Below are 57,671 nucleotides of genomic sequence, written 5' to 3' on the forward strand. Positions count from 1 at the left end.
CGCTGACACGGAAGTAAACGGAAGTCAACAGGAGTGAAAGAAGTGACGTCTGTGAAAGAAGGCATCTCGGAATGCACGTGCGGCTTCGAGATGAGATAGTTGCTGGGTGTCTGAGAACGTTGATGGAACCCCCGCCCTGGAGTGGCTGACGCTGCCCGATCTCGTCGAGGTGCTCGACGAGCCGCTCGGCAAGGTGCGTCGCCTCATCGACGAACACCACCTGGTCGGTTCGCGTCGCACGGGCGTGTTCGCCGTTCCGTCGCTCTTCATCGTCGACGGGCGTCCGCTCAGTTCACTGCGTGGAACGATCATCGTGCTGCAGGATGCCGGGTTCACCGATGACGAGCTGATCGACTGGCTCCTCGCCGAGGAGGAATCGATGGGGCGCTCGCCGATCGCGGCGCTGCTCGCCGGACACAAGAGCGAGGTCCGCCGAATCGCCCGCACCCTCGCCTGAGGGCTCTGCGCAACCGCTCAGGCGGTACGAACGGTGGCTGCCCGAGCGAGATCGCGGAGGCCGCTGACGGCGGCGTTGTCGAGGCGCGCCCCGACCAGAGCACGGTCGGCCTCGCGGGCGTAGTCCGCGATCATGGCTTCGACACGATCGAGCGCGCCGGTGTCTCGGATGGTCGCCTGGAGGTACTCGACCTGCCGAGGCTCGAGCTCCGGGTCGCCGAGCATCTCGTCGACGACCCCGCGGGCGGGGCGATCGAGGGCTTCGCGGGTGAGGGCGATCAGCACGGTGCGCTTGCCCTCGCGCAGATCGTCTCCCGCGGGCTTGCCGGTGACCGATTCGTCGCCGAAGACGCCGAGCACGTCGTCGCGCAACTGGAAGGCCATGCCGACGGGGTGGCCGAAGCTCCGCAGGGCCGTCAGCTGTGATGCATCCGCTCCGGCGAGCGATGCGCCGAGGACGAGCGGCTGCTCGATGCTGTACCTGGCCGATTTCAGCGAGGCCACGCGGAGTGCGCGGTGCGCGTGCTCCGCGTCGTCGTTCACCCTCCACGCGGATTCCTCGGCGATGTCGAGATACTGCCCGACCGTCACGTCCCTGCGCATGCGGGCGTACTCACGCCGCACGTCTGCGGCGTGAGCGTGATCGGTGATGGCGGACTCGACGAGGTCGTCGCTCCACGCCACGAGCAGATCGCCGAGCAGCACCGCGCTCGCGCGCCCGAACGCCTCGGCGTCTCCGCTCCACCCGGCCGAGCGATGCGCGCTCTCCAGGGCGCGATGCGCGGCCGGTCGGCCCCGACGCGTGTCGGAGTTGTCGATGATGTCGTCGTGCACGAGCGCTGCCGACTGGAAGATCTCGAGCGCCGCGCACGTGTTCCAGAGGGCTTCGCCTTCGGTCGCCTGACGATCGGCCGCACGCGCGACCGCCTGCCATCCCGCATGGCAGAACCGGGCGCGCAACCGCTTTCCGCCCACGAGCGTGTCGGCCGCAGCGTCGATGAGAGCGACGGCATCGGGGCCGTACTCGGTCGACTCAGTGCGCATCCTCTCGACGAACTGCTCCAGGCGGGAGGCGACGGCTTCGACGATCGGGGCGGGGGAGGACACGACTCCCAGCATACGTAAAGCAATGAGGGGGCGAACGGCTAGCCTCCGAGCGTCGGGCGCGCGTAGAATGGAACGCACGATACCCGAGGGGGACGAAATGCCACTCTCCGAACAGGAGCAGCGTCTGCTCGACGAGATGGAACGCCATCTCCTCCACAATGACGCCGACGTCGTGAGCGCGCCTTCGGGCGATCGCGCACTGAGCTATCGGAACCTCGTTTACGGGGCTCTCCTGGTACTCGCGGGCGTCGGCGGTCTGGTCGCCGGCGTGATCGTGGGCGACGTCTGGGGAATCGTCATCGGCGTCGTCGGATTCGCCGCCATGCTCGCCGGCGTCATGCTGGCCGTCACTCCTGTGCGCCGTTCCGCACCCGCCGCGAACCCCTCCGAGAAGCCGGCTGCCAAGCGGCAGGACTCCGCGTCCTTCATGGACCGCATGAACGATCGATGGGATCGCCGCCACGAGGGGAACTGACCCCACTCACTTCTGAAGGCCCGGATGCTCTGAGCATCCGGGCCTTTTTCGTGCTCTGCGCGTTTCTCGGCGTCCCCTCTTTCCTCCACTGGCCCTCCACTGGTCCTCCACCCTCCTCCACCGCGGAATCATGCGGAACTTCGGACCTCTGTGCCGATTTCGGTGGGACAATACTCGGAATAATCGTAGGAATGTGGAGGGAAGTGGAGTAAAGTGGGGCGCACCTCGAGTTGGCCGGACGGAGAGGGGGTGATGGCTGATGTTGTTGGGGACGCATTCTCCGAAGCTGGACGACAAGGGAAGGGTCATCCTTCCCGCGAAGTTCCGCGAAGATCTGGGTGGCGGCATCGTCGTCACCCGTGGTCAGGAGCGCTGCCTCTACGTCTTCAGCACGGCCGAGTTCGAGGCGATGCACGAGCGGATCCGCCAGGCGCCACTCGCGAACAAGCAGGCGCGTGACTTCATGCGCCTGTTCCTCTCCGGTGCCAGTGCGGAGATGCCCGACAGCCAGAACCGCATCACCATCCCGCCCCACCTGCGTCAGTACGCGGGCCTGCAGAAGGAGCTCATCGTCACCGGAGTCGGCGCACACGCCGAGATCTGGGATGCCGAGAGCTGGAACGCCTACCTCGCCGCAGGCGAGGAGACCTACGCCGATCTGGAGCAGGAGGTGATTCCGGGCCTGTTCTGACCACGGCTGTGATGCCCCGCCGCTCCCGCCCCGACACACTTCCCCGGTGCCGGGTCGCGAAGCGGAGGGGGATCAGAGCCGAAGGTCACCCGAGAGAGATCATGAACCTCCGAGACATCCACACCCCTGTCCTGCTCGAGCGCTGCGTCGAGCTGCTGGCTCCCGCCCTCCAGGCCGACGGAGCCGTGCTCGTCGACGCCACGCTGGGAATGGGAGGGCACGCCGAGGCATTCCTCGAGCGCTTCGACAACATCCGTCTCATCGGTCTGGACCGCGACACCGATGCGCTCCGGATCGCCGGCCAGCGGCTCGAGCGCTTCGCCGACCGCATCTCCCTCGTCCACACCGTCTACGACGAGATCGGTCTGCACGCGCAGGGCGCCTCGGGCATCCTGTTCGATCTGGGGGTGTCGTCGTTGCAGCTCGACGAGGCGGACCGCGGCTTCGCGTACTCCAAGGACGCGCCGCTCGACATGCGGATGGACCAGACCAAGGGCGTCACGGCCGCCGACGTCATCGCGACCTACAGCGAGGGCAACCTCCGCCGCATCTTCGAGCGCTACGGCGAGGAGAAGCTCGCCGGCCGCTACGCCCGGTTCATCATCGACGCGCGGCAGAAGAAGCCGATCACGCGTTCGGCCGAACTCGTCGACATCCTGCAGGCGGCGACGCCGGCGGCCGCCCAGCGAGCCGGTCACCCCGCCAAGCGGGTCTTCCAGGCGCTGCGCATCGAGGTCAACGCCGAGCTGACGGTGCTCGCGGACGCCATCCCGCCGGCCATGGACGCACTCGGCGTCGGTGGGCGCATCGTCGTCATGTCGTACCAGTCGCTCGAGGATCGTCTGGTCAAGCAGGCGTTCGCCGCGGCATCCGCATCGACGGCTCCGCAGGGGCTTCCCGTGGAACTGCCCGAGCACGCCCCGCGATTCCGCGTGCTCACCAAGGGCGCTGAACTCGCCGACGAGGCGGAACGCGCCCGCAATCCGCGAGCCATCCCGGTGCGTCTGCGGGCCGCCGAGAAACTTCGGGAGACCGCATGAGCGCGCCCGCCGTCGTCCGTCGTCCGGCGCAGCCGGTCGCTCCCAAGACCGCGTCCCCGCGCCGGCTCCAGCCCGTCACCGCTCCCGCGACCCGCCGCAAGCCGAAACTCGCCTACGCCCTCGTCGCGTTCGCCGGTGCACTGCTCATCGGCGGTGTGCAGATCGCGCTCTCCCTGGCGATCACGCAGGACTCCTTCACGCTCGCCGGGCTCAGCTCGCAGCAGCGGGAACTCGACCTCCAGGCGAGCGCCCTCCAGGAGGAGCTCCTCGGTCTCAGCTCTCCGCAAGAACTGGCGACTGACGCCGCGGCGCTCGGGATGGTCGTCGCGGGCTCCCCGTCGTACCTCCGTCTGAGCGACGGCGCGGTGTTCGGCACCGGAGCCGGAGCCGACTGGACCTCGACCGTCGATCCGAACGGGGCAGGTGCCGTGAGCAACGCACTGATCACACCGCCGCCCGCCGCGGAGGAGGCGGCTGCGGACGGAGATGCGGACGCCCCCACCTCGGGCCAGGATCTCCCGCCCGCCATCACCGACGGCCTCCCCAGCCCCACAACGCACTGACCACGAACTGACGGAGAGATCCCATGACGACACGCGCCACACGCGGACCGCGGCGACGCACTGTCGTCGCCCTTGCGGTGATCCTCTCGGTGCTGGCGGCGTTCGTCGTGCGGCTCGTCGACATCCAGGTGGTCAGCGCCGACGCGCACGTCGCCGACTCGCAGAGCTACATCGGCGGCAGCAACACGATCGCCGGCCAGCGCGGCACGATCGTCGACTCCGCGGGCATCCCGCTCGCCGAGAGCGTGCTGGTCTACGACGCGGAGCTCAGCCCGTTCGTGATCACCGAGCTCGAGGAGAAGGATCCCGAGCTGCCGTGGGCCGAGGCATCCGAGAAGATCGCCGCGATCACCGGCCAGACCGGCGATGAGGTGCGAAAGCTCGTCGCCGACGCACTGGCTGTGAATCCGAAGAGCCAGTACGTCGAGCTCAAGAAGTCCCTCACCACCGAGCAGCACATCGAGCTGCGCGACCTCAAGCTCGCGTACCTCCACCAGACCGCGCGCGAGACGCGCGTGTATCCGAACGGCGCGGTGGCGGGAAACATCGTCGGCTTCCTCAACGGCAGCGGCGAGGCGCAGGCGGGCATCGAGAAGATGGACCAGTCGTGCCTCGCGCCGACCGACGGTGCGAAGACCTACCGCCAGGGCAAGGACGGCGTCGTCATCCCCGGCAGCGAGAAGATCACGGATGCCGTCGACGGCGGCACCGTGCAGCTCACGATCAACAGCGACCTCAACTGGTACCTGCAGCAGATGATCGCCGAGGAGGCGCAGGCGCAGGGCGCGAAGGGCGGCACCGTCACGGTCGTCGAGGTCAAGACGGGCAAGATCCGCGCCGCAGCGGAGTGGCCCTCGCTCGACCCCAACGACCTCGACGGCGCGAGCCCGTCGTCGTGGGGGAGCCAGATCTTCCACCGCGACTTCGAGCCCGGCTCGACGTTCAAGGCCATCACCGCCGCAGCCGTGATGGAGGGCGCGGGCGTCACGCCTCTGAGCACCGTCAGCGCCGCATCGAAGGAGACCTTCCCGAACGGCGCCGTGATCAACGACGCCTTCACCCACCCCGCGTACAACTACACGCTCGCCGGTGGCCTCATCGACTCCTCCAACGTCGCGCTGTCGAAGTTCGGAACCATGGTCAGCCCCGAGGTGCGCTACGACTACCTGCAGCGATTCGGCGTCGGGGAGGAGACCGTCGGATTCCCCACCGAGGTCTCCGGCATCCTGCATCCCGTCAGCGAGTGGGACAGTCAGTCGCTGTACACGACGACCTTCGGTCAGTACTTCACGGTCACGGCCGCGCAGGTGGCGGGCGCCTACCAGGCGATCGCGAACGGAGGCGAGAAGATCGACCTCTCGCTGGTGGAGTCGTGCACGCAGCCCGACGGCACGGTCGTCGCGGCCGACGAGCCGCAGCACGACCGGATCATCACCGAGCAGACCGCATCCGACCTCACCCGGATGCTCGAGAACGTGGCGGTGCAGGGCGGCAACGCCGATCGCATCCAGGTTCCGGGGTATCGCGTGACGAGCAAGACCGGTACCGCGCAGGTTCCCGACGGCAAGGGCGGCTACAAGGCCGGTGTCTACTTCACCAGCATGGTCGGGTTCGCCCCGGTCGACGACCCGCAGTACGTCGTCGTGGTCACCCTCGACGAGCCGACTAAGGTTGTATCGTCCGCGGCAACCGCATCCGCCTTCCAAAAGGCGATGACGCAGGTGATGAAGACCTATCGCGTGATGCCGTCCTCGACTCCCATGGACGAGTTGCTGCCCAAGTTCGAATAGCCGGCGAGAGCCGCGCCTGGAGATGTCATGATCGCCCTGTCGCTCGCTGAGATCGCCGAAGCCATCGGCGGTGAGCTGCGCCTTGCCGGAACCGATATGGCCGGCACCGTCGTCGACGGCACCGTCGACACCGATTCCCGCACCATGGGTCCGCGTTCGATCTTCGTCGCGAAGCCCGGTGCCGAGACGGACGGCCATCGCTTCGTCGGAGCCGCCGTCGATGCGGGGGCCGCGCTCGCGATCGTCGAGCACGCGGTCGACGTCGAGGTGAGCCAGATCGTGGTGGCGGATGCCGTCGTCGCGCTCGGCGCACTCGCACGGGAGGTCGTGCGCCGCGTGCGGGAGAATGGCGACCTCAAGATCGTCGGGATCACCGGCTCGAACGGCAAGACGACCACCAAGAACTTCCTCGCGCGCATCCTGTCAGACGAGGGCGAGACCGTCGCCCCCGTCAAATCGTTCAACAACGAGGTGGGTGCCCCCGTCACGATGCTGCGCGTGACCGAGACCACGCGTTTCCTCGTCAGCGAGTTCGGCGCGGCCGCGCCCGGCAGCATCGCGCATCTGGCAGGACTCGTCGAGCCGGACGTCGCGGTCGTGCTCATGGTCGGGATGGCGCATGCCGGCGGCTTCGGCGGCATCGAGGAGACGGCGAAGGCCAAGTCCGAGCTCGTCGCCGCCGCCAGGGCGACCGGCACCGCCGTTCTCAACGTCGACGACGCGCGCGTCGCGGCGATGCGTGACCTCGCCGAATCCCGCGGCATGCGCGTGGTCGGCTTCGGACAGAGCCCGGTGGCCGAGGTGCGTGCGCACGACATCGAGGTGTCCGCCTCGGGAACCCGGTGCGTCATCGAGACCGCGGGACGGAGCATCCCTCTCGATCTCCGGGTGCTCGGCGCGCACCACATCACCAACGCCCTCGCCGCGATCGCCGCCGCGGGAGTCCTCGGCGTGTCCGCGGAGGACGCCGTCGCTCGCCTCGCGACCGTCGAGATCGCGGAGCGCTGGCGCATGCAGCCCCTCGGCAACGAGCGCGTGCGCATCATCAACGACGCCTACAACGCGAGCCCCGACTCGATGGCGGCCGCCCTGCGCACCCTCGCGCAGATCACCGGTCCCGACGAGCGCACCGTCGCCGTCCTCGGAGCCATGAGCGAGCTCGGTGAGAGCGCGGGGGAGGAGCACGACCGTATCGGTCTGCTCGCCGTGCGCCTCAACATCCGCCGCATCGTGGTCGTCGGCCCCGAGGCCCGACGCCTCTACCTCTCCGCCGTGGGCGAGGGATCCTGGGACAGCGAAGCCGTGCACCTGCCCGATCAGGATGCCGCCTTCGAATACCTCCGTTCCGAGCTGCGCGACGGCGATCGCGTGCTCGTCAAGTCATCAAACTCCGTGGGCCTCCGGCATCTCGGCGATCGTCTGGGAGAATTGTTCTCGTGAGGTCACTCATCATGGCGGCGGCGATCTCGCTCGCCTTCACCCTTTTCCTGACTCCCGTCTTCCTGCGGCTCTTCCGCAAGTGGGGCTGGGGGCAGGTCATCCGCACCCCCGAAGCGCTCGAGAACCCGAGTCACGAGGCGAAACGCGGCACACCGACGATGGGCGGTGTGATCTTCATCATCGGCACCATCGTCGGATACTTCACCGGCGTGTACGTCGGCGGCGCGGTGCCCGCGCTCTCGGCCCTCCTCGTGATCTGGCTCATGATCGGCTTCGGTGCGGTCGGCTTCATCGACGACTACATGAAGGTGCGCAGTCAGCGCAGCCTGGGTCTCTCGGGCTGGCGGAAGGTGATCGGCCAGCTCCTCGTGATCGTCCCCTTCGGGATCGTGGCGCTGAACTTCCCCAACAAGTTCGGGCAGACGCCCGCGAGCGAGTCGATCTCGCTGTTCCGCGACATCACCTGGCTCAACCTCTTCGCCTTCGGCGTGATCATCGGCTGGGCCCTCTACCTCATCTGGATCGCCGTGATCGGGGTCGCGACCTCGAACAGCGTGAACCTCACGGACGGGCTCGACGGCCTCGCGGCAGGCGCCGGAGTCATCGTCGTCGGTGCGTACAGCCTCATGGCGTTCTGGCAGTACAAGCAGCCCTGCGTCGGTGAAGGCGTCGACATGGGGGCCCTCGCCGGCTGCTACGAGGTGCGCGACCCGTTCAATCTCGCCATCATCGCCGCATCCTTCGCCGGTGCCCTCATCGGGTTCCTCTGGTGGAACGCCCCCAAGGCCAAGGTGTTCATGGGCGATGTGGGTTCCATGGCTATCGGTGGTGTGATCACCGCCCTCGCGATCCTGACCCGCACCGAGCTGCTGCTCTTCGTGATCGCGGGTGTGTTCGTGCTCTCCTCCGGATCGGTGATCCTGCAGCGCGCGTACTTCAAGCTCACGCGCGGCAAGCGCCTGTTCCTCATGAGTCCCTTCCATCACCACCTCGAGATGCGCGGCTGGGCCGAGGTGACCATCGTCGTCCGACTGTGGATCATCGCGGGTCTCCTGGCGGTCTCGGCCGTGGGGCTCTTCTACGTCGAATGGCTCACCCGTGTCGGTTGACGAGCGCCTGCGCACCCTCACCAGTTGGAACGCCGACTGGAAGGGTCTGAGGGTCGCGGTCCTCGGACTCTCGATGACCGGGTTCTCGGTCGCCGACACCCTCACCGAGCTCGGTGCCGACGTCCTCGTGCTCAGCGAGTCCGCCGACGAGGAGTACGAGCGCCTGGTCCCCGTGATCGGCGCCCGTCTCGAGATCGGATCGCTCGCGACGGTGCCTGCGGCCCTCACCGACTTCGACCCCGAGGTGGTGATCGCGTCGCCCGGCTTCGCGCCTGCGCATCCGATCATCCGGTGGACGCAGGAAGCCGGAATCGCGCTGTGGGGCGACATCGAACTCGCCTGGCGAGTGCGCGACAAGGTCGTGCGCGACGACGGCACTCCGGCCGAGTGGGTGCTCATCACGGGGACCAACGGCAAGACGACCACGACCCAGCTCACCGCAGCACTGCTCGTCGAGGGCGGGCTGCGCGCCGCGCCCTGCGGCAACATCGGCGTGCCGGTGCTCGATGCGGTGCGCGACCCCGCCGGATTCGACGTCTTCGTGGTCGAGCTCTCCAGCCATCAGCTCTGGTACCTCGGGCTCTCGCAGCCGGAGGGGGAACTCTTCCCGCACGCCTCCGTCTGCCTCAACCTCGCCGACGACCACCTCGTGTGGCACGGCAGCGCCGAGGCGTACCGCGACGCGAAGGCCTTGGTCTACCGCAACACCCGCGTCGCGTGCGTCTACAACAAGGCCGATGAGGCCACCCGGCGCATGGTCGAGGAGGCAGAGGTCGTCGACGGGGCGCGCGCGATCGGGTTCGACCTGGGAACACCCGGACCCAGCGATCTGGGAGTCGTCGAGGGCCTGCTCGTCGACCGGGCCTTCCTCGACGACCGGGCCCGTAGCGCGCTCGAGATCACCACGGTCGCCGATCTGCAGCGGGTCGGCCTCGTGGCTCCGCACATCGTGCAGAACATCCTCGCCGCGAGCGCGCTCGCGCGCTCGCTCGGCGTCGAACCCGAGGCGATCCACTCGGCACTCGAATCGTTCCGGCTCGACGCCCACCGCATCCAGGTCATCGCCACGCACGCGGGCATCACCTGGATCGACGACTCGAAGGCGACGAACCCGCACGCCGCGGCATCCTCGCTGCGCGCGTACCCCGGTTCGGTGTGGGTCGTGGGGGGAGATCTGAAGGGCGTCGACATCGCCGATCTCGTCGCGAGCTCCGGCGGAACGGCACGCGCCGCGGTCGTGATCGGAGTCGAGCGAGCCTCCGTCGTCGCGGCATTCGAACGACACGCGCCGACGGTGCCGGTGTTCGAGGTGGATGCTGGCGACACTGGAGATGTCATGAATCGTGTCGTGGAGATCGCGGCGGGGATCGTCGACGACGAGGGCACGGTTCTGCTGGCCCCGGCGGCGGCATCCTTCGACCAGTTCACCAGTTACGCGGATCGTGGCCATCGCTTCGCCGAGGCGGTGCGCACGTGGATCGACCGGGGGAGTGCCGATGACGCAGGTGGCTCGCCCTCCGCGTTCTGAGTCCGGCGGTCTCGCCGCTCGGGTCTCGCTCGGGCGCCGGTTCACGCCGGTGTCGACCGAGTTCCTGTTGATCGCCTCGACCGCGCTGCTCCTCACCCTCTTCGGGCTCGTCATGGTGCTCTCGGCGACGAGCGCGACCGCCGTCGCGAACGGCTCCAACCCGATGAGCGGCGCACTGCGCCAGGGGATCTTCGCGATCCTCGGCATCCCGCTCATGTTCTTGATCAGCCGATTGCCGGTGCGCTTCCTCAAGAAGCTGGCCTGGCCGGCTCTGTTCGGAGCGGTCGCGCTCCAGCTCCTGGTCTTCACCCCGCTCGGTGTCGCCGACGGCGGAAACCGCAACTGGATACAGGTCGTCGGCTTCCAGATGCAGCCCTCCGAGTTCCTGAAGCTCGCGCTGTCGCTCTGGATCGCCTACGTGCTGCTGCGCAAGCACGCGATGCTCGGAACGTGGCATCACGTCTTCATCCCGGTGGTGCCGGTCGGCGCGCTCGCGATCGGCACGGTGCTCGCGGGTAAGGACCTCGGCACCGCGATGGTGCTGGTCCTCATCCTCCTGGGGTGCCTGTTCTTCTCCGGGGTCAAGCTGCGGCTGTTCATCATCCCGGTGATCATAGGCGTCGCCGCGGTGCTCGCGTACGCGCTCTCGAGCACCGACCGCATGCGGCGCATCACCGCCAACTGCGATGACATGGCCCTCTACAACACGGACTGCTATCAGTCGATCCACGGCATCTGGGGGATGGCCAACGGCGGCATCTTCGGCCTCGGGCTCGGCAACTCCCAGGAGAAGTACGGGTGGCTCCCCGCTCCCGGCAACGACTTCATCTTCGCGATCGTCGGGGAGGAGCTCGGCCTGATCGGATGCATCGTCGTGCTCGCCCTCTTCACGTTCTTCACCGTCGGCGCGTTCCACATCATCCGCAAGACCGACGATCCGTTCATCCGCGTCGCCGCGGGCGGGATCACGGTCTGGATCGCCGGACAGGCCGTCCTCAACGTCGGCGTCGTCGTCGGGCTGTTCCCCGTGATGGGCGTTCCGCTCCCGTTCATGTCGCAGGGTGGCACCGCTCTCCTCGCCGTGCTCCTGGCATGCGGGGTGCTCCTCGCCTTCGCCCGCACGCTCCCGAGCGGCGAGAAGCAGGAGACCGCGTCACGCACCCGAGCTCGCGGGGTGCGCGCAGCGCGGCGGGGTAGGGTCTCGGAGTGACCTCGTACCTTCTCGCCGGCGGTGGTACCGCCGGCCATGTGAACCCCCTGCTCGCCGTCGCCGATGGACTGGTCGCGCGTGACGCCGACGCCACCGTCCTCGTTCTCGGAACGGCCGAGGGGCTCGAGGCGCGTCTGGTTCCCGAACGCGGCTACGAGCTGCTCGTCGTCGACAAGGTGCCGTTCCCGCGCCGCCCGAACCGCCAGGCGCTGGGGTTCCCGCAGCGCTTCCGCCGCGCGATCGCGCAGGTGCGCCAGCACATCCGCACGCACGCCGTCGACGTGGTCGTCGGCTTCGGCGGGTACGCCTCGGCGCCGGCCTATGTGGCCGCGCGCCGCGAGGGCATCCCGTTCGTGGTTCACGAGGCGAACGCCAAGCCGGGACTCGCGAACGTGCTCGGAGCGCGCGGGGCGGCCGCGGTCGGCGTCGCTTTCGCGGGCACACCGCTGCGCGGCAGCGAGGTCGTCGGCATGCCGCTGCGTCGCGAGATCATCGAACTGGACCGTGCGGCGACCCGTGCCGAGGCGGCGCGGCACTTCGATCTCGATTCCGATGCGCCCGTGCTGCTCGTGTTCGGTGGCTCGCTCGGGGCCCAGCGTCTCAACGAGGCGTTCGCGGACTCGTGGGGTGACGTGCTCGCGGCCGGGTGGCAGCTGCTCCACGTCACGGGCGAGCGCAGCGACCTCGCCGATCCGGGGGTTCCCGGCTACGCGATGCGGCGCTATGTCGATCGCATGGACCTCGCCTTCGCCCTCGCCGATCTCATCGTCTCGCGCTCCGGAGCCGCGACGGTCAGCGAGATCAGTGCGCTCGGGATCCCGGCACTGTACGTCCCGTATTCCGTCGGCAACGGCGAGCAGCGGCTGAATGCGGCGTCCGCCGTCGCCGCGGGGGCCGCCCGGCTGCTCGATGACGGGACCTTCGACGGTGACGCCGTGCGCCGGGAGGTCGTGCCCCTGCTGGCGGATCGCGCGCGCCTGGCGCAGATGGCCGATGCCGCCGAGAAGGCGGGAACCCGCAGCGGCACCGAGAACGTCATCGCACTGGTCGATCGCTCGCTGAGCGCCCGGAAGTAGACTGAGAACGACATGATCAGACCTGACCTCTCCCTGCCGATTCCCGATTCGATCACGGCCGCGCACTTCATCGGCATCGGCGGTTCGGGTATGAGCGGTCTCGCTCGGATGTTCCTCGATGCGGGTATCCGCGTCTCGGGATCCGACCGGGCCGACAGCGACAACCTGCGGGCCCTGGCGGCGGCCGGTGCGACGGTGCACATCGGGCACGACGCGGCCCACCTCGGAGATGCCGACACCGTCGTGCACACCGGAGCGATCTGGCCCGAGAACCCCGAGTTCGTCACCGCGAAGGAGCGGGGACTCCACGTGATCCATCGATCCCAGGCGTTGCACTGGCTGATCGGCGACCGTCGACTGGTCTCGGTCGCGGGGGCCCACGGCAAGACGAGCTCCACCGGGATGATCGTCACGGCGCTGCGCGATCTCGGCGCGGACCCGCACTTCGTCAACGGCGGAGTGATCGAGCAGCTCGGCGCGTCGAGCGCCACCGGATCCGGCGACCTCTTCGTGATCGAGGCAGACGAGTCCGACGGCACGTTCCTGCTCTATGACACGGCGGTCGCGCTCATCACGAACGTCGACCCCGACCACCTCGACCACTTCGGCTCGGAGGAGGCGTTCCACGAGGCGTTCGTCCGGTTCGCGGACGGCGCGTCCGAAGCGGTCGTGATCTCCAGCGACGACGCGGGAGCGCTCCGCGTCGGTGCGGACCTCTCGCACCCCCGGGTGATCACCTTCGGCCAGGCCGAGGACGCCGACCTGCGTGTGACCGAGATCGAGACCGCCGGCGGGGTCGCCGCCACGCTCACGCGCGATGGTGAGAGCGTGCGCATGCAGCTCGCCGTCCCCGGCGTGCACAACGCGATCAACGCGGCCGGCGCGGTCGCCGTGCTCGGCGCGCTCGGCTACCCGCTCGCGGACGCCGTGCGTGCGGTGGAGGGTTTCGCCGGTACCGTTCGGCGCCTCGAGCTGCACGGCATCGCCCGGGGCGTGAGCGTCTACGACGACTACGCGCATCACCCGACGGAGGTCCGAGCGGCGCTCGAGGCGATGCGCGGCATCGCCGGATCCGGCCGCCTGATCGCGATCCAGCAGCCCCACACGTACTCGCGCACCCAGCACATGTACCAGGAGTTCGCCGACGTCCTCGAGACGTACGCCGACCACACGGTGATGCTCGACGTCTACGGCGCGCGGGAGGACCCGGTTCCCGGAGTCACGGGCGAACTCGTGAGCGGCGCGTTTCGTGATCCCTCGCACGTGCACTTCGTCGCCGATTGGCAGCAGGCCTCGGATTACACCGCGACGGTCGCGCGCGACGGCGACGTCGTGGTGACCCTCGGGTGCGGGAACGTCTACCAGATGATCCCGCAGGTGCTGGAGGCGCTGAGCCGGACCGACGGGGCGTAGCAGGTGCGACGTCCAGCTCCGCTTCCGACCGATCGGCCGAAGGAACCGGGCGCGAGTCCGTCGACGTCCCGGTCACGGCCCCGCGCGCCGCGCGAGGTCGGACCGGTGGGTGCGGAGACGACGCCGGAGAGCGCCGACCTCGGTATCGAAGCGGGAGCGGATGCGCTGATCGATTCGCCCACCGATGCGTCGGGCGATGCGCCGACGTCCACGCGCGACGTCTGGCGCGCGGCCCGCGCTCGTCGCAAGGCGCTGCGGGCGGAGATCCGCCGCTTCACTCAGCGTTCCCGTCGGCGACGCATCGTCGGCTGGAGCATCGTCGGCTCCCTTCTGCTGCTGGTGGGGGGCAGCGTCGCCGCCGCTTACAGCCCGCTCTTCGCCGTCGAGAAGATCACGATCGTCGGTGCCACCACCCTGGACCCCGCCGCCATCGAGGCGGCGCTCGGCGATCAGATCGGCACGCCGCTCGCGCTCGTCGACAGCAGTGAGATCAAAGCGGCGCTCATCGGCTTCCCCCTCATCGAGACATACGCGCTCGAGGCGCGCCCGCCGCACGACCTGACGGTGCGCATCGTCGAGCGCACCCCGGTGGGCGTGCTCCGCTCCGATGCCGGGTACACGCTCGTCGACGCGGCGGGTGTGGCACTCGCGACCACGACGGACCAGCCGGCAGGGCAGCCCCTCCTCGACATCGCAGGCGGTACCGACTCGAGCGCTTTCGAGAGTGCCGGCCTCGTCGTGCGCTCGCTCCCGGCGGACGTCCGCGCGCAGTTGACGGGTGTGCGTGCGACCACCGCCGATGACGTGACGTTGACGCTGAGCAGCGGTCTGACGGTGGTGTGGGGAAGCGAAGACGAGTCGGCGACGAAGGGCATCGTGCTCGCGAGGGCCCTCGCCGCGAACCCCGGCGCCGGGACGATCGACGTCTCGTCCCCGAACGCCGCCGTCGTCGGCTGACGACTTTCGCGAGGAAACGCGCGACACGCCCATCCCGTTGCGCGCGCATGCCGATGCGGCGCATACCTTCGATCAAGAGAACGCAATACCGGGAAATACTTTACACCTCTACTTGAGGTTTAAGGTTTGGCCCGATCCAGGCTCGAAAAACTCGGAGGCCGGCCATGAGCCAGAACCAGAACTACCTCGCCGTGATCAAGGTCGTCGGCGTCGGCGGTGGCGGCGTCAACGCCGTCAACCGCATGATCGACCTCGGTCTCCGCGGAGTCGAGTTCATCGCGGTGAACACCGACGCGCAGGCGCTGCTCATGAGCGACGCCGACGTCAAGCTCGACGTCGGACGCGAGCTCACCCGCGGGCTCGGTGCCGGAGCCGACCCGGAGGTCGGTCGTCGTGCCGCCGAGGATCACGCGGAGGAGATCGAGCAGGCCCTCACCGGTGCCGACATGGTCTTCGTCACCGCGGGCGAGGGAGGCGGTACCGGAACGGGTGGCGCCCCTGTCGTCGCACGCATCGCCAAGTCGATCGGCGCTCTCACCATCGGTGTCGTCACCAAGCCGTTCTCTTTCGAGGGCCGCCGCCGCCAGAGCCAGGCCGAGGCCGGTGTCGCGAAGCTCAAGGAAGAGGTCGACACCCTCATCGTGGTGCCGAACGACCGTCTCCTCGAGATCAGCGACCGCGGGATCTCGATGATCGAGGCGTTCGCGACGGCCGATCAGGTGCTCCTCGCCGGTGTGCAGGGCATCACCGACCTCATCACCACGCCGGGTCTGATCAACCTCGACTTCGCCGACGTGAAGTCCGTCATGCAGGGCGCGGGCTCCGCGCTCATGGGCATCGGCTCCGCTCGAGGCGCCGATCGCGCGATCAAGGCTGCCGAGCTCGCCGTCGAGTCGCCGCTGCTGGAGGCATCTATCGAGGGCGCCCACGGTGTGCTGCTGTCGATCCAGGGTGGCTCCAACCTGGGCATCTTCGAGATCCACGATGCCGCGGATCTCGTCAAGGAAGCGGCGCACCCCGAGGCGAACATCATCTTCGGTACCGTCATCGACGACACCCTCGGCGACGAGGTGCGTGTGACGGTCATCGCCGCCGGCTTCGACGGCGGCGAACCGTCCCTGCGCCTCGACCCGATGGTCGTGTCGCGTCCCGCGACCGCGACGCTGCCGGAGGTCGCGCTCTCGGATGAGAAGGATGCCGTGGCGGAGGACGAGACCACCGAGACCGAGCCCTCCGCGGCTCCTCAGCGCACGCACACGACCAGCATCGAGCCGGCGTTCGCCGACGACGACATCGACATCCCCGAATTCCTGAAGTGACCGACCTGGGAGCGCGGCTGTCGGCGATCGACGAGCAGATCGCCGACGCCGCGCGCCGGGCCGGGCGAGATGCGACCGAGATCACCCGCATCGTCGTGACGAAGTTCCATCCCGCAGAGCTGGTGCGCGAGCTCGCATCTCTCGGGGTGCGGGAGGTCGGGGAGAACCGGCAGCAGGAGCTGTCCGCGAAGCGCGACGAGCTCGAGGCGCTGGACCTCACCTGGCATTTCATCGGTCAGGCGCAGACGAACAAGGCGGCGGCGATCCGTCGCAGCGCTGACATCGTCCACTCCGTGGATCGGGTGCGCCTCGCCGACGCGCTGCATCGTGCCGCCGAGGACGACAGCGTCCTCGACGTGCTCGTCCAGATCAATCTCACGCCCGACGCCGGGCGGGGTGGCGTCGAGCCCGCCGAGGCCGCCGCTCTCGCCGAGCACGTCCTCGCGCTCCCGTCCCTCAGACTGCGCGGGGTCATGGCCGTCGCCCCTCTCGACGAGGAACCGGCATCCGCTTTCGCGCGTCTGCACCGCGTCGCCGAGGAGGTGAGCGGGGTCGCTCCCGACGCCACGTGGATCTCCGCGGGGATGACCGGCGACTTCGCCGAGGCCATCGCCGCAGGCGCGACACACCTTCGGATCGGGTCGGCAATCACCGGCCCCCGCCCCGACCGGGGTTAACCTCTACAAAGACCAACCCGTATCGTTCGAACCGGAGGACACGATGGGTAACCCGCTGAAGAAGACCATGGTGTACCTGGGCCTCGCCGATGAGGAAGAAGCCTATGAAGAAGAGCAGCAGGCACCCGCTCGCGCTCACCGCGAGCGCGACCGCGACCGTGAAGAGCCGGCACCGGCTCCCGTCACCCCGTTGCGCCGCCCCGTCGCCGTCCGTCAGCCTTCGGTGGGTGCCGTGAACGAGATCCTGACGGTCCACCCCAAGCAGTACCGTGACGCTCAGCTGATCGCCGAGAGCTTCCGCGAGGGCGTTCCGGTCATCATCAACCTGTCCCAGATGAGCGATGCAGACGCCCGCCGTCTCATCGACTTCGCCAGCGGTCTCTCCCTCGGCCTCTACGGTCGTATCGAGCGCGTGACCTCGAAGGTCTTCCTGCTCTCGCCGGAGAACATCGCTGTCTCGGGCCAGGGGGGTATCGCGCACGCGGACGCGGAGTCCGCGGGCTTCGATCAGTAGTAAGCCGTGCAGCTGGTCTCGATCGCCGCGAGCATCATCCATCTGGTGCTGCTGCTGTACATCTTCGTCCTCTTCGCGAGGCTGATCCTCGACTACATCCCGCTGTTCAACAGGGAGTGGCGACCGAAGGGCTTCGGCCTGGTCGTCGCCGAAGCCGCTTACACGGTGACCGATCCGCCGATCCGGTTCTTCCGGCGGATCATCCCGCCCCTGCGGATCGGAACGCTGTCGTTGGACTTCGGTTTCGCCCTGACGATGCTCATCGTGCTGATCCTGATGAACATCGTCCGGCTCTTCATCTGACCCCTGCCAGTTCTCACTCCTGAGTGTCGTGACATCGCGGCGCCAAGGTGCGGGGGCTATGCTGGCTCCCAGGTGCGCGCCCCGGGTTCGCGCCACATCACGATCACGCCATATCGACACTGGCAACCGAACTCACCGAAAGAGGAGCCATCATGGCACTTACCCCGGATGACGTCGTCACCAAGCAGTTCCAGCACGTTCGCTTCAAGGACGGCTTCGACCCGGACGAGGTGGACGACTTCCTCGACGAGATCGTCATCGAGTGGCGCAAGGCCCTCGAGGAGAACGTCGAACTCAAGGCCAAACTGGCCGCTTACGAGTCGGGCGCCACGCCCGCCGCAGAGTCGGCCGAGGCCGCTCCGGTCGCCGAGGCGCCTGCGGCTCCGGCACCCGTCGCCGAGGCTCCCGCGGAGCCCGCTCCCTCCGGCTCCGCCACGGCGACCGCCGGGATCATCGAGCTCGCGCAGCGTCTGCACGACGAGCACGTCGCCGAGGGTGAGGCGAAGCGCAACCAGCTCATCGCCGACGCCGAGACCGAGGTGGCCCGCATCCGCACCGAGGCGGAGGCGAAGCAGCGCGAGGAGTCGGCTCGACTCGAGCGCGAGCGCAACACGCTCGAGGCCCGTATCACCGAGCTCCGCAACTTCGAGCGCGACTACCGTTCGCAGCTGCGCGGCTACATCGAGGGTCAGCTCCGCGACCTCGACGAGAAGTCGGCCTCCACGGACTCGACGCCCGTCTCCGCGATCGGACTGTAGGTCGTAGGTCTTGAGCCCACGCCTTCCCCTTCGTCGGTCGGCGGCCGGTGCGATCGTTGCGATTCTCGCAGCGCTCGTGCTGGCCGCCGATCAGTTTGTGAAGTACCTCACCACCGAGAACCTTCCCTACCAGGAGCCGGTTCCCGTCCTCGGTGAGTTCCTTCAGCTGTACTACGTCCGCAATCCCGGAGCGGCGTTCTCGCTCGGGTCGGACGTCACCTGGATCTTCACGATCGCCCTCGCGGTCGTCGCCGGCGTCATCGTCTGGAAGGCGTTCGGTCTGCGCTCGCGGCTCTGGGCCGTCGTGCTCGGCGCGCTGCTCGGCGGTGTACTCGGCAACCTCGGAGATCGCCTCTTCCGCGACCCCGGCTTCCCGGTGGGACACGTGGTCGACATGATCTCGATGCCCTGGATGATGCCCGCGATCTTCAACATCGCCGACATCTTCATCGTGTGCGGCATGATCTCGGTCGCACTGCTCGTCGTCTTCGGGCTGCGCTTCGATGGCTCCCGCGAGCGCGACCACGCGCCCGTCGAGACGGAGGAAGAGGCCGAGGCCGCGGCAGCGGAGCAGGAACTCGCGGCACGCGACGTCGTCGAACGACCGGCGGCGCCGGTCGAAGACGAGCGCTGATCGTGGAGTCGCGTTCACTGCCGGTGCCCGACGGCCTCGAGGGCGCGCGCGTCGACGCCGCTCTCGCGAAGATGCTCGGTTTCTCGCGAACCTTCGCTGCGGAGGTCGCGGCGTCGGGCGGCGTGCGCCTCGACGGCGTGACCCTCGACAAGTCCGACAGGCTGCGCGGTGGGGGATGGCTCGAGGTCGAATGGCAGCCCAAGGAAGGTCCGAAGATCGTTCCGATCGCGGTGCCCGAACTCGGGATCGTCTTCGACGATGACGACATCGTCGTGGTCGACAAGCCGACCGGTGTCGCGGCCCATCCCTCCCTCGGTTGGGAGGGGCCGACGGTGGTGGGTGCGCTGGCGGCCGCCGGCTTCCGGGTCGCGACCAGCGGTGCGCCCGAGCGTCAGGGCGTGGTGCACCGGCTCGACGTCGGCACGAGCGGCCTGATGGTCGTCGCCAAGACCGAGACCGCCTACACGCACCTCAAGCGCGCCTTCAAGGAGCGCACGGTCGAGAAGATCTATCACGCGGTGGTTCAGGGGCATCCCGACCCGCTCGCGGGCACGATCGATGCGCCGATCGGTCGCCACCCGAACCACTCCTGGAAGTTCGCGGTCACCCCCGACGGCAAGCCCTCGGTCACCCACTACGAGACGCTCGAGGCGTTCCCCGGCGCGTCGCTTCTCGAGATCCATCTCGAGACCGGGCGCACTCACCAGATCCGCGTGCACATGGCCGCGCACCGGCATCCGTGCGTCGGTGATCCTCTGTACGGGGCCGACCCCACGCTGTCCGCCCGCCTCGGTCTCACGCGGCAGTGGTTGCATGCGCATCAGCTCGCGTTCTCGCATCCGGCTACCGGCGAGTGGGTGCAGTTCGAGTCTCCGTATCCGGCCGATTTCCAGCACGCCCTGGCGGTCCTCCGAGACGAGTGATCACTCGTCGCTCCGGCGGATGTCGGATGCCGGGGAGATACTGAGGTCATGGACATCGAGGTTCGGCCCGCCACGGTCTTCGCCGACGTCGCGACGCTGGTCGGCCCGAAGACGCCGACGTCGAACGTCTGCTTCTGCCTGAGCTATCGGATCGGCAACGCCGAGAACCAGGAGCTCCGCGGCGAGGAACGCGCCGAGCGTGTGCGCGGTCTCTGCGCCGAAGACCCGCCTCCCGGGGTGATCGCCTATCTCGACGACGAGCCGGTCGGCTGGGCGGCGGTGCATCCTCGACGCGACACGAGTTTCGCCACCAATCGCAGGATCCCGCACATCGACGACGTCGACGTCTGGTCGTTGTGGTGCATCCGGGTGCGTCCGGGGCATCGCAAGCAGGGCATCTCGCACGCCCTGGTCGACGGGGCGGTCGCTTTCGCACGCGCACAGGGGGCGCCGGCGATCGAGGCGTATCCGGTCGACAACGCGGGGGAGCGGGTCGACCTGACGATGGCCTACGTCGGCACGCGCGCGCTGTTCGAACGGGCGGGCTTCGAGAAGTCGGCCGAGACGACTTCGCATCTGAACGGATTCCCGCGCGTGCTGATGCGGCTCGACCTGTCGGACTGACACCCGCGGACCCCGATCGGCGACCCGATGTCGGACGCCGAAAGTAGACTCGAACCATGGCATCCGACTCCTTCGTCCACCTGCACGTGCACAGCGAGTACTCGATGCTCGACGGGGCGGCGAAGATCAACGCGATGACCCAGGCGGCCGCGGAATACGGCATGCCGGCGATCGCCGTCACCGATCACGGCAACACCTTCGCGGCCTTCGAGTTCTACAACGCGGCGCGCAACGCGGGGGTCAAGCCCATCATCGGGCTCGAGGCGTACATGACGCCGGGCACCCACCGCAGCGACAAGACGCGCGTGCAGTGGGGATCGCCCGACCAGAAGAGCGATGACGTGTCGGGTTCGGGCGCCTACACCCACATGACGATGTGGAGCCAGAGCACCGAGGGCATGCACAACCTCTTCCGCATCAGCTCGCGGTCGAGCATGGAGGGGTACTACTTCAAGCCCCGCATGGACCGAGAACTGCTGCAGACCTACGGCAAGGGGCTGATCGCGACGACCGGATGCCCGTCGGGCGAGGTGCAGACGCGACTTCGCCTCGGGCAGTACGACGCGGCGCGCGCGGCGGCCGCCGAGTTCCAGGACATCTTCGGCAAGGAGAACTACTTCGCCGAGATCATGGATCACGGGCTCTCGATCGAGCGCCGGGTGATGACCGACCTGCTGCGTCTGGCGAAAGACCTCCACATCCCGCTGGTCGCGACGAACGACTCGCACTACACCCACCAGCACGAGGCCGACGCCCACGAGGCCCTGCTGTGCGTGCAGTCGGGATCGACGCTCGACGACCCCAATCGCTTCAAGTTCGACGGCGACGGCTACTACATCAAGACCGCGGCCGAGATGCGTCAACTGTTCCGCGATCACCCCGAGGCGTGCGACAACACGCTCCTGATCGCCGAGCGCTGCGAGGTGGAGTTCAACACCGCGGCGAACTACATGCCGCGCTTCCCCGTGCCCGACGGAGAGACCGAGGACAGCTGGCTCGTCAAAGAGGTCGAGGCCGGGCTCCACTACCGCTACCCGGGCGGCATCCCCGACAAGGTGCGCAAGCAGGCCGAGTACGAGACCGGCATCATCCTCCAGATGGGCTTTCCCGGATACTTCCTCGTCGTGGCCGACTTCATCAACTGGGCGAAGGACAACGGCATCCGGGTCGGTCCGGGTCGTGGTTCCGGTGCGGGATCGATGGTCGCGTACGCGATGAGGATCACGGATCTCGACCCTCTCGAGCACGGCCTCATCTTCGAGCGCTTCCTCAACCCGGATCGTGTCTCGATGCCCGACTTCGACGTCGACTTCGATGACCGTCGCCGCGGCGAGGTCATCGAGTACGTGACCAAGAAGTACGGCTCGGAGCGCGTCGCGCAGATCGTCACCTACGGCACGATCAAGTCCAAACAGGCTCTCAAGGACGCGGGGCGCGTGCTCGGGTTCCCGTTCAGCATGGGCGAGCGTCTGACCAAGGCGATGCCGCCCCCCGTGATGGGCAAGGACATGCCCCTCGACGGAATGTTCGATTCCGCCCACCCCCGCTACAAAGAGGCGAGCGAGTTCCGTGCACTGATCGACACGGATCCCGAGGCGAAGACGGTCTTCGACCGTGCGCTCGGTCTCGAGGGCCTCAAGCGCCAGTGGGGCGTGCACGCGGCCGGTGTGATCATGTCGTCCGACCCGCTGCTCGACATCATCCCGATCATGCGCCGCGAACAGGACGGACAGATCGTCACGCAGTTCGACTACCCGTCGTGCGAGTCGCTCGGCCTGATCAAGATGGACTTCCTGGGGCTGCGCAACCTCACGATCATCTCCGACGCGCTCGACAACATCCGCATGAACAGGGGAGAGGAGCTCGATCTCGAGCACCTCGCTCTCGATGATCAGGGCGCGTACGACCTGCTCGCGCGAGGAGAGTCGCTCGGCGTGTTCCAGCTCGACGGCGGCCCGATGCGGTCGCTCATGCGTCTGATGAAGCCCGACAACTTCGGTGACATCTCGGCTCTCATCGCGCTCTACCGCCCGGGTCCCATGGGGGCGAACTCCCACACGAACTACGCGCTGCGCAAGAACGGCCAGCAGCCCATCACGCCGATCCACCCGGAGTTCACCGAATCACTCGCAGACATCCTCGAGGAGTCCTACGGTCTGATCATCTACCAGGAGCAGGTGATGGCGATCGCCCAGCGCGTCGCCGGGTTCTCGCTCGGTCAGGCAGACATCCTCCGGCGTGCGATGGGCAAGAAGAAGAAGTCCGAGCTCGACAAGCAGTTCGCGGGCTTCCAGGCGGGAATGCACGCCAACGGATACTCCGACGGGGCGGTCAATGCGCTCTGGGAGATCCTGCTTCCGTTCTCCGACTACGCCTTCAACAAAGCGCACTCCGCCGCCTACGGAGTCGTCTCGTACTGGACCGCTTACCTGAAGGCGCATTACCCTGCCGAGTACATGGCGGCGCTGCTCACCAGCGTCGGCGACTCCAAAGACAAGATGGCTCTCTATCTCAACGAGTGCCGCCGCATGGGTATCAAGGTGCTGCCGCCCGATGTGTCGGAGTCGATCAACTACTTCGCGGCCGTCGGCGACGACATCCGCTTCGGGCTCGGCGCGGTGCGCAACGTCGGAAGCAACGTCGTCGAGGGCATCGTGCAGGCGCGGAAGGACGAGCGCTTCACCTCCTTCCACCACTTCCTCGACAAGGTTCCGCTGCACGTCGCGAACAAGCGCACGGTCGAGTCCCTCATCAAGGCCGGTGCCTTCGACACGATGGGCGACTCCCGTCGCGCGCTCGTCGAGATCCACGAGGACGCCGTCGAGGCCGCCGTCGACCGCAAGCGGAACGAAGCCCAGGGCGCGATCGGATTCGACTTCGACAGCCTGTACGACGGTATGGAGGAGGCTGCGCCGGCGAAGGTGCCGGCGCGCCCGGAATGGATCAAGAAGGACAAGCTCGCGTTCGAGCGGGAGATGCTGGGGCTCTACGTCTCCGATCACCCGCTGGCCGGACTCGAGGTTCCGCTCGCGAAGCACGCCTCCATCTCGATCCACGACCTCAACAACTCCGAGGACCTCCAGGACGGCGACCAGGTCACCGTCGCGGGTCTTGTGACGAGTGTCCAGCATCGCGTGGCGAAGGCGAGCGGGAACCCGTACGGCATGATCACGGTCGAGGACTTCAACGGCGAGGTCACCGTGATGTTCATGGGAAAGACGTACACCGAGTTCCAGCACGTCCTCCAGCAGGATTCGATCCTCGCCGTGCGCGGGCGTGTCTCGCGACGCGACGACGGGCTCAACCTCCACGCGCAGTCCGCATTCGCTCCCGACGTCGGGTCGTTCGACGCCGCGGGGCCGCTCGCCCTCGTGCTCGCCGAGCAGCGTGCCACGGAGCGCGTGATGCACGAGCTCGCCGACGTGCTCCGGCGCCACTCGGGTGAGACCGAGGTCCTCCTGCGTGTGCATCGCGGCGGCACCGCGAAGGTGTTCGAAGTGCCCATGCCCGTGAAGGTCTCCGCCGATCTGTTCGGTGACCTCAAGTCGCTCCTCGGGCCGGGCTGCCTGGGCTGAGCGGGTAGTATCAGGACGCGTCGGAACGCGCCTCCCCCCTCTGCGCGTCGTGACGAAAGGAAGACCCATGAGTACCGATATCCCCGACAACGCGGATGCCGAGAACGAGGCGTTCCTCGATGATGACGGTGTCCTGTACGACGAAGAGGTCACGCCGGAGTTCGGCATCCTCGGGTTCACCCTCCGGGAGCTCTCGATCGCCGGCGTCTGGCTCATCGCCTTCGTCATCTCCTTCTTCCCGCTGACCGGTGGCACCTCCATCTGGGGAGCGGGTATCCAGTGGATCCTGCCGATCGGCGTGCCGACGGCAGCCGTGTTCCTGCTCGTGCTGCGGCGGTTCTCGCCCGACGGCATCCGCCGAGTCGGCTCCCTCGGGATCGATCAGTTCGCATCGGTCGCCTTCACCGTCTCGGCGGTGACGTGGATCAGCGCGCTGTGGTCATCGATCGCCGCGGCGATCGAGTTCGGTGTCTGGACCCTCAACTGGGTCGGCATCGTGCAGCTCCTCGCTTCCCTCGCGCTGGTCGCGCTGACGGTCTTCGCTCCGATCATCCCGGGCCTGAAAGAGGACTTCCACGGCCGCCTCGTCACTCTCGCGCATCGCAACGCGAACCCGGTGCGCCCGGTGATCGCTCGCCCGCGGGCCGAGCGCGCCGCCCCCGCCGATGCGGAGGGCGCCGCCGCACCCGAGACCTTCGCACCCGAGACATTCGCGCCCGAGCCGGACTCGAACGAGCCGGACACGAACGAGCAGGCCGCGCCCGATTCCGTTTCGGCCCACGACGGATCCTGGGACGGTGCAGAGCCGCCGACCACGCGACGTGCCGCTCTCGACACCGACACCCCCGACGGCTACGCGACCGACGAGATCGCGCGCTTCGATCTGCCGCAGCAGGTCCCGCTGGCCGCGCACGCCTCGGGTGGAGGAACCGGTACCGAGGAAGCGGTCGCCGAGGAGGAGTACACCCCGTCGTACTCCCGTCGCTCCCGTACCCCTGAGATCATCTCCGACACCGGTGAGATCGAGTCCTTCCTCGAAGAGGTCGCCGAACCGGTGCCGGCTCCGGCCAGCGCGGCAGCGGAGCATCCGACCGACGTGTTCGGCGACGAGTCCGTCGTCACGGATCCCGAGGCGACCCGTCCCCGCGATTGCGCGCAGGCCGCGCAGCCCTTCTGGATCCTCGCCCCGTCCGAGCGCGACGTGCACGACGAGCGCGGCGAGGCGATCTTCCGCATCGGCCCCCAGGCCTGGGCGCTCGTGATCGAGGACCGCGGTGGCGCCTTCGTCGTCCGGCACGATGACGGCCGCATCGGATACCTCCACGACATCTCCGGCATCACGAAGGGCTGAAGTGCGAATCATCGATCTGCGAGGGCGCGAGCTCTCGCCGGCAGACATGCTCGCGGCCGTGCCGCGCGCGACCCAGGCACGCGCCGAGGCGCTCGACACGGCCGCGCGGCTCGTCGACGACGTGCGCACGCAGGGGGAGTCCGCACTGCGTGATCAGGCGGAGCGCTTCGACCGCGTCACCGAGCACGCGATCCGCGTTCCGGCCGAGCACATCTCGGAAGCGCTCGACGCGCTCGCACCCGAGGTGCGCGCCGCACTCGAAGAGGCGATCCGCCGCGTGCGTCTCGCCTCCGCTGCCCAGGTACCCGCGGATCAGACGACCCTTCTCGGTCCGGGTGCGCGCATCGTGCAGCGGTGGCAGCCCGTCACCCGCGTGGGTGTGTACATCCCCGGGGGCAAGGCGGTGTATCCGTCGAGCGTCATCATGAACGTGGTTCCGGCGCAGGTCGCCGGCGTCACGCAGATCGCCCTCGCCTCACCGCCTCAGGCCGACCAGGGCGGGCGCATCCACCCCACGATCCTCGGAGCGGCCGCACTGCTCGGCATCAGCGAGGTCTACGCGATGGGAGGCGCCGGTGCGATCGGCGCGTTCGCGTGGGGCGTCCCCGGCGTCGGGCTCGATCCCGTCGACGTGGTGTCCGGTCCGGGCAACAACTACGTGGCCTCCGCGAAGCGGGCGGTCGCGGGTGTGGTCGGGACGGATTCCGAGGCGGGAGCGACCGAGATCCTCGTCGTCGCCGATGCCTCCGCCGACGCCCGTCTCGTCGCCGCCGACCTCGTCAGCCAGGCCGAGCACGACGAGCAGGCCTCCGCGGTTCTCGTCACCGATTCCGAAGACCTCGCCGCTCGAGTGGCGCACGACGTCGCGGCTCAGGGAGCTGCCACCCGGCACAGTGACCGGGTGTCCGCCGCTCTCGACGGACCGCAGTCCGCGATCGTGCTCGTCGACGATCGTGCGATGGCGGCGGCCTTCAGCAACGCGTACGCACCCGAGCACCTCGAACTGCACCTCACCGACGCCGAGGCCGCGGCATCCGCCTTCACCAGCGCGGGCGCCGTTTTCGTCGGCGACCAGACGCCGGTCAGCCTGGGCGACTACATGGCCGGCAGCAACCACGTGCTGCCGACGGGGGGACAGGCGCGGTACGCGCCGGGCCTCGGCGCCTACACGTTCCTGCGCCCGCAGCAGGTGATCTCCTACGACCGGACCGCTCTCGCCGAGGTGCGCGACGGCGTGGTCGCGCTGGCGAACAGCGAGATCCTCCCCGCGCACGGCGAGGCGATCGAAGCACGATTCACGGAGTAGGTTGTACGGATGCATTGCCCCTTCTGCCGTCATCCCGATTCGCGTGTGATCGACTCGCGCACGAGCGATGACGGCCTCTCGATCCGCCGACGCCGACAGTGCCCCGAGTGCGGCGGGCGGTTCACGACCACCGAGACCGCGAGCCTCAACGTGATCAAGCGCTCGGGCGTGATGGAGCCGTTCAGCCGGGAGAAGGTCATCTCCGGCGTCCGTAAGGCCTGCCAGGGCCGCCCGGTCACCGAAGCGGACCTCGCGATCCTGGCGCAGCGCGTCGAGGAGGCCGTTCGACAGACGGGTGTCTCGCAGCTCGACACGAACGAGATCGGACTCGCCATCCTCGGCCCGCTCCGCGATCTCGACGAGGTGGCGTTCCTCCGCTTCGCGAGCGTGTATCAGGCCTTCGACTCGCTCGAGGACTTCGAATCCGCGATCACCGATCTCCGAGCCGACCACGCGAAGGCGGAGTCCGCCGACCGGTAATCTGGCAGTGATGTATCCGCTGCTCTTCCGCGCTGTCCTCTCGCGCTTCGATCCCGAGTTCGCCCACCACGCCGGCATGGCGGTGATCCGTGTGCTCGGTGTGCCGCCGTTCTCGACCGTCACCCGCTCGCTCACGCGTCCCGATCCGTCGCTGCAGGTGAAGGCCCTCGGGTTGACCTTCCCGTCGCCGTTCGGCATCGCCGCGGGCTTCGACAAGAACGCGGTCGGCGTGCGCGGATTCGCTGCACTCGGATTCGGTCACGTGGAGGTCGGGACGATCACGGCGATCCCGCAGGACGGGAACCCGAAGCCACGGCTTTTCCGGCTCGTGCCCGACCGTGCGGTGGTCAACCGGATGGGCTTCAACAACAAGGGAGCGGATGCCGCCGCACGGCGGCTCTCGAGGCTGCGGCGCGGTGCCCCGAACACCGTCATCGGCGTGAACATCGGCAAGAGCCGTGTCGTCGACGTCGAGGACGCGACCGCGGACTACGTCGCCTCGGCCACCCGGCTCGCGCCGCTCGCCGATTACCTCGCCGTGAACGTCTCGTCGCCGAACACGCCGGGACTCCGCGGTCTGCAGGCGGTCGAGACGCTGGCCCCGCTGCTGCGCGCCGTGCGCGACGCCTCGGGTGCGACGCCGCTGCTGGTGAAGATCGCCCCCGATCTCCCCGACGAGGAGATCACCGCGATCGCTCAGATGGCCGTCGCCGAGGGACTCGCGGGGATCATCGCCCACAACACCACGATCAGTCGAGACGGATTGCGCACCGACCCCGCGATCGTCGCGGCGGCCGGTGCGGGCGGACTGTCGGGGGCGCCGCTGAAGGAACGGTCGCTCCAGGTGCTGCGCGTCGTACGCGCCGCGGTGCCCGCGGACTTCTGCGTCATCGCGGTCGGGGGAGTGGAGACGGCCTCCGACGTCGAGGAGCGCCTGGCGGCCGGCGCGACGCTGGTGCAGGGATACACGGCGTTCCTCTACCGCGGTCCGCTCTGGGCCCGTCAGATCAATCGCGGACTCCGGAATCGCCTACCTCTGTCGCAGGGCTGACGCCCGTACGAGGAACGCCTCGTCTCCGCAGGGAGACGAGGCGTTCCTTCGTGAACGGGACCGGATCAGTCGGGGTACTGGCCGCGCTTGACCTGCGGCTTCGGCAGGCGCATGAAGCGCATCTGCAGCGAACGCATCGCGGCGTACCAGCCGAGGCCGCGTTCCATGCGCTCCTGTCCGAACTTCGCTGCGACTTTGCGCTTGACGCGGATGCCGAGGAGGATCATTCCGCCGATCGCGATGACGAGGTACGCCATCATCACGAGGTAGGCGTAGTAGGAGACCAGAGTGCTGAACGGCACGAGCGTCGCGAGGATCACGAGCACCATCACAGCCATCACGAATTCGGCGGGGTGCCAGCCGGCATCCACGTAGTCGCGCACCCAGCGGCGCTGCGGGCCCTTGTCGCGGGCCGGGAGGTACTTCTCCTCACCCGCGGCCATACCGGCCTGTGCGCGGGCTCGTCGCTCGTTGAGCTCGGCGCGGGCCGCGGCCTTGGCCTCTTTGGTGTTGGCCACGAGGGGGCGACGGCGGGCGGCCTCCTGCTCGGCGCGGCTCGGCGTCGCCCGGCCCTTTCCGACGGCGGGCGTCTCGGCGGCGTCGTCGTTCGTCGAAGGGGATGCAGGAGTAGTGGCCACGAGGTTCCTCGGTTCGCTGACGGGGGATCACCTTAAGATTACTCGCATGACCTCTGCTGAGATTCCCCCTGTCTCCGAAACGGACATCCTCGAGGCGGTGGCGACCGGGAACCCGGCCGCGCTGTCGGACCTCGGGCACCTCGTCCGCATCCCGGGAATGGCCTGGCCGGCGTTCGATCAGACCCAGCTCGAGCGCAGTGCCGAGGCCGTGGCGGCGCTCGCGACGGACACCGGCGTCTTCGACGAGGTGCGCATCCTCCGTGCCGACATCCCCGGAACGGACGAGCACGGACAGCCCGCCGTCCTGGCGACCCGTGCGGCCCGGAACGGGCGTCCCACGATCCTGCTCTACGCGCACCACGACGTGCAGCCTCCCGGGGATGACGCGCTCTGGGAGACACCGCCGTTCGAGCCGACCGTGCGCGACGGTCGCCTCTATGGGCGGGGAGCGGCCGACGACAAGGCAGGGATCATGGCGCACATCGCCTCCATCCGCGCCGCGGCGGAGGTGATCGGCGACGACCTCGATCTCGGGATCGCGATGTTCATCGAAGGCGAGGAGGAGTACGGCTCGCGCTCGTTCGCGCAGTTCCTCTCCGACAACAAGGAAGCTCTGCGTGCCGATGCGATCGTCGTCGCCGATTCGGGCAACTGGGATTCGACGACGCCCGGACTCACCGTGTCGCTGCGGGGGAACGCGCGGTTCACGATGCGCGTCCGCACCCTCGACCACGCCTCGCACTCGGGGATGTTCGGTGGGGCGGTGCCCGACGCGATGATGGCGACCGTCACGCTCCTCTCGACGCTGTGGAACGCCGACGGCTCGGTGGCCGTGGACGGGATGACGGAACGGGAAGCGGCGACACCGGAGTACACCGAGGAGACGTTGCGCGATGAGGCCGGGCTCCTGCCCGGCACGATGCCCATCGGCGGGGGCACGATCCTCAGCCGCATCTGGAACAAGCCGTCGGTCACCGTGATCGGCATCGACGCCACGAGCGTGGCCGCGGCTTCCAACACGCTCCTCCCCGAAGTGACGGTCGTCATCAGCGCCCGCGTCGCACCGGGCCAGACCGGGCAGGAAGCGTACGAGGCTCTGGAACGTCACCTGCGTGCGCACGCCCCGTTCGGCGCGGAGCTGACGTTCTCCGACGTCGACCTGGGTAACGGTTTCCTCGTCGACACCTCCGGATGGGCGGTCGCGCTCACACGCGACGCCATGCGAGACGGGTACGGCGTCCCTCCCGTCGATCTGGGCGTCGGCGGCTCCATCCCGTTCATCGCCGACCTGGTGCGGGAGTTCCCCGAGGCGCAGATCCTCGTCACCGGCGTGGAGGATCCGCACTCCCGCGCCCACAGCCCGAACGAGTCGCTGCATCTCGATACCTTCCGCAACGCGGTCGCGACCGAGGCGCTCCTGCTGGCTCGGATGAACGCTCTCACGCTCCCGCAGTGACCCTCAGTCGCACGGTTCTCTCCGGATCTCGCCGACTTCGCCGAGGGCAGCGGTAGAATTGCGGGGAAAGCCGTGCGACTGCGGCCCGTCACAAGGAGCGACATGAGCGACACCACCCTGACCTCAGAGACCACCAAGGCCCACGGCATCAGCCTCACCGACGCGGCCGCGACCAAGGTGAAGAACCTGCTCGAGCAGGAGGGTCGCGACGACCTTCGCCTGCGCGTCGCCGTCCAGCCCGGCGGATGCTCCGGCCTGATCTACCAGCTCTACTTCGACGAGCGCTACCTCGAGGGCGACGAGACCGTCGACTTCGACGGCGTCGAGGTCATCGTCGACAACATGAGCGTGCCGTACCTCGATGGTGCATCCATCGATTTCAAGGATTCGATCTCGGAGCAGGGCTTCACGATCGACAACCCCAACGCGGCCGGCAGCTGCGCCTGCGGCGACAGCTTCCACTGAGCGGAACCACCCCGTCAACCTGCGTGGTTGGCATGAATCGGGTGTGAGGTTGCTCTAGACTTGGGTGTGCCCTATCCGCAATCTGAAAGGTGCATCGTGCCCTCGAAACGCCGCCGCCTTCGTTGGGCCGCACTCCCTCTGGGAGTCGCGGCAGCTGTGGCCCTGGCGGGATGTACCACCGCCGAGCTGAACGGCTATCTCCCCGGCTTCGTCGATGATGGCCCCGCTGCCACCAACCAGACCGAGCGCGTGTCGTCGCTCTGGGTGAACTCCTGGATCGTCCTTCTCGCCGTCGGTGTCATCACCTGGGGCCTCATGGCCTGGGCCGCGATCGCATACCGCCGTCGCAAGGGCCAGACGGGTCTTCCCGTCCAGATGCGCTACAACATGCCGATCGAGATCTTCTACACGATCGTGCCGCTGATCCTCGTGCTCGGGATGTTCTTCTTCACCGCGCGTGACCAGGCCGCGATCGAGACGCAGTGGGACGACCCCGACGTCGAGATCACCGCGATCGCGAAGCAGTGGGCGTGGGACTTCCAGTACGACGCCGACTCCGAGGACGACACCGTCTGGACGATGGGTATTCAGGCCCAGCCCGACGCCGAGGGCAACATCGACCAGTCGCAGCTGCCGACCCTGGTGCTCCCGGTCGACCAGAAGGTCACGATCAAGCTGCAGTCCCGCGACGTCATCCACTCCTTCTGGATCATCGACTTCCTCTACAAGAAGGACATGTACATCGGCAAGGACAACTCCTGGTCGTTCATCCCCACCCGCGTGGGGGAGTACGCCGGGAAGTGCGCCGAGCTCTGCGGCGAGTACCACTCGATGATGCTCTTCAACGTGAAGGTCGTCGAGCAGGACGAGTACGACGCGTACCTCGAGACCCTCAAGGACAAGGGCAACACGGGAGACATCACGGACGCTTACGACCGTCTGTCGAACTACCCCGGAACGACCCCGAAGAACGACTCCGAAGAAGGAGAGGAGTAAGCCATGTCGACGACTGAAGCACCCCGCACCGACGAGGCGAACCGCTCCCGTCCCACGACTCTGCCCCCGCGCCAGGCCTCGCTCATGAGCTCTTCGCGCGTCGAGCAGAAGGGCAACATCGTCGTCAAGTGGATCACCTCCACCGACCACAAGACGATCGGGTACATGTACCTCATCGCCTCGGTGCTGTTCTTCCTCCTCGGAGGAGTGATGGCCCTCGTCATCCGCGCCGAGCTCTTCGCTCCGGGTATGCAGATCATCCCGACGAAGGAGCAGTACAACCAGCTGTTCACGATGCACGGCACCATCATGCTGCTGATGTTCGCGACGCCGCTGTTCGCGGGCTTCGCCAACGCGATCCTGCCCCTGCAGATCGGCGCCCCCGATGTCGCGTTCCCGCGTCTGAACGCCTTCGCCTTCTGGCTCTTCCTGTTCGGATCGACGATCGCCGTCGCCGGCTTCCTCACCCCTCAGGGCGCGGCATCCTTCGGATGGTTCGCCTACCAGCCCCTCGCGAGCGCCTCGTTCTCGCCGGGAGCGGGTGGAAACCTGTGGATGCTCGGACTCGGAATCTCGGGATTCGGCACCATCCTCGGCGCGGTGAACTTCATCACCACGATCATCACGATGCGTGCACCGGGCATGACGATGTGGCGCATGCCGATCTTCTCCTGGAACACGCTCGTCACGAGCCTCCTGATCCTGATGGCATTCCCGGTCCTCGCGGCCGCGATCTTCGCCGCCGGCGCCGACCGCGTGCTCGGTGCCCACATCTACGACCCGGCCAACGGCGGCGTCCTGCTCTGGCAGCACCTGTTCTGGTTCTTCGGGCACCCCGAGGTCTACATCATCGCGCTGCCGTTCTTCGGCATCGTCTCGGAGATCTTCCCGGTGTTCAGCCGCAAGCCGATCTTCGGTTACAAGACGCTCGTCTACGCGACGATCGCGATCGCCGCTCTCTCCGTGGCCGTGTGGGCTCACCACATGTACGTCACCGGATCCGTGCTGCTCCCGTTCTTCGCGCTGATGACGATGCTCATCGCCGTGCCGACGGGTGTGAAGATCTTCAACTGGATCGGCACGATGTGGCGAGGGTCCGTGACCTTCGAGACTCCGATGGTCTTCTCGCTCGGCTTCCTCGTCTCGTTCGTCTTCGGCGGTCTGACGGGTGTCATCCTGGCGGCCCCGCCGCTCGACTTCGCTCTGTCGGACTCCTACTTCGTCGTGGCGCACTTCCACTACGTCGTCTTCGGAACCGTCGTGTTCGCGATGTTCGCCGGCTTCTACTTCTGGTGGCCGAAGTGGACCGGACGCATGCTCAACGAGCGTCTCGGCTACGTCCACTTCTGGATGCTGTTCATCGGCTTCCACATGACCTTCCTCATCCAGCACTGGCTGGGCGTCGACGGCATGGTGCGTCGTTACGCGGACTACTCTGCGGCCGATGGCTGGACCTGGCAGAACCAGGTGTCGACGATCGGTGCGATGATCCTCGGTGCGTCCATGCTGCCGTTCTTCCTGAACGTCTGGATCACGGCCCGCAAGGCGCCGAAGGTCACCGTCAACGACCCGTGGGGCTACGGAGCATCGCTCGAGTGGGCGACCTCCTGCCCGCCGCCGCGTCACAATTTCACGTCGATCCCGCGCATCCGCAGCGAGCGCCCGGCCTTCGATCTGAATCACCCCGAAGCAGCGGAGTTCGCCACCACGGCTCCGGGCGAGCGAGAGGTCCACTGAGCCATGCGCGACAACGTCATTCTCTGGTGGATTCTCACCGCTTTCTTCGCCCTGGTCGGAGTGATCTACACCGGCTGGCACATCCTCGCGACGCCGGATGACAACTTCGCCATGCGGATCGAGTGGGTCGGCACGACCGCACTGTTCTTCGCCGCCTTCATGGGCGCGATGATCGCGTTCTACCTCGACCGCACGCACAATGCGCAGGGTGGAGAGCTGCCGGAAGACATCCTGACGTCGGACATCGACGACGGCGACCCCGAGCTCGGCGAGTTCAGCCCGTGGTCGTGGTGGCCGCTGGTCCTGGCGGCCTCCGCCGGTGTCTTCGTGGTCGGTCTGGCCGTCGGACACTTCCTCCTGCCGATCGGCCTGGCGATCTTCGTCGTCGCGATCGTCGGCTGGGTGTACGAGTACTACCGCGGTAACTTCGCTCGCTGATCGGGCGAACGAACGAAGAGGCCCCCGGGATTCCCGGGGGCCTCTTCTGCGTCACGAGCGGCTGCGTATCCGAGGGATTCCGGTGAGCGGGTCGACGGGCCGGTGGTGCACGCCATCCGCGTCCTCCACCGGATAACCTTCCCGAGCCCAGTACTCGAATCCGCCGATCATCTCGCGCACCGCGTAGCCGAGGCGGGCGAAGGCGAGGGCCGCCTTCGCGCCGGCGTTGCATCCGGGACTCCAGCAGTAGACGACGACCTCGCTGTCGGCAGGGAGCTCTGCAGGCGCTCGGGTCTCGATCTCGCTGTAGTGCATGTGCGTCGCGCCGGCGACGCGTCCCTGGGCCCAGGCTTCGGCGGAGCGCACGTCGATCACGACCAGCGGCTTCCCCGCTCTAAGGTCGGCATGGACGTCACTGGCGTCGGTCTCGTAGGCGAGCTTGGCGGCGAAGTAGTCGGCGCGATCGATCATGTCTCTCAGAGTAGGAGAGGCACGGGTCGGTCCGCGCTCATCAATCGGTCGCTCGTGGGTCTTTTCCGGCCAGGTGCGTCCGGTCGTCGACGTCGGCCGTCATCTGCACCCGGCGACCGTAGCGATCGATCCCGAGCTCTGCTTCGGTGTCGATCAGAGCTCGCTGGAAAGCCGTCTCGGGGAGGCTCTCGAGGAATCCGCAGGTGGCGTAGAACGGTGCGTTCCAGGGCACCTCGGCGTACGTGCGCAGTGTGACACGGGAGTAGCCACGTTCGTGCGCCTCACGCAGGGCGGCGCGCACCAGAGCGCGCCCGTGCCCCTGCCGTCCCGCCGAGGGAATCACCGACAGCTGTTCGAGGTGCGCGTGTCCGTCCGCGTCGAGCACGTGCACGAATCCGACGGGGGAGCGCGTGTCCTCGTCTTCGATGAGCAGAATGAACCCGGGAGCCGCGAGGCGGGCCGCGCCGTCCTCTGCGTCGGGCCACTCCCAGGCGCCGAGAGCGTCGATGAGGAGGGCATCCGCTGCCGACTCGATCGCCTGCACGTGTTCGGCGTCGGTCGAGAGGGCAGGGCGGATTGTGCCGCTCACCGTCAGGCTCCCTGCACCGCGGCGATCGCCTCGATCTCGACCAGCTGGTCGTCGTACCCGAGCACCGTGACACCGAGAAGGGTGCTCGGGACATCGTGGGATCCGAATGCCGCTTCTACGACGTTCCAGGCGGTGACGAGGTCGGCCTGGCGTGTGGAGGCCACCAGCACGCGCGTGCTGATGACGTCTGTCAGTGCGGCACCCGACGCGGCGAGAGCGCCCCGCAGGGTCTCGACGCAGCGCGCTGCCTGAGCAGCGTAGTCGCCCGGGGCGGTCGTGGAGCCATCGTCTTCGAGCGGGCAGGCGCCGGCCAGGAAGATGAGGCGGGAGCCGGCGGGAGCCGTCGCGGCATAGGCGTACGGGGTGTCGGCGAGGGAGTCGGAACGGATGAGTCGGACTACGGACGTCATGCTTCGATCCTCCCATGGGAACATCGAAGGGCCCTGTCCGCGTGGACAGGGCCCTTCGAGAGGGGGAGCGGCGGGACGTTACTCGCCGTCCTCCGACTTCTTCTTGCGAGGCTTCTTCACGGGCTCGGTCGCGATGACCGTGCTCGGGGTGTTTGGCGTCTCGTCGACGTGGTCCTCGGTCGCCTCGATCGGGGCATCCGGGAATCCGGCGCGCTCGTGAGCTCCCTGGATCTCGGCGACCTCGGTCTCCTCGTTGTGAGCCGTGACGTGGTGCTGGTGTGCATCCGCGGCTGCGACCTCGGCCTGAGTGAGCGGCGCGAGACGGTCCTCGAAGAACCAGCGCGACATCGACGACCGGAGGTTCTCCGTCCACGGGATGCGGCCCTTGGCGTTGGGGCGCACGACGAGCGGCTCGTAGCCGTCGACGTCGATGAGCTTCCACCGGTCGTACTGATCGACCGGCTGGTGCACCTCGATGAACTCGCCACCGGGAAGGCGGACGATGCGACCCGACTCGAAGCCGTGGAGAACGATCTCACGATCCTTCTTCTGCAGCGCGATGCAGATGCGCTTGGTCACGAAGTAACCGAGGATCGGCCCGAGGAACAGCAGCGCCTGGAGCGTGTGGATGACACCCTCCATCGTGAGCATGAAGTGCGTCGCGATGAGGTCCGAAGAGGCTGCAGCCCAGAGCACGGCGTAGAAGATGACGCCGGCCACGCCGATGGCGGTGCGGGTCGCCGCGTTGCGCGGACGCTGCGCGATGTGGTGCTCGCGCTTGTCACCGGTGATCCACGCTTCGATGAAGGGGTAGATCGCGACGGCGACGATGAAGAGTCCGAGCACGGCGACCGGAACGAGGATGCCGAACGACCAGGTGTGGTCGAGGAAGACGACGTCCCAGTTCGAGGGCGCCAGACGCAGCGCGCCGTCCGCGAAGCCGATGTACCAGTCGGGCTGGGTTCCGGCGGACACGGGGGAGGGGTCGTAGGGACCGTAGTTCCAGATCGGGTTGATCTGGAAGAAGGTCGCGATCAGCACGATGGTGCCGAAGACGATGAACAGGTATCCGCCCATCTTCGACATGTACACCGGCATCATCGGGTAGCCCACGACGTTGTCGTTCGTGCGGCCGGGGCCGGCGAACTGCGTGTGCTTGTTGATGATCATGAGCATGAGGTGCACGACGATCAGGGCGATCACCAGCATCGGCAGCAGCAGGATGTGCAGCGAGTACAGGCGCCCGACGATGTCGGTACCGGGGAACTCGCCGCCGAAGAGGAGGAACGAGGTCCAGGTGCCGATGAGCGGGAGGCCCTTGACCATGCCATCGATGATGCGGAGACCGTTACCCGAGAGCAGGTCGTCGGGGAGGGAGTATCCCGTGAAGCCCTCGGCGAGAGCGAGGATGAACAGCACGAAGCCGATCACCCAGTTGAGCTCGCGCGGCTTGCGGAACGCGCCGGTGAAGAATACGCGGAGCATGTGCACGCCGATGCCGGCCACGAAGACCAGGGCGGCCCAGTGGTGGATCTGACGGACGAGCAGACCGCCACGGAGGTCGAACGAGATGTGGAGCGACGACTCGAGGGCCGCGGACATCTCGATGCCGCGCATCGGAGCGTACGCACCGGTGTAGTGGGTCTCGACCATCGACGCCTGGAAGAAGAACGTCAGGAAGGTTCCGGACAGGAACACGACGACGAAGCTCCACAGGGCGATCTCACCCAGCATGAACGACCAGTGGTCGGGGAAGATCTTGCGTCCCAGCTCCTTGACGAAGCCGGAGAGGCTGGTGCGCTCATCGATGTAGTTCGACGCGGCGCCGACGAATCGGCCGCCGAGAGGCGCCTTGGTGTCCTTGTCCTCTTTGGACAGCGTTGCGGTGCTCAATGGCGCTCCCAGAAGCTCGGGCCGACGGGCTCGGTGAAGTCACTGCGAGCGACGAGGTAGCCCTCGTCGTCGACGGTGATGGGCAGCTGAGGCAGCGGGCGCGCGGCCGGTCCGAAGATGACCTTGGCGTGATCCGTCACATCGAACTGCGACTGGTGGCAGGGGCAGAGGAGGTGATGGGTCTGCTGCTCGTAGAGCGCGACCGGGCATCCGACGTGGGTGCACACCTTGGAGTAAGCGACGATGCCGTCGTACGACCAGTCCTTGCGGTCCTCGGCCTCGATCAGCTGCTCGGGGCGCAGACGCATCATCAGCACGATGGCCTTCGCCTTCTCCTCGAGGTAGCCGTCGTGGTGGCTCAGCTCGGCCAGGTCGGCCGGGATCACGTGGAAGGCGGAACCGAGAGTGACGTCGGCGGCGCGGATCGGCGTGCCGTCCGGGTCGCGGACGAGGCGCATTCCCTCTTCCCACATGGTGTGCTTGAGCAGGTGCACCGGGTCGCCCGCGTAGGGGTCCTCCGGGGTGGCATGCGGGGCCAGGCCGCGGAACAGCGTCACGCCGGGGATGATCGACGCGACGAGCGCTGCGAACAGCGAGTTGCGGATCATCGCGCGGCGTCCGAAGCCGGACTCCTCGTTGGCGTCGGAGAACGCCTTGATCGCGGCCTCGCGGGTCGAGTCCTTGCCGCGCGTGGGGTGGCGGTGCTCGATGTGCTCCTTGTCGGACATGAGCGCCTTCGACCAGTGGATCGCTCCGAGGCCGAGGGACAGCAGCGCCAGGGCGATGCCGAGTCCGATGAAGAGGTTGTTCTGACGGATGTCGATGAGAGCGCCGCTCTCGATCGGGAACAGCATGTAAGCGGCGACCGCCCAGATGCTGCCCGCGAGAGACAGGTAGAACAGCGTGTAGACAGTGCGGACCGCGGCCTTCTCCGCGCGCGGGTCCTTGTCGGTCATCCGCTCGCGGTGCGGCGGCAGGCCCGGGTTCTGCACAGGGTCGCTGACTGCGACGCCCAGCCCCGGAGAGGGCTGGTAGGCCCTGTCAAGAGCCTGCGAGTCGTCGTCGTGTGCCATGGTGCTCCTCGTACGTTCCTCTTCGATGATTAAGCGTCAGTTGGACTTCGCCGTGATCCACACGGTGATGGCGACGAGTGCGCCGATGCCGAAGATCCAGACGAACAGGCCCTCCGAGACCGGTCCGAGCGATCCGAGGGAGAACCCGCCGATCTGCACGGACTGCTGCTGGTACAGGAGAGCCGAGATGATGTCGCGCTTGTCTTCGTCCGACAGGTTCATGTCGCCGAAGACGGGCATGTTCTGGGGGCCCGTCACCATCGCCGCGTACATGTGCAGCGCGCTGGTCTCGGTCAGGGCCGGGGCGTACTTGCCCTCGGTGAGCGCTCCACCGGCGGCGGCCACGTTGTGGCACATCGCGCAGTTGACGCGGAAGAGCTCGGCGCCGTGAGCCACGTCGCCCTCACCGTCGAGGATGCGCTCCTCGGGGAAGGTCGGGCCGGGGGCCGTGGACTGCACGAACGACGAGATCGCGAGGATCTGGTCCTCGGTGAACTGCGGCTCCTTCTGGGGAGCCTGCGGTCCCTGCATCTGCAGGGGCATGCGGCCCGTGGAGAGCTGGAACTCGGTGGCGAGCTCGCCGACACCGTAGAGGCTCGGCCCGTTGGGCGTGCCCTGCAGGTCGAGGCCGTGGCAGGTGGCGCAGTTCGCCTGGAACAGCTTCTCGCCGTCCTCGACGGTCAGCGTGGTCGCCGCGGTCTGCGTGTCGGTCGCGGCGAAGGCCGCGGATGCGCCGGCGTACACGGCGCCGGTGATCATCAGGCCTGCTCCGATGAGGGCCGCGGCAGCCAGGGGGCTGCGGCGACCGCCAGAACGGCGCTTCTTCTCTCGTGCCATCTCGGGGATCAGCTCCGCTCTTATTTCAGGAAGTAAATTACGACGAACAGCACGATCCAGACGACATCGACGAAGTGCCAGTAGTAGGACACCACGATCGAGGAGGTCGCCTCCTTGTGCCGGAAGTTCTTGACGGCGAACGCGCGTCCGATGACGAGCAGGAACGCGACGAGCCCGCCCGTCACGTGCAGTGCGTGGAAGCCGGTGGTCAGGTAGAACGCGGAAGCGTACGAGTCGGCGCTGATGGGCATTCCCTCGGCGACGAGCTGGGCGTACTCCCAGACCTGACCCGAGACGAAGACCGCGCCGAGGGCGAAGGTGAGGAAGAACCACTCGACCATGCCCCAGCCGAACAGGCGTCGACGGCCCGCACCGTTCTTCTGGCCCTTGCCGATCTTGTAGGCCTGGAGGTCCTCGGCTGCGAAGACGCCCATCTGGCAGGTGAACGACGAGAGCACGAGGATCGCGGTGTTCACGAATGCGAACGGCACGTTCAGCAGTTCGGTCCGGTCGGCCCAGAGTTCGGGGGAGGTGCTTCGGAGCGTGAAGTAGATCGCGAAGAGTCCCGCGAAGAACATCACTTCACTGCCGAGCCACACAATGGTGCCGACAGCTACCGGGTTGGGCCGCTTGATGGTTCTCGCCGCCGGGGCATACGTCGCTGAGGTCGTCACCGTTCCATTATGGCCGATTCCCGGGGGTGATTCTTGCACCCGGACACCTCGTTTCGCCAGCTTTTCACTTAGGTAACCCTAAGAAAACACTGCGAATCGTCGGTGAATCCGCGGGAAATCGCGGGTGCTCCGGCCGTCGGCATCCGTGACAGACGAGATGCACGTTTTCTCGGCGCCGATAGGATCGCACACATGGCTGAATCCCTGACCTGGTCCGATGTGCTCACCACTCTCCTGGAGCGTCGCGACCTCAGCGTCTGGGAGTCGACGTGGGCCATGCGTCAGATCATGCGGGGCGATGTCAGCGAGGCGCAACTGGCGGGATTCCTCATCGCATTGCGTGCGAAGGGCGAGACGATCGACGAGATCGTCGGTTTCCGCGATGCGATCCTCGAAGCGGCCGTCCCGCTCCCGGTGTCGCCGGACGTCCTCGACATCGTCGGCACGGGTGGGGACCGCGTCGGCACCGTGAACGTCTCGACGACCGCGGCCATCATCATCGGTGCGATGGGCATCCCGGTCGTGAAGCACGGCAACAGGGCGGCGAGTTCGGCGTCCGGCTCCTCCGATGTGCTCGGCGCTCTCGGGCTCGAGCTCACGCTCGATCCGGCCGCCGTGGCGTCCATCCTCGACCGCACGGGGATCACCTTCGCCTGGGCGGGTGCCTTCCACCCCGGTTTCAAGCACGCGGGAGCCGTGCGATCGCAGCTCGGCGTGCCCACCGTGTTCAACATGCTCGGCCCTCTCTGCAATCCAGCTCGCGCCGAGGCGAACGCCGTGGGCGTGGCGCAGCTCGAGCGCGTGCCCCTGATCACCGGAGTGTTCCGCACGCGCGGCGCCACCGCGCTGGTCTTCCGCGGCGATGACGGACTCGACGAACTCACCACCACCGGCCACAGCCGGATCTGGGAGGTCACCCGAGGAGATGTGCACGAGCACGATCTGGATCCGCGGGACCTCGGCATCCCGCTCGCCGAACTCTCGGACCTTCTCGGAGGGGCGCCGGAGCACAACGCGACCATCCTGCGTCGCACGCTCGAGGGGGAGCGGGGAGCGGTGCGCGACATCGTGCTGCTGAACGCTGCAGCGGGCATCGTCGCCTTCGAGCTCTCCCAGGACGCGGCTCAGGTGCAGCGTCCGATCCTCGAACGCCTGCGCAGCGCGTACGAGCGTGCGGCCGCCGCGATCGACGATGGGCGGGCGCTGTCGAAGCTCGACGAGTGGATCGGCGTGAGCCGGGAGCTCGCCGCCGGCTGAGGCGCATCATGGAACCGGTCGCCGCACTGCTCGAGATCGCTTCGCTGCTCGAGCGCGAGCGGGCGTCGAGATATCGGGCCAAGGCCTTCCGACAGGCAGCCGCGGTCTTCGAGTCGTTGCCCGCGGACGTGCGCACAGATCCGAACCGGCTCCGCGCGGCCCCGGGGATCGGTGCGTCTACCTTCTCGGTGATCCGTCAGGCGCAGGAGGGCATGGTCCCCGACTATCTGGTCGAGCTCCGTGGCGACGTGGAGCCGGAGCGCATCTCCGACCTGCGGCGGAAGCTGCGCGGCGATCTCCACGCGCACACCGACTGGTCGGACGGGACGACGTCGATCGCGGTGATGGCGGCCGCAGCGCGCGCACAGGGCCACGAGTATCAGGCGATCACCGATCATTCGCCGCGCCTGCGAGTGGCACGCGGGCTCTCGGCGGAGCGATTGCGCGAGCAGATCCCTCTCGTCCGGGCCGAGTCCGGCGACGGCTTCACGCTCCTGGCCGGCATCGAGGTCGACATCCTCGACGACGGCGTGCTCGACCAGGAGGACGGGCTTCTCGGCGATCTGGACATCGTCGTCGCGTCCGTGCACTCGAAGTTGCGGATGGATGCCCGCTCCATGACCCGTCGGATGCTCGCAGCGGTGGCGCACCCGCGGGTGAACGTGCTCGGCCACTGCACGGGACGCCTCGTGCAGGGTGAGCGCGGCACCCGCCCGCCGTCGGAGTTCGACGCGGCCGCCGTGTTCGCGGCGTGCGCCGAGAACGGCGTCGCCGTCGAGATCAACTCCCGCCCGGAGCGTCAGGATCCTCCGGACGAGCTGATCGCGCTCGCTCTCGAAGCCGGATGCCTCTTCTCGATCGACTCGGATGCGCACGCCCCCGGTCAGCTGTCGCTTCTCGACCACGGCGCCGAGCGAGCGGAGCGCGCGGGGGTGCCGGCATCCCGGATCGTGACGACCTGGGGGCTCGAGCGTCTGCTCGCGTGGGCGGAATGAGGGTCAGGCGGAACCGGTGACCTTCTCGATCGCGGCGATCGCGCGGTTCATCGAGGAGGTCAGATTCCACTTCGCGGCGAGAGAATCGGCCGCGTCGCGGGCGACGTCGTCGAACGGATGCAGCGGCGTGCCCGGCGCGGAGATGTCGAGTCCGGTGGCCACCGCGACGACCGTGGGGGCGACGTCGAGGTAGTCGCTCGCCGCGAGGATCTTCGCGCGGACGCCGGCGCTCATCCCCTCGCCCGCGTCGGCCGCCGCACGGATGCCGTCGAGATCGGCATGGGTCTGGAGGAGCGTCGCCGCGGTCTTCTCGCCGACGCCGGCGACGCCGGGAAGGCCGTCCGAGGCGTCGCCGCGCATCGTCGCGAAGTCGGCGTACTGGCTGGGGAGTACTCCGTACTTGGCGACGACGGTCGCGTCGGTCACGATCTCGAGGTTGCTCATGCCGCGGGCGGTGTAGATCACGCGGACGTCGCTCGCGTCGTCGACGAGTTGGAAGAGGTCGCGATCCCCGGTGACGATGTCGACCGGAAGGGCGGATGCCGTGGCGAGCGTGCCGATCACGTCATCGGCCTCGTGCGCCGCGACGCCGATGATGGGGATGTCGAGAGCCGCGAGCGTCTGACGGATGAGAGGGATCTGCGCCTCGAGCGGATCGGGCACCTCTTCGACGTCCGGGGCGTCCGCGACGACCTCGACGACGCGGTGACCCTTGTAGCTGGGAATGAGGTCGACGCGCCACTGCGGACGCCAGTCGTCGTCCCAGCAGGCGATGACCTGGGTGGGCTCGTAGAGCGTGACGAGCTTCGCGACGATGTCGAGCAACCCACGGGCCGCGTTGATGGGGGAGCCGTCCGGTGCGGTGACCTTGTCAGGCACCCCGTAGAACGCACGGAAGTAGAGGCTGGCGGTATCGAGCAGCATCAGGCGATCGGTCACGGGGACAGTCTCGCACGGGCATCCGACGCCCGAGCCCCCGCAGCATCCCGAGATCTGGTAATCTGAAGCGTCACTCGTGGCGTGCATACGCATGCTCTCGTGACGATCAATCCAATCCAATCGCTGTGAAGCAGGATATCGGCCGTGCGCGGTCGCTGTTCACGGCCTGAGTTTCCATTCACAAGGACAACCCACTACATGACTACCGCAACGACCGCCCCGGCCACCAAGCAGGTCGCCATCAACGACATCGGATCTGCTGAGGACTTCCTGGCCGCGGTCGAGAAGACCCTGAAGTTCTTCAACGATGGCGACATCATCGAGGGCACGATCGTCAAGATCGACCGCGACGAGGTCCTCCTCGATGTGGGCTACAAGACCGAGGGTGTCATCCCCTCGCGCGAGCTCTCCATCAAGCACGACGTCGACCCCAACGAGGTCGTCGCCGTCGGCGACCTGGTCGAGGCCCTCGTCCTCCAGAAGGAGGACAAGGAAGGCCGTCTGATCCTCTCCAAGAAGCGTGCGCAGTACGAGCGCGCCTGGGGAGACGTCGAGAAGATCAAGGAGAACGACGGCGTCGTCACCGGCACCGTCATCGAGGTCGTCAAGGGTGGCCTCATCGTCGACATCGGCCTCCGTGGCTTCCTCCCGGCTTCGCTCATCGAGCTCCGCCGCGTCCGCGACCTCACGCCGTACCTCGGCCAGGAGATCGAGGCCAAGATCCTCGAGCTCGACAAGAACCGCAACAACGTCGTGCTCAGCCGCCGCGCGCTGCTTGAGCAGACGCAGTCGGAGTCGCGCACCACGTTCCTGAACAACCTCCACAAGGGCCAGGTCCGCAAGGGTGTCGTCTCGTCGATCGTCAACTTCGGTGCGTTCGTCGACCTGGGCGGCGTGGACGGCCTCGTGCACGTCTCCGAGCTGTCCTGGAAGCACATCGAGCACGCCTCCGAGGTCGTCGAGGTCGGCCAGGAGGTCACCGTCGAGATCCTCGAGGTCGACCTCGACCGCGAGCGCGTCTCCCTGTCGCTGAAGGCGACGCAGGAGGACCCGTGGCAGGTCTTCGCCCGTACCCACGCGATCGGTCAGGTCACCCCGGGTAAGGTCACGAAGCTCGTTCCGTTCGGTGCGTTCGTGCGCGTCGCAGACGGCATCGAGGGCCTCGTCCACATCTCCGAGCTCTCCAGCAAGCACGTCGAGCTGGCCGAGCAGGTCGTCTCCGTCGGCGAAGAGGTGTTCGTCAAGGTCATTGACATCGACCTCGAGCGTCGTCGCATTTCGCTGTCGCTGAAGCAGGCCAACGAGTCGGTCGACCCCAACGGCACCGAGTTCGACCCGGCCCTCTACGGAATGGTCGCCGAGTACGACGAGAACGGCGAGTACAAGTACCCGGAGGGCTTCGACGCCGAGACCGGTGCGTGGAAGGAAGGCTTCGACGCCCAGCGCGAGGCATGGGAGCAGGAGTACGCTGCTGCCCAGGCTCGCTGGGAGGCGCACAAGGCTCAGGTCACCAAGGCGGCCGAGGCCGAGGCGGCGGCCGGCGAGGACTTCGGCGGACAGTCGTTCTCGAGCGAGACCGCTGGTGCGGGCACGCTTGCCGACGACGAGGCTCTCGCGGCTCTCCGCGAGAAGCTCTCGGGTGGCAACGCCTAAGCAGCATCACGTCAGGAACGGGTCGTCACCTTCGGGTGGCGGCCCGTTCCGCGTTCTCCCGCGTGACAGGATGGAGACCATGCCCCTCATCGCGCTCACCGGCGGCATCGCGTCCGGGAAGTCGACCATCGCCCGACGGCTCGCCTCGCACGGTGCGATCCTCGTCGATGCGGATCAGATCGTGCGTGACGTCCAAGCGCCGGGGAGTCCCGTGCTCCGTCGGATCGCCGCGGAGTTCGGTGACGGCATCATCGCCGACGACGGGTCGCTGGACCGCCCGGCGTTGGGTGCGCAGGTCTTCGGAGACCCCGAGCGGCTTCGCGCCCTGAACGCGATCGTGCACCCGGCCGTTCGCGCCGAGTCCCAGCGGCGCTTCGAAGAGGCTTTCGCAGCCGATGAGGACGCGGTCGTCGTCTACGACGTCCCGCTCCTGGTGGAGGCGCGCGTCGACGACCCCTGGGACCTCATCGTCGTGGCGCACGCTCCCGAGACGGAGAGGCTGCGTCGCCTCGTCGAGATCCGCGGAATGGACCCGAAGTCGGCGAAGGAGCGCATCGACGCCCAGGTGTCCGACGATCAGCGTCTCGCGATCGCCGACGCGGTGATCGACACGTCCGGATCTCTCGACGAGACCGAAGCCCGCACCGACGCCCTATGGGAGCGGATCCGCGCGCGGTGAGCGAACCGTTCACCGGCCATGCTCCGGGATCACGGGAGTATCGCCGACTGATCATCGGGCTCTTCTTCGCCGGCGTCGCGACATTCGCCCAGCTCTACGCCACCCAGGCCGTCCTTCCGCAGATCGCCTCCGACCTCCGGATCGGACCGGCATCGGCGGCCCTGAGCGTGTCCGCCGCAACGCTCGGGCTGGCGGCGGCCGTCGTCCCCTGGTCGATGGTCGCCGATCGGATCGGACGGATCCCCGCGATGGCGACGGGGGTGATCATCGCCACCGTGCTCGGCATCTGCGCGCCGCTGAGCGACGGCATCCTCCCGCTGCTGATCCTGCGGCTGGGGGAGGGCATCGCGCTGGGCGCCGTGCCCGCCGTCGCCCTCGCCTACCTGAGCGAAGAGGTCCGCTCCTCGCACGCGGCGGCGGCCGCGGGCAGCTACATCGCGGGCACCACGCTCGGCGGGCTGACGGGGCGCCTCGTGGCCGGCGGCATCGGAGAGGCGGGCGGGTGGCGTGCGGGGGTCTGGGGCGTCGCCGCGGTCTGCATCGTCTGCGCCGTTCTGTTCCTCTGGCTCACGCCGCGCGCCCGCGGCTTCCTTCCTGCGGCGCGAGGCGGCGGCCCGGGGATCCTCGCGCGACTTCTGCGTCCGCTGCGTTCCGCGCCACAGCTCGCCCTCTACGCGCAGGGTTTCCTTCTGATGGGTGCCTTCGTCGCGGTCTACAACTATCTCGGCTTCCATCTCGCGGCTCCACCGTTCCTGCTCCCGGCCTGGCTGGTGACCCTGCTGTTCGTTGCCTACCTCGCCGGCACGGTCTCCTCGCCCTGGGCGGGATCGCTCGCCAGCAGGTTCGGACGCTACCCCGTGCTGCTGGTCTCGATCGGCGTCACCGCGTCGGGCGCGGTACTCCTGGCGATGCCGACCACGGGACTGGTGCTCACCGGACTCGTGCTGTTCACCGCCGGGTTCTTCGGTGCCCATGCGATCGCCTCCGGGTGGGTGCCGACGGATGCCGATCCGGCGGTGCGCGCGCAGGCGTCGTCGCTCTACTATTTCGGCTACTACGCCGGATCGAGCCTGTTCGGATGGATCCTCGGTCTCGTCTTCGGAGGGCTGGGATGGGAGTGGTTCATCGCCGGCATCCTCGCGATGTGCGCCGCATCCGCGGCGATCGCGGCGCTCGCTCTGCACGCGTCTCCTTCCGGAAGAGTGTGAGAGCCGTTCGCCCGAAGGGGAAGCGGGCCCCGATGTCGGTGGCCCCGCCTACGCTGGACGTATGGAACCCACCCGTAGCGTTCGCCCGTTCGAGGTCATCAGCGAATACGCGCCCGCCGGTGATCAGCCCCAGGCCATCGCCGAGCTCGCCGCGCGCATCAACGCCGGGGAGACGGACGTCGTGCTGCTGGGGGCGACGGGTACGGGAAAATCGGCGACGACCGCATGGCTCGTCGAGCAGGTGCAGCGCCCCACTCTGGTCCTCGCGCACAACAAGACGCTCGCGGCTCAGCTCGCGAACGAGTTCCGCGAGCTCATGCCGAACAACGCGGTCGAGTACTTCGTCTCCTACTACGACTACTACCAGCCCGAAGCGTACGTCCCGCAGACCGACACCTTCATCGAGAAGGACTCGTCCATCAACGCCGAGGTCGAACGGCTGCGGCACTCGACGACGAACTCGTTGCTCAGCCGCCGCGACGTCGTGGTGGTGTCGACCGTTTCCTGCATCTACGGACTCGGTGCTCCCGAGGAGTACCTCCGTGCGATGGTCGCCCTGCAGGTGGGGGAGCGGTACGACCGGGACGCGCTCATCCGCCAGTTCATCGCGATGCAGTACAACCGCAACGACGTCGACTTCTCGCGGGGCAACTTCCGCGTGCGGGGCGACACGATCGAGATCATCCCCGTCTACGAGGAGCACGCGATCCGCATCGAACTCTTCGGTGACGAGATCGAAGCGTTGTACTCCCTCCACCCGCTCACCGGCGAGGTGATCGAGAAGCTCGACGCCGTGCCGATCTTCCCCGCGTCGCACTACGTCGCGGGAACCGATGTGATCCAGCGCTCGATCGGCACGATCGAGACAGAGCTGGAAGAGCGCCTCGCCGAGTTCGAGAAGCAGGGGAAGCTGCTCGAGGCGCAGCGGTTGCGCATGCGCACCACCTTCGATCTCGAGATGCTGCAGCAGCTCGGATTCTGCTCGGGCATCGAGAACTACTCGCGCCACATGGACGGTCGCGCTCCGGGGGAGCCGCCGCACACGCTGCTCGACTTCTTCCCGGACGACTTCCTCCTCGTCATCGACGAGTCGCACGTCACCGTGCCCCAGATCGGTGCGATGTACGAGGGTGACGCCTCGCGCAAGCGCACGCTCGTCGACCACGGATTCCGTCTGCCGAGTGCGATGGACAACCGTCCGCTCCGATGGGACGAGTTCAAGAACCGCATCGGGCAGACCGTCTACCTCTCCGCGACGCCCGGGAAGTACGAGATGGGGATCGCCGACGGGATCGTCGAGCAGATCATCCGCCCGACGGGCCTGGTCGATCCCGAGATCATCGTGAAGCCCTCGAAGGGGCAGATCGACGACCTGCTCGAGGAGATCCGTCTGCGCGTCGAGCGCGATGAGCGCATCCTCGTCACGACCCTCACGAAGAAGATGGCCGAGGAGCTGACGGACTTCCTCGGCGAGCACGGGGTTCGCGTCCGCTACCTGCACTCCGATGTCGATACTCTGCGTCGTGTCGAGCTGCTGAGCGAGCTGCGTTCCGGGGTGTACGACGTGCTGGTCGGAATCAACCTCCTGCGTGAGGGCCTCGATCTCCCCGAGGTCTCGCTCGTGGCGATCCTCGATGCCGACAAAGAGGGCTTCCTGCGTTCCGGGACGTCGCTCATCCAGACGATCGGGCGTGCGGCGCGAAACGTGTCGGGCGAGGTCCACATGTACGCCGACAAGATGACCGACTCGATGGCGAAGGCGATCGAGGAGACCGATCGTCGTCGCGAGAAGCAGGTCGCGTACAACAAGGAGCACGGGATCGACCCGCAGCCGCTGCGGAAGAAAATCGCCGACATCACCGCCGTTCTGGCACGCGAGGGGGCGGACACCGCCGAGCTGATGTCGGGGAGGGGGCGTGCGACGGGCAAGGGCAAGTCGCCCACGCCGAACCTCCGACGTACGGGGATCGCCGCGGAGGGAGCACAGCAGCTGGAGGCGACGATCCAAGACCTCTCGGATCAGATGCTGGCGGCTGCCGCCGAGCTCAAGTTCGAGCTGGCAGGGCGACTCCGCGACGAGGTGCAGGACCTCAAGAAGGAACTGCGCGCCATGGAGCGGGCCGGTCACGCCTGAGGGCGTTCGGAAGGTGAAGGCGGCGCGGATGGATGCTGCGGGCGAAGAACTCGCCGATCGGATTCGCGCGATCGTCGCGCCCGCATCCGGCATCGAGGAGCGGAGGATGTTCGGGACCCGAGCATTCCTGCTCGATGGCCGGATCCTCGCGGGGGCCCGGCCGGGAGGCGTGCTGCTGATCAAGGTCGCAGCCGAAGACGAGGCAGTGCTACTCCTGCGCGAGGGAGCCGAGCGCGCCGTGATGGGCCCGCGGACCATGAGCGCGCGATGGATCGACGTCGCCCCATCCGCGATCGCCGACGATGACGGACTGCTGTTCTGGATCGATGCGGCGCGGGCCGGAGCCGACTGAGGCGCGTCGACCGTTCGCGCCGGCCGCAGGCGCTTCCTCGGCTCAGGGGCAGTGGATGAGGGGCTTGGGTCCGGACCGGTCGATTTCGTGCGCCGTCATCGGCGCTCCGCACAGGGGGCACGCGCGCTCGGCGCGCTCTGCGGCGCTCGGCGGGGGCGTCTTCTCGTAGGGGCCGACGGACGCCGGTCCGGCGAAGCGGATGAGGTTGGTGTTCACCCAGGCGTACAGCCCTCCCGCCTCGCGAATGCGCGTGCGCAGGGGAGCCCGTTCCGGATCATGTGCCATGTTGATTAGTGTACTAACGATTAGGGCAGTTGTATAGTTGGCCGGATGAACGCATCCGACGAACTCCTCCGGCTCGAGAACCAGCTGTGCTTCGCGCTGGTGACCGCGGCGCGCAACGTCGTGGCGATCTACCGACCGATCCTCGAGCCGCTGGGGCTGACCCACCCGCAGTACCTGGTGATGCTGGCGCTCTGGGAACGATCGCCTCGCACCCTGAACGATCTCGCCGCCGATCTCGCGATGGAGCCGGCCACGGCGTCGCCGCTGGTCAAGCGACTGGAGTCCGACGGGCTCGTCGCGCGGGAGCGCAGCGCGGAGGACGAGCGGCGTCTCGACATCACCCTCACCGATGCGGGGCGCGCTCTGCGCGAGCGGGCGCTGGAGGTGCCGCCGCAGGTGATGTCCGCGGTCGGGATGGACGTGCACGAAGTGTCGGCGCTCCGTGACGGGCTGGGGCCGTTCGCGGGGCGGCGCCTCGGAGGCGCCTGAGCATCCAGGCCCTGCGGAGCCAATGTCGGTGGCCCCTCGTAGACTTGTCCGGTGCCTATCGTCCCCGTCGCCACCCCCGGAAAACTCAGTGTTCGCGGTTCCCGCGTGCACAATCTCAAGAACGTCGACATCGACATTCCCCGTGACTCGCTCGTCGTGTTCACCGGCCTGTCCGGGTCCGGCAAGTCCAGTCTCGCGTTCGACACGATCTTCGCAGAGGGGCAGCGCCGTTACGTCGAGTCGTTGAGCGCCTACGCGCGCCAGTTCCTCGGTCAGGTCGACAGGCCCGACGTCGATTTCATCGAGGGGCTGAGTCCGGCGGTGTCGATCGACCAGAAGTCGACCAACCGGAACCCGCGCTCGACGGTCGGCACGATCACCGAGATCTACGACTACATGCGACTGCTCTGGGCACGCATCGGCATTCCTCACTGCCCCGAGTGCGGCGAGAAGATCCAGCGGCAGACCGTGCAGCAGATCGCCGATCAGCTCATGGAGCTGCCCGAGCGTACCCGCTACCAGATCGTCGCTCCGATCGTGTCGCAGAAGAAGGGCGAGTTCGTCGACCTCTTCCGCGAGCTCGGCGCCAAGGGATACTCCCGTGCGATCGTCGACGGCGATCTCATCCAGCTCGCCGAGCCGCCCACCCTCAAGAAGAGCTACAAGCACGACATCGCCGTGGTCGTCGACCGCCTCGTCGCGTCGGATGACATCCTCGGGCGCGTGACGGATTCCGTCGAGACGGCTCTGGGCCTTGCCGGAGGCGTCGTCCAGGTCAATTTCGTCGACGAAGAGGGCGACGACGCGTGGCAGTCCTTCTCCGAGAAACTCGCCTGCCCGAACGGGCACCCGCTCAGCCTGACCGAGATCGAGCCCCGCACCTTCTCGTTCAACGCACCGTTCGGCGCGTGCCCCGCGTGCTCCGGTCTAGGTACGCGCATGTCGGTCGATGTCGACCTGATGCTCGGCGACGAGGATCTCTCGATCCGCGAAGGCGTCATCATCCCCTGGACGACGCAGGGCAAGGGTCTCTTCCAGTACTACGAGCGTCTGCTCGAAGGCCTGTCCCGCGATCTCGACTTCTCGCTCGACACCCCCTGGCGCGAGCTCCACTCCGACATCCAGGACGCGGTGCTGCGCGGCGAGAACTACAAGGTCACCGTCAAGTGGAAGAACCGGTACGGGCGCGAGATGCGGTACGCCTCCGGGTTCGAGGGCGTCGTCCCTTACATCGAGCGGCAGTACCTGCAGGCCGAGTCCGACACGCAGCGCGGTCGGTGGGGCGAGTACCTCCGCGAGGTGCCGTGCCCCGTCTGCGACGGCGATCGCTTGAAGCCGGAGGTCCTCGCGGTCCAGGTGCAGGGCCACTCCATCGCCGAGGTCTCGCACCTCAGCCTGAGCGATGCGCAGTCCTTCATGCAGACGCTGACCCTCACGGAGCGAGAGGCGAAGATCGCCGCTCAGGTCCTGCGCGAGATCCGTCTGCGACTCGATTTCCTGCTTCAGGTGGGGCTCTCGTACCTCAACCTGAGCAGGTCCGCCGGCTCTCTCTCCGGCGGTGAGGCGCAGCGCATCCGGTTGGCGACGCAGATCGGATCGGGTCTGACCGGTGTGCTCTACGTGCTCGACGAGCCGTCCATCGGTCTCCACCAGCGCGACAACCGGCGTCTGATCAACACCCTGCTCAAGCTGCGCGACCTGGGCAACACGCTCATCGTGGTGGAGCACGATGAGGAGACGATCGAGGCGGCCGACTGGGTGGTCGACATCGGCCCGGGAGCCGGTGTCAACGGTGGCGAGGTCGTGCACTCGGGTCCCTATGAGGCTCTGCTCGACGACCGATCGTCGATGACGGGGGAGTACCTCTCCGGTCGTCGTGAGATCCCGACACCGACCAAGCGGCGCAAACTCGACCGCAAGCGCATGCTCAACGTGATCGGGGCTCGCGAGAACAACCTCAAGAACGTCGATGCGAGCTTCCCGCTGGGTGTCCTCACGGCTGTCACCGGCGTCAGCGGCTCGGGCAAGTCGTCGCTGGTCAACGACATCCTCTACCAGGTGCTCGCGTCCCGGCTGAACGGTGCCCGCACCGTGCCCGGCAAGCACACCCGCGTGACCGGTCTCGACAATCTCGACAAGGTGGTGCATGTCGATCAGGCACCGATCGGACGCACGCCGCGCTCGAACCCGGCGACCTACACGGGTGTGTTCGACCGCATCCGTTCGCTCTTCAGCGAGACCCCCGAGGCCAAGGTGCGCGGCTACCAGCCGGGTCGCTTCAGCTTCAACGTCAAGGGCGGCCGCTGCGAGGCGTGCTCCGGTGACGGCACGTTCAAGATCGAGATGAACTTCCTCCCCGACGTGTACGTGGACTGCGAGGTGTGCCACGGCAAGCGGTACAACCGCGACACGCTCGCCGTGCACTACAAGGGGAAGAACATCGCCGAGGTCCTCGAGATGCCGATCGAAGAGGCCGCGGAGTTCTTCGAGCCCATCCAGGCGATCCACCGCTACATGAAGACCTTGGTCGACGTGGGACTCGGATACGTGCGCCTGGGCCAGTCGGCCACGACGCTCTCGGGCGGAGAGGCGCAGCGCGTGAAACTCGCCACCGAGCTCCAGCGTCGCAGCAACGGTCGAAGCATCTACGTGCTCGACGAGCCGACCACCGGTCTGCACTTCGAAGACGTGCGCAAGCTCCTCGAGGTGCTGAACGGACTCGTCGACAAGGGCAACACCGTGATCGTCATCGAGCACAACCTCGACGTCATCAAGTCCGCCGACTGGGTCATCGACCTCGGTCCCGAGGGTGGTTCCGGCGGTGGCGAGATCCTGGCGACGGGCACCCCGGAGCAGATCGCCCGGGTGGAGGAGAGTCACACCGGGCAGTTCCTCGCCGAGATCCTCGGGGATGGGCGCGCCGCGCGCAAGGCCAGCTGATGGCCGATGTGCTTCCGTACAAGCCGCGGCCGGGAGAGATCCCGACCGATCCCGGTGTGTACCGTTTTCGTGACGCCGATGGGCGGGTGCTCTACGTCGGGAAGGCGAAGAACCTCCGCCAGCGGCTCTCGAACTACTTCGCGCCGTTGCGCACGCTCCATGAGCGCACACGGCGCATGGTCACGACCGCCTCCTCGGTCGAATGGACGGTCGTCTCGACCGATGTGGACTCACTGCAGCTCGAGTACATGTGGATCAAGGAGTTCGATCCGCCGTTCAACGTCCGCTACAAGGACGACAAGTCCTACCCGTTCATGGCGGTGACCCTCGGCGACGAGGCGCCGCGCGTGCTCGTCACCCGAAATCGCAGGATTCCGGGGGCGCGGTACTTCGGCCCGTATCCGAAGGTCTGGGCGGTGCACGAGACGATCGACCTGATGATCAAGGCGTTTCCGATCCGAACCTGCAGCGACGCGAGTTACAAGCGCGCCATGCAGACGGGACGCCCCTGTTTCCCCGGGCAGATCGGCAAGTGCGGCGGGCCGTGCTCGATGACGGTGACCATCGAGGAGCACCGCGCGATGGTGAACGACTTCGTGGCGTTCATGGCCGGAGGCGACGAGCGATTCACTCGCGACCTCCGCAAGCGGATGCTCGATGCCTCCGCGGCCATGGACTACGAAGCGGCGGCCAAGTACCGCGACAAGCTCTCCGCGATCGAGGCGGTGCTCGGGAAGAGCGCCCTCGTGCTGGCATCCGATGAGGACGCCGACCTCTTCGGCATCGCAGAGGACGAGCTCGCCGCGGCGGTTCAGCACTTCGTGATCCGTGGGGGTCGTGTGCGCGGCGTCCGGGCGATGACGATCGAGAAGGAGATCGACATCTCGGGTGCCGAGTTGGTCGATCAGGTGCTCCAGCGCGCCTACGGGGATGCCGCCGACGTGCCACGGCGGATCCTGGTGCCCTCGCTGCCGGATGACGCACCCGAGATGGAGGAATGGCTCCGCGAGCGTCGCGGCAAGAAGGTCGAGATCGCCGTCGCCCAGCGTGGCCAGCGCGCGGATCTCATGCGCACCGCCACGCTGAACGCGCAGCAAGCCCTCATCCGCTACAAGACGCGGCGCACCAGCGACTACGTGGCCCGAACACAGGCGCTCACCGACCTGCAGGAAGCTCTCGGCATGGACGAGGCTCCGCTGCGCATCGAGTGCTTCGACATCTCGCATCTGGGCGGGACGAACGTCGTAGCCTCGATGGTGGTCTTCGAAGACGGCCTCCCGCGCAAGGACCAGTACCGCTCCTTCGGCATCGCCGAGACCACGGACGACACCGATTCGATGTACCAGGTCCTGCGCCGTCGGCTGGCGTATCTCGACCGCCCGGACCCGGTCGTCGTGAGCGACCCGCTGCTCGACGGGGTGGAGGGAGAGGCCGAGGGCGAGCCCGGTCGCAAGAAGCCTCGCTTCGCCTATCGGCCGCAGTTGCTCCTCGTCGACGGCGGCAAACCCCAGGTCGAAGCGGCCGCGCGTGCCCTGCGCGACGCGGGGCACCCGGAGATCAGCGTGTGCGGCATCGCGAAGCGCCTCGAGGAGGTCTGGCTTCCCGGCGAGGATTTCCCCGTGATCCTCCCGCGCACGAGCGAGGCGCTCTACCTGCTCCAGCGCCTGCGCGACGAGGCGCATCGGTTCGCGATCGTCCATCAGCGCAAGAAGCGCCGCAACGACATCACCACGGTGCTCGCCGAGGTCCCCGGGCTCGGCGCCGCCCGCATCAAGGTGCTGCTCAAGCACTTCGGATCCGTGACGGCCCTGCGGGCGGCCGAGCCGGGACAGATCGAGGAGGTGCAGGGCATCGGACCGGTGCTGGCGCAGAACATCCACACGCACCTCGCCACTCGATAGGCTGGTGTCCCAGGCGAAAGGGATGAGCGAGAGATGACCGAGTCCGAGAAGGGCGAGTTCCTCATCGTCACAGGCATGTCCGGTGCAGGCCGGACGACGGTGGCGAACGCCCTCGAAGACCTCGGCTGGTATGTCGTCGACAATCTCCCGCCGCAGATCCTCCGACCGCTGATCGACCTCACCGACATGGGCGGGGATGCCCTGCCCAAGGTCGCAGCCGTCGTCGACGTGCGCGGACGCAGCCTCTTCGACGACTTCCCGGAGGTCGCGCGCCTGCTCCGCTCGCGCGGCTCCGTGCGGGTGCTGTTCCTCGAAGCGTCCGATGACGTGCTCGTCCGGCGCTTCGAAGCCGTCCGCCGGCCGCACCCGCTCCAGAACGACGGCACGCTCCTCGACGGCATCCGGCGCGAACGCGCCCGACTCGCGCCGATCCACGAGTCCGCCGACATGGTGATCGATACCTCGACACTGAACATCCACCAGTTGGCGACACAGGTCTCGGAGCTGTTCTCCGAAGAGGGGCAGGCTCGTCATCGCGTGACGCTGCTCAGTTTCGGGTTCAAGTACGGCCTGCCGACCGACGTCGATCTCGTGGCCGATATGCGATTCCTGCCGAACCCGTTCTGGAACGAGGAGTTGCGCGGTCTCACCGGGCAGGACGAGCCCGTGCGCGAGTACGTGCTGTCTCGCGAGGGGGCGGGGGAGTTCCTCGAGGCCTACGCTGCGGCTCTCACTCCGGTGCTCGAGGGGTATCAGCGCGAGAACAAGAGCCACTCCACCATCGCGATCGGCTGCACCGGAGGCAAGCACCGCTCCGTCGCCATGTCGGAGGAGCTCGCTCGGCGTCTCGCGGCGATCCCCGGGGTGGCCGTCAACGTCCGTCATCGCGACCTCGGGCGCGAGTAGGGGAGCGCCCAGCCGGTAAGCTGGACGTTTGCGTCGCGACCCGACGCGTGAACGTAGAAGGAGCCCCGTGGCACTCACCACCGACGTCAAGGCCGAGCTGGTCAGCATCCGAAATGCACCCCCGACGGTGCGAGTCGCGGAGGTGACCGCCATCCTGCGGTTCGCCGGCGGCCTGCACTCGATCGCCGGCCGGGTGGCCGTCGAAGCGGAAGTGGATGCCGAGACCCTCGCGCGTCGCGTGGCCCGGGATCTCGCTGAGATCTACGGTGTTCGTCCCGAGATCGCCCAGGTGCAGTCCAGCACCGCCAATGAGGGCGCCCGATGGGCCGTGCGCGTCATCGACTCGGGGGAGACCCTCGCCCGTCAGACCGGTCTCCTGGACCAGCGTCGTCGTCCGGTGCGTGGACTCCCGAACCGCCTGACCACCGGTTCGCGCTCGGAGCTCGCCGGTCTCTGGCGCGGGGCGTTCCTCGCCGCGGGCTCGCTCAGCGAACCCGGTCGCTCCGCCATGCTCGAAGTCGTCTGCCCGTCGTCGGAGGCCGCGATGGCGCTCGTCGGTGCCGCGCATCGCCTGGGCGTCGCCGCGAAGGCCCGTGAAGTCCGCGGAATGCCGCGCGTGGTCGTGCGCGAGGGCGAGGCGATCCGTGCCATCCTCAGCGAGATGGGTGCCCACCGCACCGCGGTGGCCTGGGAGGAACTGCGCCAGCGCCGCGAGGTGCGCGCCGGCGTCAACCGTCTCGTCAACTTCGACGACGCGAACCTGCGTCGTTCGGCGCAGGCCGCCGTCGCCGCCTGCGCGCGCGTCGAGCGCGCGCTCCAGATCCTCGCCGACGAGGTCCCCGACCACCTCCGCGTGGCGGGGGAGCTGCGTCTCGCACACCGCGATGCGAGTCTCGACGAACTCGGACACCATGCCGATCCGCCGCTGACGAAGGATGCCGTCGCCGGTCGCATCCGTCGTCTTCTGGCGATGGCCGACAAGAAGGCGCAGCACGACGGGATCCCCGGGACCGAGGCGGCGGTGCCCGCCGGGCTCGACGTCTGACCCGTTCCTCGCACACAAGAGAGCCGGCCCTGTCAAGGGTCGGCTCTCTTCGTCATTCAGTGGAAGGATCCGATGCCGTCGGGCGTTGGCGTCAGTAGGATGAGTTACGTCCGCTCCTCGCCGCATCTCGGCGGCGCGGAGGATCGGCAAGCGCCGCGGCGCGGCGCGGATTGGATGAAAGCGATATGGCGACCTACACGCTCCCCGACCTCCCCTACGACTTCGCAGCTCTCGAGCCGCACATCAGTGGAAAGATCATGGAGCTGCACCATGACAAGCACCACCAGGCGTACGTGACCGGTGCGAACACCGCGCTCGAGCAGCTCGCCGAGGCGCGCGACAGCGGAAACCTCGCGAACGTCAACAAGCTCGAGAAGGACCTCGCGTTCAACCTCGGTGGGCACGTCAACCACTCGATCTTCTGGACCAACCTCTCGCCGAACGGTGGCGGCCAGCCCGAGGGCGAGCTGAAGGCTGCGATCGACGAGTACTTCGGTTCGTTCGAGAAGTTCCAGGCTCACTTCACGGCGGCGGCCACCGGCATCCAGGGTTCCGGCTGGGCCGTGCTGAGCTGGGACCCGATCGGCGCCCGCCTGATCATCCAGCAGCTGTTCGACCAGCAGGCGAACACCGCGCAGGGCACCGTGCCGCTGTTCCAGCTCGACATGTGGGAGCACGCCTTCTACCTCGACTACCTCAACGTGAAGGCCGACTACGTCAAGGCCGCGTGGAACATCGCCAACTGGGAGAACGTCGCCCAGCGCTTCGAGGTGGCCCGCGAGAAGACCGCTGGCCTGCTGGTACTGTCGTAAACAAGACGGGCGTCCCGACGGACGATTCG

At 67.7% G+C, this 57,671-nt stretch carries 55 protein-coding genes; 44 read left to right on the top strand and 11 right to left on the bottom strand.

Features of this window, described 5'->3' with window-relative positions; translation table 11 throughout:
- Window positions 1-106: 106 nt before the first annotated feature.
- On the top strand, window positions 107-457 hold the full coding sequence (locus KZC52_RS00275; RefSeq protein ID WP_247622076.1) for an Rv2175c family DNA-binding protein: 351 nt from the start codon (window positions 107-109) through the stop codon (window positions 455-457).
- Window positions 458-474: 17 nt separating this feature from the next.
- On the opposite strand, the gene KZC52_RS00280 is transcribed toward KZC52_RS00275, so the two are convergent.
- Window positions 475-1,575 carry a polyprenyl synthetase family protein gene (locus KZC52_RS00280; RefSeq protein ID WP_281731209.1) on the bottom strand — a complete coding sequence of 367 codons (1,101 nt, stop codon included), beginning with the start codon at window positions 1,573-1,575 and terminating at the stop codon, window positions 475-477.
- Window positions 1,576-1,660: 85 nt separating this feature from the next.
- Here KZC52_RS00280 and KZC52_RS00285 point away from each other — a divergent pair, with 85 nt between their 5' ends.
- The 25 genes from KZC52_RS00285 to KZC52_RS00405 all read left to right on the top strand — a co-directional run bounded on the left by KZC52_RS00285 (window position 1,661) and on the right by KZC52_RS00405 (window position 28,370).
- Window positions 1,661-2,038 carry an SCO2097 family morphological protein gene (locus KZC52_RS00285; RefSeq protein ID WP_247622078.1) on the top strand — a complete coding sequence of 126 codons (378 nt, stop codon included), beginning with the start codon at window positions 1,661-1,663 and terminating at the stop codon, window positions 2,036-2,038.
- A gap of 259 nt (window positions 2,039-2,297) precedes the next feature.
- Window positions 2,298-2,729 carry a division/cell wall cluster transcriptional repressor MraZ gene (gene mraZ, locus KZC52_RS00290; protein ID WP_247622079.1) on the top strand — a complete coding sequence of 144 codons (432 nt, stop codon included), beginning with the start codon at window positions 2,298-2,300 and terminating at the stop codon, window positions 2,727-2,729.
- Between the two features lie 101 nt (window positions 2,730-2,830).
- Window positions 2,831-3,769 carry a 16S rRNA (cytosine(1402)-N(4))-methyltransferase RsmH gene (gene rsmH / locus KZC52_RS00295; RefSeq protein ID WP_247622080.1) on the top strand — a complete coding sequence of 313 codons (939 nt, stop codon included), beginning with the start codon at window positions 2,831-2,833 and terminating at the stop codon, window positions 3,767-3,769.
- Entirely contained in the window at window positions 3,766-4,332 is a 567-nt protein-coding gene (gene ftsL, locus KZC52_RS00300; protein WP_247622081.1) for a cell division protein FtsL, read from the top strand. The genes rsmH and ftsL overlap by 4 nt, the downstream gene beginning before the upstream one ends.
- A 23-nt stretch (window positions 4,333-4,355) precedes the next feature.
- Window positions 4,356-6,122 carry a peptidoglycan D,D-transpeptidase FtsI family protein gene (locus KZC52_RS00305; RefSeq protein ID WP_247622082.1) on the top strand — a complete coding sequence of 589 codons (1,767 nt, stop codon included), beginning with the start codon at window positions 4,356-4,358 and terminating at the stop codon, window positions 6,120-6,122.
- Between the two features lie 27 nt (window positions 6,123-6,149).
- The gene (locus tag KZC52_RS00310) at window positions 6,150-7,562 is read left to right on the top strand and encodes a UDP-N-acetylmuramoyl-tripeptide--D-alanyl-D-alanine ligase (protein ID WP_247622083.1); all 1,413 of its coding nucleotides are present in this window, start codon (window positions 6,150-6,152) and stop codon (window positions 7,560-7,562) included.
- Window positions 7,559-8,671, top strand: coding sequence for a phospho-N-acetylmuramoyl-pentapeptide-transferase (gene mraY, locus KZC52_RS00315; RefSeq protein ID WP_247622084.1), 1,113 nt, complete (start codon window positions 7,559-7,561; stop codon window positions 8,669-8,671). Before KZC52_RS00310 ends, mraY begins: the two co-directional genes overlap by 4 nt.
- Window positions 8,661-10,199 carry a UDP-N-acetylmuramoyl-L-alanine--D-glutamate ligase gene (murD, locus tag KZC52_RS00320; protein WP_247622085.1) on the top strand — a complete coding sequence of 513 codons (1,539 nt, stop codon included), beginning with the start codon at window positions 8,661-8,663 and terminating at the stop codon, window positions 10,197-10,199. Before mraY ends, murD begins: the two co-directional genes overlap by 11 nt.
- Window positions 10,168-11,409: a putative lipid II flippase FtsW gene (ftsW, locus tag KZC52_RS00325; protein ID WP_247622086.1), complete on the top strand. Its 1,242-nt coding sequence runs from the start codon at window positions 10,168-10,170 to the stop codon at window positions 11,407-11,409. The genes murD and ftsW overlap by 32 nt, the downstream gene beginning before the upstream one ends.
- Entirely contained in the window at window positions 11,406-12,485 is a 1,080-nt protein-coding gene (locus KZC52_RS00330) for a UDP-N-acetylglucosamine--N-acetylmuramyl-(pentapeptide) pyrophosphoryl-undecaprenol N-acetylglucosamine transferase (protein WP_247622087.1), read from the top strand. The genes ftsW and KZC52_RS00330 overlap by 4 nt, the downstream gene beginning before the upstream one ends.
- Window positions 12,486-12,497: 12 nt before the next feature.
- Complete coding sequence (gene murC / locus KZC52_RS00335) at window positions 12,498-13,898, top strand: UDP-N-acetylmuramate--L-alanine ligase (RefSeq protein WP_247622088.1); 1,401 nt, start codon at window positions 12,498-12,500, stop codon at window positions 13,896-13,898.
- Window positions 13,899-14,003: 105 nt separating this feature from the next.
- On the top strand, window positions 14,004-14,855 hold the full coding sequence (locus tag KZC52_RS00340; RefSeq protein ID WP_308194244.1) for a cell division protein FtsQ/DivIB: 852 nt from the start codon (window positions 14,004-14,006) through the stop codon (window positions 14,853-14,855).
- Window positions 14,856-15,019: 164 nt separating this feature from the next.
- Window positions 15,020-16,174 carry a cell division protein FtsZ gene (gene ftsZ / locus KZC52_RS00345; RefSeq protein WP_247622089.1) on the top strand — a complete coding sequence of 385 codons (1,155 nt, stop codon included), beginning with the start codon at window positions 15,020-15,022 and terminating at the stop codon, window positions 16,172-16,174.
- Entirely contained in the window at window positions 16,171-16,851 is a 681-nt protein-coding gene (locus tag KZC52_RS00350) for a YggS family pyridoxal phosphate-dependent enzyme (RefSeq protein ID WP_247622090.1), read from the top strand. Before ftsZ ends, KZC52_RS00350 begins: the two co-directional genes overlap by 4 nt.
- Before the next feature lie 43 nt (window positions 16,852-16,894).
- The gene (locus tag KZC52_RS00355) at window positions 16,895-17,365 is read left to right on the top strand and encodes a cell division protein SepF (RefSeq protein WP_247622091.1); all 471 of its coding nucleotides are present in this window, start codon (window positions 16,895-16,897) and stop codon (window positions 17,363-17,365) included.
- 6 nt (window positions 17,366-17,371) lie between these two features.
- Entirely contained in the window at window positions 17,372-17,668 is a 297-nt protein-coding gene (locus KZC52_RS00360) for a YggT family protein (protein ID WP_247622092.1), read from the top strand.
- Between the two features lie 152 nt (window positions 17,669-17,820).
- The gene (locus KZC52_RS00365) at window positions 17,821-18,426 is read left to right on the top strand and encodes a DivIVA domain-containing protein (RefSeq protein WP_247622093.1); all 606 of its coding nucleotides are present in this window, start codon (window positions 17,821-17,823) and stop codon (window positions 18,424-18,426) included.
- Window positions 18,427-18,523: 97 nt separating this feature from the next.
- Window positions 18,524-19,060, top strand: coding sequence for a signal peptidase II (gene lspA, locus KZC52_RS00370; protein WP_247622094.1), 537 nt, complete (start codon window positions 18,524-18,526; stop codon window positions 19,058-19,060).
- 2 nt (window positions 19,061-19,062) lie between these two features.
- Window positions 19,063-19,983: an RluA family pseudouridine synthase gene (locus KZC52_RS00375; RefSeq protein ID WP_247622095.1), complete on the top strand. Its 921-nt coding sequence runs from the start codon at window positions 19,063-19,065 to the stop codon at window positions 19,981-19,983.
- A 48-nt stretch (window positions 19,984-20,031) separates the two neighbouring features.
- Entirely contained in the window at window positions 20,032-20,607 is a 576-nt protein-coding gene (locus tag KZC52_RS00380) for a GNAT family N-acetyltransferase (RefSeq protein ID WP_247622096.1), read from the top strand.
- Window positions 20,608-20,663: 56 nt separating this feature from the next.
- Entirely contained in the window at window positions 20,664-24,182 is a 3,519-nt protein-coding gene (gene dnaE, locus KZC52_RS00385) for a DNA polymerase III subunit alpha (RefSeq protein ID WP_247622097.1), read from the top strand.
- A gap of 67 nt (window positions 24,183-24,249) precedes the next feature.
- Complete coding sequence (locus KZC52_RS00390) at window positions 24,250-25,533, top strand: hypothetical protein (RefSeq protein WP_247622098.1); 1,284 nt, start codon at window positions 24,250-24,252, stop codon at window positions 25,531-25,533.
- 1 nt (window position 25,534) lies between these two features.
- Window positions 25,535-26,839, top strand: a complete 1,305-nt coding sequence (hisD, locus tag KZC52_RS00395) for a histidinol dehydrogenase (protein ID WP_247622099.1) — start codon at window positions 25,535-25,537, stop codon at window positions 26,837-26,839.
- Between the two features lie 9 nt (window positions 26,840-26,848).
- The gene (gene nrdR, locus KZC52_RS00400) at window positions 26,849-27,319 is read left to right on the top strand and encodes a transcriptional regulator NrdR (protein WP_247622100.1); all 471 of its coding nucleotides are present in this window, start codon (window positions 26,849-26,851) and stop codon (window positions 27,317-27,319) included.
- Window positions 27,320-27,329: 10 nt separating this feature from the next.
- Entirely contained in the window at window positions 27,330-28,370 is a 1,041-nt protein-coding gene (locus tag KZC52_RS00405) for a quinone-dependent dihydroorotate dehydrogenase (protein WP_247622101.1), read from the top strand.
- Between the two features lie 65 nt (window positions 28,371-28,435).
- On the opposite strand, the gene KZC52_RS00410 is transcribed toward KZC52_RS00405, so the two are convergent.
- Window positions 28,436-29,008 (bottom strand): DUF3043 domain-containing protein, encoded by a 573-nt coding sequence (locus tag KZC52_RS00410; RefSeq protein ID WP_247622102.1) that lies wholly within the window; start codon window positions 29,006-29,008, stop codon window positions 28,436-28,438.
- Window positions 29,009-29,054: 46 nt separating this feature from the next.
- Here KZC52_RS00410 and KZC52_RS00415 point away from each other — a divergent pair, with 46 nt between their 5' ends.
- The 5 genes from KZC52_RS00415 to KZC52_RS00435 all read left to right on the top strand — a co-directional run bounded on the left by KZC52_RS00415 (window position 29,055) and on the right by KZC52_RS00435 (window position 34,100).
- Window positions 29,055-30,464, top strand: coding sequence for a dipeptidase (locus KZC52_RS00415; RefSeq protein ID WP_247622103.1), 1,410 nt, complete (start codon window positions 29,055-29,057; stop codon window positions 30,462-30,464).
- A gap of 102 nt (window positions 30,465-30,566) precedes the next feature.
- Window positions 30,567-30,929, top strand: a complete 363-nt coding sequence (erpA, locus tag KZC52_RS00420; RefSeq protein WP_247622104.1) for an iron-sulfur cluster insertion protein ErpA — start codon at window positions 30,567-30,569, stop codon at window positions 30,927-30,929.
- 96 nt (window positions 30,930-31,025) lie between these two features.
- Window positions 31,026-31,925 (top strand): aa3-type cytochrome oxidase subunit II, encoded by a 900-nt coding sequence (gene ctaC / locus KZC52_RS00425; RefSeq protein ID WP_247622105.1) that lies wholly within the window; start codon window positions 31,026-31,028, stop codon window positions 31,923-31,925.
- Between the two features lie 3 nt (window positions 31,926-31,928).
- Window positions 31,929-33,662, top strand: a complete 1,734-nt coding sequence (gene ctaD / locus KZC52_RS00430) for an aa3-type cytochrome oxidase subunit I (RefSeq protein ID WP_247622106.1) — start codon at window positions 31,929-31,931, stop codon at window positions 33,660-33,662.
- Window positions 33,663-33,665: 3 nt separating this feature from the next.
- A complete protein-coding gene (locus KZC52_RS00435) occupies window positions 33,666-34,100 on the top strand; it encodes a cytochrome c oxidase subunit 4 (protein WP_247622107.1) in 435 nt (144 codons plus the stop codon).
- Window positions 34,101-34,151: 51 nt separating this feature from the next.
- Here the strand turns inward: KZC52_RS00435 and KZC52_RS00440 are convergent, their stop codons facing one another.
- From KZC52_RS00440 to ctaE, 7 genes are all read right to left on the bottom strand, one after another.
- Window positions 34,152-34,571, bottom strand: a complete 420-nt coding sequence (locus tag KZC52_RS00440) for a rhodanese-like domain-containing protein (protein ID WP_247622108.1) — start codon at window positions 34,569-34,571, stop codon at window positions 34,152-34,154.
- A gap of 40 nt (window positions 34,572-34,611) precedes the next feature.
- On the bottom strand, window positions 34,612-35,160 hold the full coding sequence (locus tag KZC52_RS00445) for a GNAT family N-acetyltransferase (protein ID WP_247622109.1): 549 nt from the start codon (window positions 35,158-35,160) through the stop codon (window positions 34,612-34,614).
- 2 nt (window positions 35,161-35,162) lie between these two features.
- Window positions 35,163-35,570: a RidA family protein gene (locus tag KZC52_RS00450; protein WP_247622110.1), complete on the bottom strand. Its 408-nt coding sequence runs from the start codon at window positions 35,568-35,570 to the stop codon at window positions 35,163-35,165.
- A gap of 78 nt (window positions 35,571-35,648) precedes the next feature.
- The gene (gene qcrB / locus KZC52_RS00455) at window positions 35,649-37,463 is read right to left on the bottom strand and encodes a cytochrome bc1 complex cytochrome b subunit (RefSeq protein ID WP_247622111.1); all 1,815 of its coding nucleotides are present in this window, start codon (window positions 37,461-37,463) and stop codon (window positions 35,649-35,651) included.
- Window positions 37,460-38,536 (bottom strand): cytochrome bc1 complex Rieske iron-sulfur subunit, encoded by a 1,077-nt coding sequence (qcrA, locus tag KZC52_RS00460; RefSeq protein ID WP_247622112.1) that lies wholly within the window; start codon window positions 38,534-38,536, stop codon window positions 37,460-37,462. The genes qcrB and qcrA overlap by 4 nt, the downstream gene beginning before the upstream one ends.
- 36 nt (window positions 38,537-38,572) lie before the next feature.
- Window positions 38,573-39,373 (bottom strand): cytochrome bc1 complex diheme cytochrome c subunit, encoded by an 801-nt coding sequence (gene qcrC, locus KZC52_RS00465; protein WP_247622113.1) that lies wholly within the window; start codon window positions 39,371-39,373, stop codon window positions 38,573-38,575.
- Between the two features lie 20 nt (window positions 39,374-39,393).
- Window positions 39,394-40,047 (bottom strand): aa3-type cytochrome oxidase subunit III, encoded by a 654-nt coding sequence (ctaE, locus tag KZC52_RS00470; RefSeq protein WP_440748432.1) that lies wholly within the window; start codon window positions 40,045-40,047, stop codon window positions 39,394-39,396.
- A gap of 192 nt (window positions 40,048-40,239) precedes the next feature.
- Here ctaE and trpD point away from each other — a divergent pair, with 192 nt between their 5' ends.
- Window positions 40,240-41,304: an anthranilate phosphoribosyltransferase gene (gene trpD / locus KZC52_RS00475; protein ID WP_247622114.1), complete on the top strand. Its 1,065-nt coding sequence runs from the start codon at window positions 40,240-40,242 to the stop codon at window positions 41,302-41,304.
- A gap of 8 nt (window positions 41,305-41,312) precedes the next feature.
- Entirely contained in the window at window positions 41,313-42,299 is a 987-nt protein-coding gene (locus KZC52_RS00480) for a PHP domain-containing protein (protein WP_247622115.1), read from the top strand.
- A gap of 3 nt (window positions 42,300-42,302) precedes the next feature.
- On the opposite strand, the gene KZC52_RS00485 is transcribed toward KZC52_RS00480, so the two are convergent.
- The gene (locus KZC52_RS00485; protein WP_247622116.1) at window positions 42,303-43,238 is read right to left on the bottom strand and encodes a 5'-3' exonuclease; all 936 of its coding nucleotides are present in this window, start codon (window positions 43,236-43,238) and stop codon (window positions 42,303-42,305) included.
- A 198-nt stretch (window positions 43,239-43,436) separates the two neighbouring features.
- Between KZC52_RS00485 and rpsA the strand changes: the two genes are divergently transcribed.
- From rpsA to KZC52_RS00510, 5 genes are all read left to right on the top strand, one after another.
- Complete coding sequence (rpsA, locus tag KZC52_RS00490; RefSeq protein WP_247622117.1) at window positions 43,437-44,891, top strand: 30S ribosomal protein S1; 1,455 nt, start codon at window positions 43,437-43,439, stop codon at window positions 44,889-44,891.
- A 79-nt stretch (window positions 44,892-44,970) separates the two neighbouring features.
- Entirely contained in the window at window positions 44,971-45,570 is a 600-nt protein-coding gene (gene coaE, locus KZC52_RS00495) for a dephospho-CoA kinase (RefSeq protein ID WP_247622118.1), read from the top strand.
- Window positions 45,567-46,778 (top strand): MFS transporter, encoded by a 1,212-nt coding sequence (locus KZC52_RS00500; RefSeq protein WP_247622119.1) that lies wholly within the window; start codon window positions 45,567-45,569, stop codon window positions 46,776-46,778. The genes coaE and KZC52_RS00500 overlap by 4 nt, the downstream gene beginning before the upstream one ends.
- 61 nt (window positions 46,779-46,839) lie before the next feature.
- Window positions 46,840-48,912, top strand: coding sequence for an excinuclease ABC subunit UvrB (gene uvrB / locus KZC52_RS00505; RefSeq protein ID WP_247622120.1), 2,073 nt, complete (start codon window positions 46,840-46,842; stop codon window positions 48,910-48,912).
- Window positions 48,913-48,940: 28 nt separating this feature from the next.
- On the top strand, window positions 48,941-49,264 hold the full coding sequence (locus KZC52_RS00510; RefSeq protein ID WP_247622121.1) for a TfoX/Sxy family protein: 324 nt from the start codon (window positions 48,941-48,943) through the stop codon (window positions 49,262-49,264).
- 42 nt (window positions 49,265-49,306) lie between these two features.
- On the opposite strand, the gene KZC52_RS00515 is transcribed toward KZC52_RS00510, so the two are convergent.
- On the bottom strand, window positions 49,307-49,549 hold the full coding sequence (locus tag KZC52_RS00515) for a hypothetical protein (RefSeq protein ID WP_247622122.1): 243 nt from the start codon (window positions 49,547-49,549) through the stop codon (window positions 49,307-49,309).
- Window positions 49,550-49,594: 45 nt separating this feature from the next.
- On the opposite strand from KZC52_RS00515, the gene KZC52_RS00520 reads away from it, so the two are divergent.
- From KZC52_RS00520 to KZC52_RS00545, 6 genes are all read left to right on the top strand, one after another.
- On the top strand, window positions 49,595-50,038 hold the full coding sequence (locus KZC52_RS00520) for a MarR family winged helix-turn-helix transcriptional regulator (RefSeq protein ID WP_247622123.1): 444 nt from the start codon (window positions 49,595-49,597) through the stop codon (window positions 50,036-50,038).
- 51 nt (window positions 50,039-50,089) lie between these two features.
- Window positions 50,090-52,978: an excinuclease ABC subunit UvrA gene (gene uvrA / locus KZC52_RS00525; protein ID WP_247622124.1), complete on the top strand. Its 2,889-nt coding sequence runs from the start codon at window positions 50,090-50,092 to the stop codon at window positions 52,976-52,978.
- Complete coding sequence (gene uvrC / locus KZC52_RS00530; protein ID WP_247622125.1) at window positions 52,978-54,879, top strand: excinuclease ABC subunit UvrC; 1,902 nt, start codon at window positions 52,978-52,980, stop codon at window positions 54,877-54,879. Before uvrA ends, uvrC begins: the two co-directional genes overlap by 1 nt.
- Before the next feature lie 33 nt (window positions 54,880-54,912).
- Window positions 54,913-55,785 (top strand): RNase adapter RapZ, encoded by an 873-nt coding sequence (rapZ, locus tag KZC52_RS00535; protein ID WP_247622126.1) that lies wholly within the window; start codon window positions 54,913-54,915, stop codon window positions 55,783-55,785.
- Between the two features lie 67 nt (window positions 55,786-55,852).
- Window positions 55,853-56,830, top strand: coding sequence for a DNA-binding protein WhiA (whiA, locus tag KZC52_RS00540; protein ID WP_247622127.1), 978 nt, complete (start codon window positions 55,853-55,855; stop codon window positions 56,828-56,830).
- Between the two features lie 185 nt (window positions 56,831-57,015).
- Window positions 57,016-57,642, top strand: a complete 627-nt coding sequence (locus tag KZC52_RS00545; RefSeq protein WP_247622128.1) for a superoxide dismutase — start codon at window positions 57,016-57,018, stop codon at window positions 57,640-57,642.
- The last annotated feature ends 29 nt before the right edge of the window (window positions 57,643-57,671 follow it).

Origin of the sequence: Microbacterium galbinum (assembly GCF_023091225.1) — a bacterium.
GTDB classification, from domain to species: Bacteria; Actinomycetota; Actinomycetes; order Actinomycetales; family Microbacteriaceae; genus Microbacterium; species Microbacterium galbinum.

Coding starts and splice junctions, on each gene's coding strand:
- KZC52_RS00520 (WP_247622123.1), top strand. CDS start 49,595: ATGAACGCATCCGACGAACTCCTCCGGCTCGAGAACCAGCTGTGCTTC.
- ctaD (WP_247622106.1), top strand. CDS start 31,929: ATGTCGACGACTGAAGCACCCCGCACCGACGAGGCGAACCGCTCCCGT.
- KZC52_RS00510 (WP_247622121.1), top strand. CDS start 48,941: ATGGATGCTGCGGGCGAAGAACTCGCCGATCGGATTCGCGCGATCGTC.
- rsmH (WP_247622080.1), top strand. CDS start 2,831: ATGAACCTCCGAGACATCCACACCCCTGTCCTGCTCGAGCGCTGCGTC.
- KZC52_RS00305 (WP_247622082.1), top strand. CDS start 4,356: ATGACGACACGCGCCACACGCGGACCGCGGCGACGCACTGTCGTCGCC.
- KZC52_RS00355 (WP_247622091.1), top strand. CDS start 16,895: ATGGGTAACCCGCTGAAGAAGACCATGGTGTACCTGGGCCTCGCCGAT.
- KZC52_RS00440 (WP_247622108.1), bottom strand. CDS start 34,571: ATGATCGATCGCGCCGACTACTTCGCCGCCAAGCTCGCCTACGAGACC.
- nrdR (WP_247622100.1), top strand. CDS start 26,849: ATGCATTGCCCCTTCTGCCGTCATCCCGATTCGCGTGTGATCGACTCG.
- rapZ (WP_247622126.1), top strand. CDS start 54,913: ATGACCGAGTCCGAGAAGGGCGAGTTCCTCATCGTCACAGGCATGTCC.
- rpsA (WP_247622117.1), top strand. CDS start 43,437: ATGACTACCGCAACGACCGCCCCGGCCACCAAGCAGGTCGCCATCAAC.
- dnaE (WP_247622097.1), top strand. CDS start 20,664: ATGGCATCCGACTCCTTCGTCCACCTGCACGTGCACAGCGAGTACTCG.
- KZC52_RS00415 (WP_247622103.1), top strand. CDS start 29,055: ATGACCTCTGCTGAGATTCCCCCTGTCTCCGAAACGGACATCCTCGAG.
- uvrB (WP_247622120.1), top strand. CDS start 46,840: ATGGAACCCACCCGTAGCGTTCGCCCGTTCGAGGTCATCAGCGAATAC.
- ftsW (WP_247622086.1), top strand. CDS start 10,168: ATGACGCAGGTGGCTCGCCCTCCGCGTTCTGAGTCCGGCGGTCTCGCC.
- KZC52_RS00380 (WP_247622096.1), top strand. CDS start 20,032: ATGGACATCGAGGTTCGGCCCGCCACGGTCTTCGCCGACGTCGCGACG.
- KZC52_RS00310 (WP_247622083.1), top strand. CDS start 6,150: ATGATCGCCCTGTCGCTCGCTGAGATCGCCGAAGCCATCGGCGGTGAG.
- ftsL (WP_247622081.1), top strand. CDS start 3,766: ATGAGCGCGCCCGCCGTCGTCCGTCGTCCGGCGCAGCCGGTCGCTCCC.
- KZC52_RS00450 (WP_247622110.1), bottom strand. CDS start 35,570: ATGACGTCCGTAGTCCGACTCATCCGTTCCGACTCCCTCGCCGACACC.
- coaE (WP_247622118.1), top strand. CDS start 44,971: ATGCCCCTCATCGCGCTCACCGGCGGCATCGCGTCCGGGAAGTCGACC.
- qcrC (WP_247622113.1), bottom strand. CDS start 39,373: ATGGCACGAGAGAAGAAGCGCCGTTCTGGCGGTCGCCGCAGCCCCCTG.
- KZC52_RS00280 (WP_281731209.1), bottom strand. CDS start 1,575: ATGCTGGGAGTCGTGTCCTCCCCCGCCCCGATCGTCGAAGCCGTCGCC.
- uvrC (WP_247622125.1), top strand. CDS start 52,978: ATGGCCGATGTGCTTCCGTACAAGCCGCGGCCGGGAGAGATCCCGACC.
- KZC52_RS00545 (WP_247622128.1), top strand. CDS start 57,016: ATGGCGACCTACACGCTCCCCGACCTCCCCTACGACTTCGCAGCTCTC.
- KZC52_RS00435 (WP_247622107.1), top strand. CDS start 33,666: ATGCGCGACAACGTCATTCTCTGGTGGATTCTCACCGCTTTCTTCGCC.
- ftsZ (WP_247622089.1), top strand. CDS start 15,020: ATGAGCCAGAACCAGAACTACCTCGCCGTGATCAAGGTCGTCGGCGTC.
- murC (WP_247622088.1), top strand. CDS start 12,498: ATGATCAGACCTGACCTCTCCCTGCCGATTCCCGATTCGATCACGGCC.
- qcrA (WP_247622112.1), bottom strand. CDS start 38,536: ATGGCACACGACGACGACTCGCAGGCTCTTGACAGGGCCTACCAGCCC.
- KZC52_RS00480 (WP_247622115.1), top strand. CDS start 41,313: ATGGAACCGGTCGCCGCACTGCTCGAGATCGCTTCGCTGCTCGAGCGC.
- KZC52_RS00515 (WP_247622122.1), bottom strand. CDS start 49,549: ATGGCACATGATCCGGAACGGGCTCCCCTGCGCACGCGCATTCGCGAG.
- erpA (WP_247622104.1), top strand. CDS start 30,567: ATGAGCGACACCACCCTGACCTCAGAGACCACCAAGGCCCACGGCATC.
- KZC52_RS00365 (WP_247622093.1), top strand. CDS start 17,821: ATGGCACTTACCCCGGATGACGTCGTCACCAAGCAGTTCCAGCACGTT.
- trpD (WP_247622114.1), top strand. CDS start 40,240: ATGGCTGAATCCCTGACCTGGTCCGATGTGCTCACCACTCTCCTGGAG.
- mraZ (WP_247622079.1), top strand. CDS start 2,298: ATGTTGTTGGGGACGCATTCTCCGAAGCTGGACGACAAGGGAAGGGTC.
- KZC52_RS00390 (WP_247622098.1), top strand. CDS start 24,250: ATGAGTACCGATATCCCCGACAACGCGGATGCCGAGAACGAGGCGTTC.
- KZC52_RS00285 (WP_247622078.1), top strand. CDS start 1,661: ATGCCACTCTCCGAACAGGAGCAGCGTCTGCTCGACGAGATGGAACGC.
- KZC52_RS00405 (WP_247622101.1), top strand. CDS start 27,330: ATGTATCCGCTGCTCTTCCGCGCTGTCCTCTCGCGCTTCGATCCCGAG.